Annotated in this window: 53 protein-coding genes and 1 tRNA gene (1 of these 54 running past the window's edge); 34 read left to right on the top strand and 20 right to left on the bottom strand. The window is 33.6% G+C overall.

Translation table 11 applies throughout. The features are described 5' to 3' along the window. The 10 genes from porW to atpG form a co-directional block, all read left to right on the top strand. A protein-coding gene (gene porW, locus ACFX5F_RS13835; protein ID WP_489753082.1) for a type IX secretion system periplasmic lipoprotein PorW/SprE crosses the window boundary here: on the top strand, nucleotides 1–1,368 show its 3' portion. Its footprint begins 1,257 nt before the window's first position; the window shows 1,368 of its 2,625 coding nt (coding positions 1,258–2,625); the start codon falls outside the window, past its left edge; the stop codon is at nucleotides 1,366–1,368. Between the two features lie 2 nt (nucleotides 1,369–1,370). Further along, nucleotides 1,371–1,778, top strand: a complete 408-nt coding sequence (locus ACFX5F_RS13830) for a bactofilin family protein (protein ID WP_379852598.1) — start codon at nucleotides 1,371–1,373, stop codon at nucleotides 1,776–1,778. Continuing rightward, nucleotides 1,747–1,974 (top strand): AtpZ/AtpI family protein, encoded by a 228-nt coding sequence (locus ACFX5F_RS13825; protein ID WP_379852670.1) that lies wholly within the window; start codon nucleotides 1,747–1,749, stop codon nucleotides 1,972–1,974. The genes ACFX5F_RS13830 and ACFX5F_RS13825 overlap by 32 nt, the downstream gene beginning before the upstream one ends. Nucleotides 1,975–2,046: 72 nt before the next feature. Further along, entirely contained in the window at nucleotides 2,047–2,439 is a 393-nt protein-coding gene (locus tag ACFX5F_RS13820; RefSeq protein WP_379852597.1) for a hypothetical protein, read from the top strand. A gap of 122 nt (nucleotides 2,440–2,561) precedes the next feature. Continuing rightward, nucleotides 2,562–3,704: a F0F1 ATP synthase subunit A gene (gene atpB, locus ACFX5F_RS13815; protein WP_379852596.1), complete on the top strand. Its 1,143-nt coding sequence runs from the start codon at nucleotides 2,562–2,564 to the stop codon at nucleotides 3,702–3,704. 33 nt (nucleotides 3,705–3,737) lie between these two features. After that, on the top strand, nucleotides 3,738–3,929 hold the full coding sequence (gene atpE / locus ACFX5F_RS13810; protein ID WP_007136870.1) for an ATP synthase F0 subunit C: 192 nt from the start codon (nucleotides 3,738–3,740) through the stop codon (nucleotides 3,927–3,929). Nucleotides 3,930–4,055: 126 nt separating this feature from the next. Beyond that, nucleotides 4,056–4,556, top strand: coding sequence for a F0F1 ATP synthase subunit B (locus ACFX5F_RS13805; protein WP_379852595.1), 501 nt, complete (start codon nucleotides 4,056–4,058; stop codon nucleotides 4,554–4,556). A 2-nt stretch (nucleotides 4,557–4,558) separates the two neighbouring features. Then, the gene (gene atpH, locus ACFX5F_RS13800) at nucleotides 4,559–5,092 is read left to right on the top strand and encodes an ATP synthase F1 subunit delta (protein ID WP_379852594.1); all 534 of its coding nucleotides are present in this window, start codon (nucleotides 4,559–4,561) and stop codon (nucleotides 5,090–5,092) included. Between the two features lie 38 nt (nucleotides 5,093–5,130). Further along, the gene (atpA, locus tag ACFX5F_RS13795; protein WP_379852593.1) at nucleotides 5,131–6,708 is read left to right on the top strand and encodes a F0F1 ATP synthase subunit alpha; all 1,578 of its coding nucleotides are present in this window, start codon (nucleotides 5,131–5,133) and stop codon (nucleotides 6,706–6,708) included. Between the two features lie 87 nt (nucleotides 6,709–6,795). Continuing rightward, nucleotides 6,796–7,656 (top strand): ATP synthase F1 subunit gamma, encoded by an 861-nt coding sequence (atpG, locus tag ACFX5F_RS13790; protein ID WP_379852592.1) that lies wholly within the window; start codon nucleotides 6,796–6,798, stop codon nucleotides 7,654–7,656. Nucleotides 7,657–7,743: 87 nt separating this feature from the next. On the opposite strand, the gene ACFX5F_RS13785 is transcribed toward atpG, so the two are convergent. The 12 genes from ACFX5F_RS13785 to ACFX5F_RS13730 form a co-directional block, all read right to left on the bottom strand. After that, the gene (locus tag ACFX5F_RS13785) at nucleotides 7,744–9,912 is read right to left on the bottom strand and encodes a peptidase domain-containing ABC transporter (protein WP_379852591.1); all 2,169 of its coding nucleotides are present in this window, start codon (nucleotides 9,910–9,912) and stop codon (nucleotides 7,744–7,746) included. Nucleotides 9,913–9,998: 86 nt separating this feature from the next. Continuing rightward, nucleotides 9,999–11,135, bottom strand: a complete 1,137-nt coding sequence (locus ACFX5F_RS13780) for an HlyD family secretion protein (protein ID WP_379852590.1) — start codon at nucleotides 11,133–11,135, stop codon at nucleotides 9,999–10,001. A 360-nt stretch (nucleotides 11,136–11,495) separates the two neighbouring features. Continuing rightward, nucleotides 11,496–11,666 (bottom strand): hypothetical protein, encoded by a 171-nt coding sequence (locus ACFX5F_RS13775; RefSeq protein ID WP_379852589.1) that lies wholly within the window; start codon nucleotides 11,664–11,666, stop codon nucleotides 11,496–11,498. A gap of 23 nt (nucleotides 11,667–11,689) precedes the next feature. Then, entirely contained in the window at nucleotides 11,690–11,860 is a 171-nt protein-coding gene (locus ACFX5F_RS13770) for a hypothetical protein (protein ID WP_379852587.1), read from the bottom strand. Nucleotides 11,861–12,318: 458 nt separating this feature from the next. Beyond that, nucleotides 12,319–12,735 (bottom strand): HlyD family secretion protein, encoded by a 417-nt coding sequence (locus ACFX5F_RS13765; RefSeq protein WP_379852586.1) that lies wholly within the window; start codon nucleotides 12,733–12,735, stop codon nucleotides 12,319–12,321. A 94-nt stretch (nucleotides 12,736–12,829) separates the two neighbouring features. Next, nucleotides 12,830–14,065: a hypothetical protein gene (locus ACFX5F_RS13760; protein WP_379852585.1), complete on the bottom strand. Its 1,236-nt coding sequence runs from the start codon at nucleotides 14,063–14,065 to the stop codon at nucleotides 12,830–12,832. Nucleotides 14,066–14,224: 159 nt separating this feature from the next. After that, nucleotides 14,225–14,362, bottom strand: coding sequence for a class IIb bacteriocin, lactobin A/cerein 7B family (locus tag ACFX5F_RS13755; protein ID WP_379852584.1), 138 nt, complete (start codon nucleotides 14,360–14,362; stop codon nucleotides 14,225–14,227). Nucleotides 14,363–14,381: 19 nt separating this feature from the next. Beyond that, on the bottom strand, nucleotides 14,382–14,519 hold the full coding sequence (locus ACFX5F_RS13750) for a class IIb bacteriocin, lactobin A/cerein 7B family (protein ID WP_379852583.1): 138 nt from the start codon (nucleotides 14,517–14,519) through the stop codon (nucleotides 14,382–14,384). Nucleotides 14,520–14,686: 167 nt separating this feature from the next. Further along, on the bottom strand, nucleotides 14,687–15,787 hold the full coding sequence (locus tag ACFX5F_RS13745) for a hypothetical protein (protein WP_379852582.1): 1,101 nt from the start codon (nucleotides 15,785–15,787) through the stop codon (nucleotides 14,687–14,689). Nucleotides 15,788–15,852: 65 nt separating this feature from the next. Next, on the bottom strand, nucleotides 15,853–15,996 hold the full coding sequence (locus tag ACFX5F_RS13740) for a hypothetical protein (RefSeq protein ID WP_379852581.1): 144 nt from the start codon (nucleotides 15,994–15,996) through the stop codon (nucleotides 15,853–15,855). A 48-nt stretch (nucleotides 15,997–16,044) separates the two neighbouring features. Then, nucleotides 16,045–16,218, bottom strand: a complete 174-nt coding sequence (locus ACFX5F_RS13735; RefSeq protein ID WP_379852580.1) for a hypothetical protein — start codon at nucleotides 16,216–16,218, stop codon at nucleotides 16,045–16,047. Between the two features lie 16 nt (nucleotides 16,219–16,234). Continuing rightward, nucleotides 16,235–16,393: a hypothetical protein gene (locus ACFX5F_RS13730; RefSeq protein WP_379852579.1), complete on the bottom strand. Its 159-nt coding sequence runs from the start codon at nucleotides 16,391–16,393 to the stop codon at nucleotides 16,235–16,237. Nucleotides 16,394–16,899: 506 nt separating this feature from the next. Between ACFX5F_RS13730 and ACFX5F_RS13725 the strand changes: the two genes are divergently transcribed. The 14 genes from ACFX5F_RS13725 (at nucleotide 16,900) to ACFX5F_RS13660 (ending at nucleotide 33,149) form a co-directional block, all read left to right on the top strand. Next, nucleotides 16,900–18,603 (top strand): helix-turn-helix domain-containing protein, encoded by a 1,704-nt coding sequence (locus ACFX5F_RS13725; RefSeq protein ID WP_379852578.1) that lies wholly within the window; start codon nucleotides 16,900–16,902, stop codon nucleotides 18,601–18,603. Between the two features lie 154 nt (nucleotides 18,604–18,757). Continuing rightward, the gene (locus tag ACFX5F_RS13720; RefSeq protein ID WP_379852577.1) at nucleotides 18,758–18,922 is read left to right on the top strand and encodes a hypothetical protein; all 165 of its coding nucleotides are present in this window, start codon (nucleotides 18,758–18,760) and stop codon (nucleotides 18,920–18,922) included. Between the two features lie 23 nt (nucleotides 18,923–18,945). Then, nucleotides 18,946–20,652, top strand: coding sequence for a S8 family serine peptidase (locus ACFX5F_RS13715; RefSeq protein ID WP_379852576.1), 1,707 nt, complete (start codon nucleotides 18,946–18,948; stop codon nucleotides 20,650–20,652). Continuing rightward, nucleotides 20,652–22,358 (top strand): S8 family peptidase, encoded by a 1,707-nt coding sequence (locus ACFX5F_RS13710; RefSeq protein WP_379852575.1) that lies wholly within the window; start codon nucleotides 20,652–20,654, stop codon nucleotides 22,356–22,358. The genes ACFX5F_RS13715 and ACFX5F_RS13710 overlap by 1 nt, the downstream gene beginning before the upstream one ends. Beyond that, entirely contained in the window at nucleotides 22,358–24,559 is a 2,202-nt protein-coding gene (locus ACFX5F_RS13705; RefSeq protein WP_379852574.1) for a lantibiotic dehydratase family protein, read from the top strand. Before ACFX5F_RS13710 ends, ACFX5F_RS13705 begins: the two co-directional genes overlap by 1 nt. Nucleotides 24,560–24,562: 3 nt before the next feature. Further along, nucleotides 24,563–25,411 carry a thiopeptide-type bacteriocin biosynthesis protein gene (locus tag ACFX5F_RS13700; protein WP_379852573.1) on the top strand — a complete coding sequence of 283 codons (849 nt, stop codon included), beginning with the start codon at nucleotides 24,563–24,565 and terminating at the stop codon, nucleotides 25,409–25,411. Nucleotides 25,412–25,552: 141 nt separating this feature from the next. Further along, the gene (locus ACFX5F_RS13695; RefSeq protein ID WP_379852572.1) at nucleotides 25,553–25,996 is read left to right on the top strand and encodes a GNAT family N-acetyltransferase; all 444 of its coding nucleotides are present in this window, start codon (nucleotides 25,553–25,555) and stop codon (nucleotides 25,994–25,996) included. Nucleotides 25,997–26,007: 11 nt separating this feature from the next. After that, nucleotides 26,008–26,505, top strand: a complete 498-nt coding sequence (locus ACFX5F_RS13690; RefSeq protein WP_379852571.1) for a hypothetical protein — start codon at nucleotides 26,008–26,010, stop codon at nucleotides 26,503–26,505. Between the two features lie 43 nt (nucleotides 26,506–26,548). Then, a complete protein-coding gene (locus ACFX5F_RS13685) occupies nucleotides 26,549–28,015 on the top strand; it encodes a lipopolysaccharide biosynthesis protein (protein WP_379852570.1) in 1,467 nt (488 codons plus the stop codon). Between the two features lie 131 nt (nucleotides 28,016–28,146). Further along, nucleotides 28,147–28,581, top strand: a complete 435-nt coding sequence (gene dut, locus ACFX5F_RS13680; protein ID WP_379852569.1) for a dUTP diphosphatase — start codon at nucleotides 28,147–28,149, stop codon at nucleotides 28,579–28,581. Nucleotides 28,582–28,697: 116 nt separating this feature from the next. Next, entirely contained in the window at nucleotides 28,698–29,708 is a 1,011-nt protein-coding gene (locus tag ACFX5F_RS13675; protein WP_379852568.1) for a sugar phosphate nucleotidyltransferase, read from the top strand. A 42-nt stretch (nucleotides 29,709–29,750) separates the two neighbouring features. Beyond that, nucleotides 29,751–31,103: a tetratricopeptide repeat protein gene (locus tag ACFX5F_RS13670; RefSeq protein WP_379852567.1), complete on the top strand. Its 1,353-nt coding sequence runs from the start codon at nucleotides 29,751–29,753 to the stop codon at nucleotides 31,101–31,103. Beyond that, complete coding sequence (lolB1, locus tag ACFX5F_RS13665; RefSeq protein ID WP_379852566.1) at nucleotides 31,100–31,870, top strand: lipoprotein insertase outer membrane protein LolB1; 771 nt, start codon at nucleotides 31,100–31,102, stop codon at nucleotides 31,868–31,870. Before ACFX5F_RS13670 ends, lolB1 begins: the two co-directional genes overlap by 4 nt. Nucleotides 31,871–31,931: 61 nt before the next feature. Beyond that, a complete protein-coding gene (locus ACFX5F_RS13660; RefSeq protein ID WP_379852565.1) occupies nucleotides 31,932–33,149 on the top strand; it encodes a murein hydrolase activator EnvC family protein in 1,218 nt (405 codons plus the stop codon). A 253-nt stretch (nucleotides 33,150–33,402) separates the two neighbouring features. Here ACFX5F_RS13660 and ACFX5F_RS13655 read toward each other — a convergent pair whose 3' ends face one another. Together ACFX5F_RS13655 and ACFX5F_RS13650 are read right to left on the bottom strand one after the other, a co-directional pair. Next, entirely contained in the window at nucleotides 33,403–34,245 is an 843-nt protein-coding gene (locus tag ACFX5F_RS13655) for a polysaccharide deacetylase family protein (protein WP_379852564.1), read from the bottom strand. 24 nt (nucleotides 34,246–34,269) lie between these two features. After that, nucleotides 34,270–35,295 (bottom strand): hypothetical protein, encoded by a 1,026-nt coding sequence (locus ACFX5F_RS13650; RefSeq protein ID WP_379852563.1) that lies wholly within the window; start codon nucleotides 35,293–35,295, stop codon nucleotides 34,270–34,272. A gap of 1,212 nt (nucleotides 35,296–36,507) precedes the next feature. On the opposite strand from ACFX5F_RS13650, the gene ACFX5F_RS13645 reads away from it, so the two are divergent. Together ACFX5F_RS13645 and ACFX5F_RS13640 are read left to right on the top strand one after the other, a co-directional pair. Further along, nucleotides 36,508–37,494: a TonB-dependent receptor gene (locus ACFX5F_RS13645; protein ID WP_379852562.1), complete on the top strand. Its 987-nt coding sequence runs from the start codon at nucleotides 36,508–36,510 to the stop codon at nucleotides 37,492–37,494. Further along, a complete protein-coding gene (locus tag ACFX5F_RS13640; protein WP_379852669.1) occupies nucleotides 37,383–38,627 on the top strand; it encodes a TonB-dependent receptor domain-containing protein in 1,245 nt (414 codons plus the stop codon). The genes ACFX5F_RS13645 and ACFX5F_RS13640 overlap by 112 nt, the downstream gene beginning before the upstream one ends. 22 nt (nucleotides 38,628–38,649) lie before the next feature. On the opposite strand, the gene ACFX5F_RS13635 is transcribed toward ACFX5F_RS13640, so the two are convergent. From ACFX5F_RS13635 to ACFX5F_RS13625, 3 genes are all read right to left on the bottom strand, one after another. After that, a complete protein-coding gene (locus tag ACFX5F_RS13635; protein WP_379852561.1) occupies nucleotides 38,650–39,093 on the bottom strand; it encodes a c-type cytochrome in 444 nt (147 codons plus the stop codon). A 2-nt stretch (nucleotides 39,094–39,095) separates the two neighbouring features. Further along, the gene (locus tag ACFX5F_RS13630) at nucleotides 39,096–40,220 is read right to left on the bottom strand and encodes a PQQ-dependent sugar dehydrogenase (protein WP_379852560.1); all 1,125 of its coding nucleotides are present in this window, start codon (nucleotides 40,218–40,220) and stop codon (nucleotides 39,096–39,098) included. 579 nt (nucleotides 40,221–40,799) lie between these two features. Then, nucleotides 40,800–41,192 (bottom strand): Dabb family protein, encoded by a 393-nt coding sequence (locus tag ACFX5F_RS13625; RefSeq protein ID WP_379852559.1) that lies wholly within the window; start codon nucleotides 41,190–41,192, stop codon nucleotides 40,800–40,802. Between the two features lie 375 nt (nucleotides 41,193–41,567). Here ACFX5F_RS13625 and ACFX5F_RS13620 point away from each other — a divergent pair, with 375 nt between their 5' ends. Then, a complete protein-coding gene (locus ACFX5F_RS13620; RefSeq protein WP_379852557.1) occupies nucleotides 41,568–41,966 on the top strand; it encodes an NUDIX hydrolase in 399 nt (132 codons plus the stop codon). 342 nt (nucleotides 41,967–42,308) lie between these two features. On the opposite strand, the gene ACFX5F_RS13615 is transcribed toward ACFX5F_RS13620, so the two are convergent. Next, nucleotides 42,309–42,382: transfer RNA gene (locus ACFX5F_RS13615), tRNA-Asn, on the bottom strand. Between the two features lie 138 nt (nucleotides 42,383–42,520). Further along, nucleotides 42,521–43,864: an RIP metalloprotease RseP gene (gene rseP, locus ACFX5F_RS13610; protein ID WP_379852556.1), complete on the bottom strand. Its 1,344-nt coding sequence runs from the start codon at nucleotides 43,862–43,864 to the stop codon at nucleotides 42,521–42,523. Between the two features lie 188 nt (nucleotides 43,865–44,052). Here rseP and ACFX5F_RS13605 point away from each other — a divergent pair, with 188 nt between their 5' ends. From ACFX5F_RS13605 to ACFX5F_RS13580, 6 genes are all read left to right on the top strand, one after another. Then, complete coding sequence (locus tag ACFX5F_RS13605) at nucleotides 44,053–45,120, top strand: NADH:flavin oxidoreductase/NADH oxidase (protein WP_379852555.1); 1,068 nt, start codon at nucleotides 44,053–44,055, stop codon at nucleotides 45,118–45,120. Nucleotides 45,121–45,223: 103 nt separating this feature from the next. Beyond that, nucleotides 45,224–46,264: a Gfo/Idh/MocA family oxidoreductase gene (locus ACFX5F_RS13600; protein WP_379852554.1), complete on the top strand. Its 1,041-nt coding sequence runs from the start codon at nucleotides 45,224–45,226 to the stop codon at nucleotides 46,262–46,264. Nucleotides 46,265–46,482: 218 nt separating this feature from the next. Next, nucleotides 46,483–47,694: an MFS transporter gene (locus tag ACFX5F_RS13595; protein ID WP_379852552.1), complete on the top strand. Its 1,212-nt coding sequence runs from the start codon at nucleotides 46,483–46,485 to the stop codon at nucleotides 47,692–47,694. Between the two features lie 324 nt (nucleotides 47,695–48,018). Further along, entirely contained in the window at nucleotides 48,019–50,856 is a 2,838-nt protein-coding gene (locus ACFX5F_RS13590; RefSeq protein WP_379852551.1) for a TonB-dependent receptor, read from the top strand. Between the two features lie 163 nt (nucleotides 50,857–51,019). After that, nucleotides 51,020–52,372 (top strand): DUF5689 domain-containing protein, encoded by a 1,353-nt coding sequence (locus tag ACFX5F_RS13585; RefSeq protein WP_379852550.1) that lies wholly within the window; start codon nucleotides 51,020–51,022, stop codon nucleotides 52,370–52,372. Between the two features lie 83 nt (nucleotides 52,373–52,455). Next, nucleotides 52,456–52,917 carry an FKBP-type peptidyl-prolyl cis-trans isomerase gene (locus tag ACFX5F_RS13580; protein WP_379852549.1) on the top strand — a complete coding sequence of 154 codons (462 nt, stop codon included), beginning with the start codon at nucleotides 52,456–52,458 and terminating at the stop codon, nucleotides 52,915–52,917. Nucleotides 52,918–52,999: 82 nt separating this feature from the next. Here ACFX5F_RS13580 and ACFX5F_RS13575 read toward each other — a convergent pair whose 3' ends face one another. Next, a complete protein-coding gene (locus ACFX5F_RS13575) occupies nucleotides 53,000–55,117 on the bottom strand; it encodes a glycoside hydrolase family 97 protein (protein WP_379852547.1) in 2,118 nt (705 codons plus the stop codon). A 313-nt stretch (nucleotides 55,118–55,430) separates the two neighbouring features. Here ACFX5F_RS13575 and hflX point away from each other — a divergent pair, with 313 nt between their 5' ends. Next, entirely contained in the window at nucleotides 55,431–56,681 is a 1,251-nt protein-coding gene (hflX, locus tag ACFX5F_RS13570; RefSeq protein ID WP_379852546.1) for a GTPase HflX, read from the top strand. Nucleotides 56,682–57,671: the final 990 nt, after the last annotated feature.

Raw genomic sequence — 57,671 nt, 5'->3', positions numbered from 1 at the left:
AGAGTTTTATATTTTGAAAATTATATTGATAAATTAAAAAATTCGGATGAAATCAAGAAAATTTCAGAAGAAAAAGAAAAAGACAGACAGGAAACAATAGCAAGAAATGCTAAACCAAGCACGATTGATCCAATAGTTTCAGCACAAGATTTACCGAAAGCAAAAAAAGCATCATTGGCACCACCGTCAATGGCAGATGCCAGTATGAATCAAGCAAGTGTTTTCTATTTTTATAATCCTACGACCGTCGCTTTTGGAAAAGTGCAATTTAAAAAAACATGGGGAGAACGTTCTTTAGGTGGGAATTGGAGATTGTCTTCAGGCAAAACTGATTTAAAAGAAAACGATACCATAAATGGAAAAATACCAACCGCAGAAAATGCTTTGGCAGTAGAAAAAACAAAACAGGAATATACAACTGATTATTATTTGAAACAACTTCCAACATCTAAAACAGAACTGGATAGCATTGTGAAAGAACGTAATTTCGTCTATTACCAACTGGGTGTTGTTTATAAAGAAAAATTCAAGGAATACGATTTGGCCAGCAGTAAATTAGAACAATTGTTAAAGAATAATCCGGAAGAAAAACTAGTGCTACCTTCAATGTACAACTTGTTTAAAATTTACCAAATTACAGATGCAAGCAAAGCAGAAGATATGAGAAAAAGAATTTCTGCTCAATATCCGTCTTCTCGTTATGCGCAAATTATAAACAATACAAATCCGAACGAGGCTTTGGCCAATGAAACGCCGGAAAGTGAATATGATAAATGGTACAAACTATATAGAGAAGAGCAATTTTTGGTTGTGTTAGAAAAATCAGACGCTTTGATTAATCAGTTTTCAGGCGATGAAATTGTGTCTAAATTCGAACTGCTTAAAGCAAACGCTATTGGGAAATTGAGGGGATTAGCAGCTTATAAAAAGGCCTTACAATATGTTGCGGATAATTATCCTAATAGTGAAGAAGGGAAGAATGCACGAGAAATAGTGACGACTCAGATTCCGTTTTTAGAACAAATGAACTTTAATACTACCGATACAAAAAATTGGAAAATTCTTTATAAAGTTGGAAGTCGAGAAGATAAAAATACAAAAGCGATTGAAGATAAAATCAAGAAATTCAATACTGCTGAAAACTTTCAAAATCTAACTTTTTCTTATGATGTTTATACCGAAAAGGAAAATTTCATCGCCATTCACGGTATGAACTCAGAAGTTTATGCAAACGCTATTGTTAAAGCATTAAAAGAAGATAAGAAATATAGAGTCGATGAACCTGCTATTGTGGTTTCTAATGAAAATTACAAAGTGATTCAGATTAAGAAGAATCTTGATGCGTATTTAGCACCTAAAAATCAATAACCATGTTTGACAAAAAGCCAAAATCATATACGGATTTTCTTGGAAAAACCAACAGAATTGTTGAAGGGACTACGATAAAAGGAGATATTATTTCTCAAGCTGATTTTAGATTGGATGGCGAATTAATTGGTAATTTTCAATCCAGCGGCAAAATAGTGATTGGACCGGTAGGAAGTGTTATCGGTGATATTATATGTAAAAATGCGGATATTGAAGGAAGATTTGATGGTAAGATTCAAGTTGAAGAAATCCTGAATGTAAAATCAAAATCAAGTATTCATGGAGAAGTAGTCTGTGGAAAATTAGCAGTAGAGCCAGGTGCTGATTTTAGTGCTTCGTGTACTATGAAAACAAATATAAAGAATCTAATGCCAAATGATGGACAACAAACCCAACAAAAAACATGCTAGCAAATGGCTTGCGCTGATAAATATCCCAATTCAAATGGGGGCGATTATCTTTCTGTTTTCCTTTCTTGGAAACTGGTTAGACGAAAATCATCCCAGTGCCAAAGTGTATTACAATAAAATTTTAGTGATGGTTGGAGTCGCATTAGCCTTATATAATGTTATACGACAAGTAAAGGAAATCAACAAATCAGAATAAATTCCAATAAAAACAATACTAAAACCTATAAAATACCCTAAGTTTTTTTGACTTTCGTTAAAATACAATCTGATGAATTTAAAAAATTACAAACCGCTTATAAATTTAGCATTGCTGATAGTAGTAGCTTATATACTACATAAAATTATTTTTTACAGTTTTAATATAGATGATACAGCGTTTCATTATTCGATAGAAGAGCTTTATTTATTATTTTCAGTTTTGTCTGTAATAGTCCTTGTCGTTTTATTGAAAGTAAAAGAACAAAGTTTTGACAATGTTGGAATGTCATTTCTATTGAGCACAAGTATTAAAATGGTTGTTTGTTATTTGATTTTAAGGCCTGTATTGCAAGCGTCAGGACATAATGGAAGCATAGAGAAAAAGAATTTTTTCGCGATGTTTATTCTCTTTTTAGCAATGGAAACTATACTTACTATACGAATTTTAAACAAAAATCAATAAACAGGGAGTTTTATACGCAGAATGCCCGAAAAATAAATTTTTTATATGCTTTTGAATATTAATAAAAAATGTACATTTGCACCAAATTTTAGAAACGTAATAAATTAAGATATTTAACTGTTATGGTGATTTCAAACAAACCACTTAGATTTATAATAGCGACATTAGTAGCGTGTCTTCCTTTAATTAGTTTTGCAAATCCTGAACAGGATACTGTAAAAGTAAAAACCGAAGTTGCTCATGAAGCATCAGAAGGTGCTCATGCTGAACCAACAGATGTAAAATCTAAAATTAAAGCATTTATAGGCCATCACGTTTTAGATTCCCATGATTTTACTTTTTTTTCAGATGAAGTTGAAGGAAAACATTACGGTTTTTCTTTACCTGTAATTCTTTGGGATAATGGAATTCAATTTTTCTCTTCGGCTAAATTTGAACACGGTGAGGCTGTGGCAGAATCAAATGGAAATTACTACAAAATAAACCACCACGACGGTAAAATATACAAAACGGATGCTTCGGGTACAATAACTGAAGACGAAAAAACAGGTTTCCCTACTAATGTTCGTCCGATAGATTTTTCTATAACAAAAACAGTTTTGTCTATAATGATTGCTTCATTATTAATGTTTTTAATATTTGCTGGCTTGGCAAAGTCCTATGCTAAAAATAAAGGAATCGCTTCTGGAGTGGGAAGAATATTTGAACCGGTTGTCTTATATATCCGGGACGAAATTGCTATTCCAAACATTGGCGAAAAGCACTACAAGAAATACATGAGTTATTTATTGACTATATTTTTCTTTGTTTTATTTTTAAATATATTTGGTTTAATGCCATTTGGAATCAATGTAACTGGGAATTTAACCGTTACTTTTTCATTGGCTATCTTAACATTTTTGATCACTAACCTTACGGCTAATAAAAATTACTGGGGACACATTTTTTGGATGCCAGGTGTGCCTAAAGTAATGCGAATCGTTTTAGCGCCTATTGAATTATTGGGGATTTTTATCAAACCTTTTTCATTGATGATACGTTTGTACGCAAATATTTTTGCAGGACATATTGTATTAATGAGTATTATTGGTTTAATGTTTATTTTTAAAAGTTGGTTAGGAAGTAGTTTATCGTTTGGATTGTCTTTTGTACTTTCTATTCTTGAAATATTAGTAGCTTTTTTACAAGCTTATATTTTTACCATGTTATCTGCTTTGTACTTTGGTTCAGCGGTAGAGGAACATCATCATGAGGAAGCTCATTAATAAATTGAATGTTTAATTTTTAATATATATATTATGCAAATTCCAACTATTGTAGGAGCAGGGTTAATTGTAATCGGAGCAGGTTTAGGTATTGGTAGAATTGGTGGTTCAGCAATGGATGCTATTGCTCGTCAACCAGAAGCTTCAGGAAAAATCCAAACAGCTATGCTTATCGCAGCTGCACTTATTGAAGGTATTGGTTTCGCTGCGTTATTCGCATCTTAATTAAAACAAAAAAAAACAATAGTTGCAACGGTTGGTTGTAACTATTGTTTTTAAAATTAAAACATTACAAATTGCTTTTTTATGAGCAATAAAAAAATCATAATTTAAAATTTATAATTATATATAATGGATAAGTTAATAAATCAGTTTGAGTTAGGTTTGTTCGTTTGGCAAGTATTAATATTTGTTGGATTAATATTCTTATTGAAAAAATTCGCTTGGAAACCAATTCTTGATGCAGTTAATGATAGAGAAGAAGGAATCAAAAATGCATTACTTTCTGCTGAAAACGCAAGAAAAGAAATGCAAAATCTTCAAGCTGACAATCAACGTATTTTACAAGAAGCAAGATTAGAGCGTGACAATATGCTTAAAGATGCTCGTGAAATGAAAGAGAAAATGGTTGCTGATGCTAAAAATGAAGCGCAAGCTCAAGGTCTGAAAATGATCGAACAAGCTAAATTAGCAATCGAAGGTGAAAAAAATGCAGCTATGGCTGAATTGAAATTACAAGTTTCTACTTTGTCATTGAGTATTGCAGAAAAATTATTGAAAGACGAATTGTCTAACAAAGAAGCTCAAACTAAATTAGTTGAGAAAATGTTAGGTGACGTAAAACTGAACTAATTATGGCAAGTACAAGAGCAGCAATTCGTTATGCAACAGCAATTTTAGATTTAGCAACCTCAAAAGGTGTTGCCGAAGTTGTGAATAACGATATGAAATTGATTGCTTCAACAATCAACGGAAACTTGGAATTAAGCACTTTTATTCAAAATCCAACGTTAAAAGTTGAGGTTAAAGAAAAAGCACTTTTAGAAGTTTTTGCTGGTATTGATGCAGTTACTAAAGGATTATTTCATTTGTTATTTGAAAACAAAAGATTCGAAATTCTTGAAGCAATTGCCGAAGAATACAGTAAATTATCTGATGTTATGAATGGTGTTGAAGTAGCGAAAGTTACAACAGCTGTTCCTATGGATGCAGCTTTAGAAGCTAAAGTTTTAGCTAAAATCGCAACACTTTCTGATAAAAAAATTACAATAGAAAATATAGTAGATGCTTCAATTATTGGAGGATTTATTCTAAGAATAGGCGACAAGCAATACAACGCTTCAGTAGCCAACAGATTACAAGTATTAAAAAGAGAGTTAAGTAATTAGTTTTATTGCACATTTAAGTGTCTAAATTATAAATTAAGATGGCGGAAATCAAACCTGCTGAAATTTCAGCAATATTAAGAAAGCAAGTAGAAGGTTTTGAATCTGGTGCTACACTAGAAGAAGTAGGAACAGTACTTCAAGTTGGAGATGGTATTGCTCGTGTTTACGGGCTTTCTAATGTTCAATATGGAGAGTTAGTTGAATTTGACAATGGATTAGAAGCTATTGTTTTAAATCTTGAAGAAGACAATGTAGGGGTGGTACTTTTAGGACCATCAACAGGAATCAAAGAAGGTTCAACTGCTAAAAGAACACAACGTATTGCCTCTCTTAAAGTAGGAGAACAAATGGTAGGTCGTGTAGTAAACACTCTTGGTTTTCCAATTGATGGAAAAGGACCAATTGGTGGAGATTTATACGAGATGCCTTTGGAAAGAAAAGCTCCTGGAGTTATCTTCCGTCAACCAGTTACTGAGCCATTACAAACAGGTATTAAAGCAGTAGATGCTATGATTCCAGTTGGTCGTGGACAACGTGAGCTAGTTATTGGTGACCGTCAAACAGGTAAATCAACTGTTTGTATCGATACTATCTTAAATCAAAAAGAATTTTATGATGCTGGGAAACCAGTATTCTGTATATATGTTGCAATTGGACAAAAAGCGTCAACTGTAGCAGGAATTGCTAAAATGTTAGAAGAAAAAGGCGCAATGGCATATACCATTATTGTTGCTGCTAATGCTTCTGATCCAGCTCCGATGCAAGTTTATGCTCCTTTCGCAGGTGCTGCAATTGGAGAGTATTTTAGAGATTCAGGTCGCCCGGCTTTAATTGTTTATGATGATTTATCTAAACAAGCTGTTGCGTATCGTGAGGTTTCTCTTTTATTAAGAAGACCACCGGGACGTGAGGCATATCCTGGAGACGTTTTCTACCTTCACAGTAGATTATTAGAACGTGCTTGTAAAGTAATTGCAGATGATGGAATTGCTAAAAACATGAACGATTTACCAGATTCATTGAAATCAATTGTAAAAGGTGGTGGTTCATTGACTGCTTTACCAATTATTGAAACTCAAGCTGGTGACGTTTCTGCTTATATCCCAACAAACGTAATTTCGATTACAGATGGTCAAATTTTTCTTGATGGAGATTTGTTTAACTCTGGGGTTCGTCCGGCAATTAACGTAGGTATCTCGGTATCTCGTGTTGGAGGAAATGCACAAATTAAATCAATGAAAAAAGTAGCAGGTACTTTGAAACTGGATCAAGCACAATTCCGTGAATTGGAAGCGTTTGCTAAATTTGGTTCTGATTTAGATGCTGTTACTTTAAATGTAATTGAAAAAGGAAGAAGAAACGTTGAGATCTTGAAACAAGGTTTGAACGATCCTTATACAGTTGAAGATCAAGTTGCGATTATCTATGCTGGTTCTAAAAATTTATTGAGAAATGTTCCTGTGAATAAAGTAAGAGAATTTGAGAAAGATTTCTTAGAATTCTTGAACAACAAACACAGAGCGACTCTTGATGCTTTGAAAGCAGGAAAGTTAACAGACGAAATTACAGATGTAATCGAAACTGTAGCAAAAGAATTATCAGCAAAATATAACTAAGAAATGTATATTGTATAATGTAAATAGTATCGAAAGACGCTTTTTACATTATACATTTTACAATTTTTACAATCGACAATAAATAAAATGGCAAATTTAAAGGAAATCCGTAATAGAATTACTTCCGTTTCATCTACGATGCAAATTACATCGGCGATGAAAATGGTTTCTGCAGCAAAGCTAAAGAAAGCACAAGATGCAATCACTGCGATGCGCCCTTATGCCGAAAAATTAACGGAACTATTGCAGAATCTTTCTGCTACACTTGATGGTGATATAGGAGGAGAATTTACCACACAACGTGAAGTGAAGAAAGTGTTACTTGTTGTTGTAACTTCAAACAGAGGTTTGGCAGGTGCTTTTAATACGAATGCTATTAAAGAAGCTAAAAACCGTGCTGCATTTTACGCAGGTAAACAAGTCGATATTTTTGCAATAGGAAAAAAAGGAAACGATGTTTTAAGCAAAACACTTTCAGTAGTTGACAATCAAAGTGCTATTTTTGATAATTTGACTTTTGATAATGTGGCTTTAATTTCGGATATGTTAACTCAGAAATTTGTTTCAGGTGAATATGACAAAATTGAATTGATTTACAATCAGTTTAAAAATGCAGCGACACAAATTGTACAAACAGAACAGTTTTTGCCACTTGCATCTATTAAATCGGATACGACAGTTTCAACAGGAGATTATATTTTTGAACCTTCAAAAGAAGAAATTGTATTGACTTTGATTCCAAAATCGTTGAAAACACAGTTATACAAAGGTATTCGTGATTCGTTTGCATCTGAACATGGCGCTCGTATGACCGCTATGCACAAAGCAACGGATAATGCAACTGAATTAAGAAATCAATTGAAATTGACTTACAATAAAGCACGTCAGGCCTCTATTACTAATGAGATCCTAGAGATCGTTGGTGGAGCTGAAGCTTTGAACGGATAATAATGTTATTCTATATATTTTAAAGAGCCACGCTATTGCGAGGCTCTTTTTGTTATGAGCGGATTGTTTTGTAGTCATTTTTTAGGATTAGACCAATCCTTGTTTGTTCCATAAATCATGATATTTACCTTTTTGTTCTAATAAATCGGTATGATTTCCTGACTCAACAATTGTTCCGTTTTCCATTACTAAAATAGTATTTGCGTTAGCAATGGTACTTAATCGGTGTGCGATAACGATTACAGTTTTTCCCTGTAATTTAAAATTATCGATAACTTCTTTTACAATTCTTTCTGAATTTGTGTCCAAAGAGGATGTAGCTTCATCCATCAATAAAACTTCCGGATTTTTGTATAAGGCTCTTGCAATAGCAATTCGTTGTTTTTGTCCTCCGGAAAGCATGGCTCCGTTTTCACCAATTTGGGTTTCAAAACCGTTAGGTAGTTTTTCAACAAATTCTGTAATTCCCAATTGTTTGGATAAATCTAAAATGCGTTGAATATTGGGAAATGAATCACCCAAAGCGATATTTTCAATAATATTTCCCGAAAACAGATTGAGTTGTTGTGGGATGACACCAATGCAATTACGTAAACTTTGGTAATGTATGAATTGAGAGTCATAATCCCCAATGTAAATTTTCCCTTCTTTTATGGGATATAAATTTTGCAACAATGAAATCAGTGTAGTTTTACCGCTTCCGCTTTCGCCAACAATGGCAGTGGTTTCATTTTTTTTGAAAACGGCATTGAAGTTTTTGAAGACTTCGGTTCGAGAACCGTAGCGAAACGAAACGTTTTCAAATTTTATGTCACCGATATTTTCTTTTTGCAATTCAATCTTGTTTTCTGTTTCTTCCCGTTCTAAATCCATTATCTCAAAAAGCCTGTCGGCTGCTATCAATGCATTTTGGGCGGTTTTATTCATCCCAATCAAGGAAGCAACAGGCGAAGTAAAGTAGCCTATCAAAGCATAAAAAGAAAATAATTCCCCTGGAGTAATGGCTCTGTCAATAACATAACCCGAACCAATCCACATTAAAACAACCGTAAAAATAGAAGCTAGAAACTGTGTGGAAGTTCCAGCGAAAATACCATTTAAACCTGATTTATAGGTAGTGAACAATAGTTTTACAAATTTATTTTCGGTTTTTAAATTAGAAAATTCTTCGATTCCAAATTCTTTTACTGTACGAACATGGGTAATACTTTCGACCAATTGTGTTTGCAGTTCGGCAGCATTTTCCATGATGTTTCGCTCCACTTTTTTATTGAACTTATTTAAAATAAAATAAATAGCTCCATAAAACGGAATTACCAGCAGAATAACTAAAGCTAATTTCCAATAGTATGTAAACATCAACGTGAAGGAAAAAATCACAATGAAGATATTGACAATCATATCAATCGCCACTTCATTGATAAATGATCTAATTTTTACGGCATCGCCAATCCGCGATGTGATTTCTCCCACTTGCATCGTATCAAAAAAACGTTGTGGCAAATGCAGTAAATGTTTGTAGTATCCCAAAATTAATTTAGCATCAATCAATTGCCCCGTTTTCATAATAAAAACACTCTTTTTAGAACCGATGTAGGCTTGCAGTAGAATGATAACTACCATAGAAACACTCAACAGATTCAGTAAATTCCTATTACCTTCAATCAAAACATAATCTGTTATTTTTTGGATATAAATAGACATGGCCAATCCTAAAACAGTAAAAATGATTGCGCCAACTAAAGCCTGAATCAAAATGGTTTTATGTGGTTGCACCAGATGCCAGAAGCGTTTTAGCGGAGTAACTTTTTCGTTGTATTCCTTGAAATCATCATTCGGTGCAAAAAGAATCAATACACCAGTCCATATTTTCTGAAACTCTTCAAAAGTATAGGTCTCCATTTTGCCAAAAGCGGGATCCATTGCAGTAATCTTTGATTGGCTTTCGACTTTTGACTTTTCAACTTTATAGACTACTACATAATGATGTAATTGTTCTTTGACTACCACATGAGCGATAGCTGGGAGCGGAATTTTATCAAGAGCATCCATGCCTCCTTTTACGCCCTTGGTGGTAAAACCCATTTTTTCGGCAGCTTCAATAATTCCCAGTACATTTGTACCTCTTTTGTCAGTATTGGCATACTGACGGATTCTTGCTATAGGGAGATTAACTTTGTAATGATTTCCAATAGATGCCAAACAAGCAGCACCACAATCTTTAATATCATGTTGTTTTATTTTTATTGAGACCATTAGACGAAAATAGATAAGAGATGATAGAGAAAAGACTTTCTCTGAATTAAATTATTGTTTTGTATATTGAATTTTCCCTTTTGAGGTTAAGGGGTTAGTTGCTTCGGATTCAACCAATCATCTACTTTATCAAACAATAAGTCAAATAAACTTCTTCGGGTTATGATGTATCTTGTAGTTAACGTCATTCCTTTAGAAACTTGGGTTTTATAACCCGATTGTAATTGCATCGCGGTAGTATTTAAAGCGCATCGTACTTTAAAAAATGCTTGTTCTCCTTGAATGGTAATATTGCGGTCTATGTCTATTACTTGTCCTTCCAGTAATCCCCATTGGTTGTAATTGAAAGCATCAATTTGGAATTTTACTTTTTGGTTTTTCTGTATCATTCCAATATCGTTGGGTGAAACGGTACTTTCTACAATCAATTGATCTACTGCTGAAATAGTGGCAATGGGTTGTGAGGCATTCAGGAATGAACCAGTTTGAATTCCCGAAAAATTTTCTATCGTACCCGATAAAGGAGCGGTGATAACATAATTCTTAGATTCAACATTTATCTTCTGTAGCGTTCCGTTTAGGTTTTTGAGTTGCTCTTCGAGTTCTCTTTTTTTGTTTTGCCACACGCTGCGGTGGTTTTTTTCCAATCCGGATAGCGCTTGTTGGGCATAGGTATAATCGAAACTGTATTTTTCGAATTCCGCTCTGGCAATCACGCCTTTGTCATACAATTGCTTGTTGCGATCGTATGCTGTTTTGGCTTGGGCAATTTTGCTTTGCAATTCACTCTGCTTGCTGGTATAGCTATACCACTCTTGTTGTATTGCAGGCGTTTTCAGCATATTGCTTTTGCCTAAAATTACAAGCGACAAATCATAAACCTGATCTTGAACAGTTGAAGAAACTTCCTGATTGGTGGCTTTCTCCGTATCCAGGTTTTCCTGTGTGAGTTGTACAAGTGTATCGCCTTTTTGCACTACATCATTATTTTTGAGATGGACAAACGTAACTTTACCATTGGCCAAACTGGTTAATGGAACATTATCTGTAGTACTACGTACTATGCCACGGCTCTGGCTGCTTATATCTACTTTAATAACAGGTAATAGTGCCAGAAAAATAAGAATAGCTAGAATCAGTACCAAGTAAATGGAAATACTCTTGGTTTTGTTTTTGGAGATAAGATTTTCGAGGGTATTTATGGGATCTGAACTGAAGTTCATAAAGTTATTTTGTTGGATTTGGTTTGAGGAGCTGATTATTTTCTAAAATATTTATTGCCACTAAGTCAGGAGAATTCGTAGAGCAGGATCAGAACTGAAGTTTAGTTTCAAGTTATAATTTTATAAAGTTAAAAGGTAAAAACCAATATTATTAACCACTAAATCAAGTACATAAAAAGCAGTGCAATTTTATTTACACTGCTTTCAATATTTTAATTCAATACTTAAAAATTAATTTACCTATAATACATTAAAAAAATTAACAGTCGATATAGTAAAATACCAATCACAATAGAAAGAAAAAGCATAATTATTTTTTTTGTTTTATATTTCATGTAAATTAATTTTAATAAAAGTGTTTTAAATATGGCCAGTTGCACCAAGTTCTGCATCAGATGCCATAGCATTAGTTATAACAGCTGCCATACTGCCAAGCCACGAGAAAACAGCCCTAGTTATACTATCTCCACCTGTAATTAATTCCAATTCGTTTTTTTGTAATTCTACAATATTTATCTCTGAAATATTCATTTTTTTTGTTTTTAAATTAAGTTCTACCTTGTACCTGCTGCATATGCTGAATTAAAAGCCGCTACGTTAGCATCCCAATCTTCATATACTCCATAAAGAAAAGAACCTGCGAAAGAACTAACTACCCACATTACATAAGGATTACCTCCATCCATTTCTCTTTTTTCCTGAGCATTAAGCTCTACTAAATTCAAATTATTTAAATTCATTTTTAATTTTTTTAAATTATACATTTTCTTGTTCTAACAAAAGGAGTTTCTCGAGAATTCCTATTAACTACATTTTACATTATTTAATTTTGGGTTATGTAATTCCCTTTACTTTGTTTTTTTTTAAGGAACAACTTAGCTTTATCTAAAAACCTTCTGCTCTGTTTTTTTTAGGGTCACACAACAGCTGCATTATTCCCTCTACAATCGGCCCGATTATAATAAAGAAAATGATTCTGCTTTCACAAGTAACGTCTTACTAATAAATTTTGTTTCATTTTCTGATGCCAAAACTAGGGTAAAGACGACGTTCAAAACAAACAGTTGTTATCGGAATTCCGTGAATTTCGATATGTTTTTCTGGATTTCATATTTAGTAATTTTTAATTAGTTAAAAACCAATGGATTAAGATTTTAGTAAAAAACGTATAAAAATTAGTGATTTATGCTTGATTGTCATTATTCGCCAATTTCAGCGTATTGCTTTTGCTTAAAACTATAAGCGACAAATCGTGAACTTGATCTTGAAGAGTTGAAGAAACCTCTTGATTGATAGCTTTCTCCGTATCCAGGTTTTCCTGTGTGAGTTGTACAAGTGTATCGCCTTTTTGCACTTGATTATTGTTTTTTAGATTAACAAACGTCACTTTGCCACTGACTAAACTGCTTAGCGGAACGTTATCTGTAGTAGAGCGCACTATGCCACGACTTTGGCTGCTTATATCTACTTTTATAACAGGTAATAGTGCCAGAAAAATAAGCATAGCGATAATCAGCACCAAGTAAATAGAAATACTCTTGATTTTGTTTTTGGCGATACCATTTTCGAGGGTATTTATGGGGTCTGAACTTAGGTTCATTTTTTTTGTTGAAATTTAAAATTTATATAGTTTGTGGGTTAGCAATGTAATTCCGCGCAATATAATCGTTGACCTGTCGGGGCAGTCGGTATTTTCATTCTTTTATAGCGATTACAAATCCCAAATAAATTCTAAAGTCTTCCCTAAGCGAAGGAGCTTCAGGTATAAAGCCTTTAGATTTATAAGATGCTCCAATATTAAAATAAGCTGATTTTGTGTTGTCATTCCAACTGGAAAAACGGACAGCTAATTCCGATTTTAGACCCAAACCAAATTCACTTTCTTTATTTTCGAATTCTAGATTTTTAGGTTGTTTCCAAAAGTCAATAGAAGAATTTAATAAAAATTTATCATCTTGAAAAGCATAATTATGAAGATTGATTCCCCCTGCCAAGAAAGTATAACTTTTGTTAAAATATTGTCTAAAATAGGGATTGATTTTATATTTTTCTTTTATGGTTAAATAGACATTTTGCTCAACAAAATCTCCAAAAGGTGCCAAGGAATAATTTACGGAATAATTTACTTTTATATTATTTGATAGATTGTAATTACCATTTTTCCAGATGTTTGGATTAATAAAATTAAGGAATGACATATATCCCATCCGATTGGCATACGATTTTTCTTCGTCAGTTAAATCATTCCTTTCTGTATAGCGATAGAACTCCATTGTAGGTCTATGCAAATGTCGAATCATACCATATAAATCATGTCCCACAATATCTCGATCCAGTTCAGAATCGTCTTTTTCTTTTATTCCTACTTTTGTTGAAAGTAAATTGGTTAAGTAATAAAATTGAGTGCCCAATTTTCTCATTAAATAATCAGGATATAATACCGCATATCTTTCCTCATTAAAATTAAAATAGGCATCCGCTTTTTTCAAATAGGCATAATCTGATTCTAATCCTCCAGTATGTAATCGGATATAATTTGGTAAATCATTATCACGTAAATTTATCAGTGTTTCATCAGAAACTCCTGTTACTTTGGCAACTAAATGTTTATCTACAATTGGCTCACTTATACTTCCAATCCCTAGTTCTGACAATACAGAACGATGTCCTTCTTCGTGGGTAATCGCTTGGCCTATAATCCCAGTAAATAATTGTAAGCTGGTTGAATATATTTTTTTTTGTTTTTTTGATAATGTCTGATCATTTAAACTCCCTCCTAGGTAACGTATAGAATTTAACATCAAATCATTACTTTGATTCATTGTAAAAAGATAACCTCTACCCTCGTATAGATTATAATTATAATATTTTTTTTGTGATATGCAAAAAACGGGTAGCATGATTATAAAGTAAATTATTCTATTTCTCATTTCAATTATTTTTATAAAAACCCATTTAGATGTTATTATTAAAATCTTGTGTTCGAGTGATTTTTATTCTATCACATAAGACAAAAATATTTCAACGGACAAAACTTATTGCTAAAAGTTAATTACATCTAAATGGGCAAGTTTATGCTAAATTCGTTATTAGTCAAAAAGTAAATAAGCAAGTTTTACTAGACCGATTACTAAAACTCCTGCTAACAACTCCAATAAAAATCCACCCTCAATTTCTTGTACTTCTTGAGCATTAAGCTCTACTAAATTCATTTTTTTCAAATTCATAATTTTTAGTTTTTAAATGTTATTCTAATAAATATTCAATGGTTTTCAAGATAAGTATTCCTAATCCAAGACCAAGTAGAAACGCGATAAATCCCCCTTCGGTTTCCTGCATTTCCTGAGCATTAAGCTCAACTAAATTCAAATTATCTAAATTCATTTTTCATTTTTTTTAAAATGTTAATTAATCGTTTATAACAAAATGGTTTTCTCGAGAACTTCTTGTTAGTTATTTACACAGTCTTTAATACGGCAGCTGCAATTCCGTTTGCTTTGTTTTTTGTAGGGTTACAAAACAGCTATATCAATCCCTCATAATTGGCCAAATTATTTTTTTATCTCAGTTAAGTTTTCCTGTATGTATAACTCTAATGATTTAGGAAGAGGTTGAAATAATTGATTCTCTACATTTTCCCAATATTTTTCAGTATAAGAACTCGAATTTATAAAACTATAATTATTGTCCATTTTTTTAGCATCTATTCTTTCTGAAAACCTATAATCTAAAACAAAAACTTCATGAATTACATCAACTTTTTGATATTCTTTGTCTTTCTTGGCTTTTATTTCATAATTCCTTGTCTCTTTAAAATAAAAAAGAGTATTAATTCCTATTTCCTCAAAAGCAGTTGTATTAAAATGTGATTTAATATTGAAATTATTCAAAATGTTTTCTAGACCCAAACCTTTCATTACTTTCGGTTTATCATTTGTAATAATTCCTAAACTTAAATTAGCACCACTTTCATTCGTAAAAAAATTTCCTTTTAGACTATTATCTTCTTTAGTAATTATTTTAATTTCTGTTTCCGCTTTTTGAAAATTATAATTTTCTTGTAAATTATTATAATTTAAAAATTCATTTATTATTGGTGCTCCAATAATTTGAAAATAAATCTTAGCCAACCCTTTCTCTTTTAATTGGCTGATTGATTTGTTCTCAAAAGATCTGTTCGAGAGAAATTTTATTTTTACTTTATTTGTTTTTAATGAAATATAGTATTCCACTATTCCATCCATAAAATAATGTATTTTGTTGTTATTTATTTGCAGACTTCTAACATACGTTTTAAGAACCAAATACTGATTTTTGTCTTTTTTTGGTGAAATAACAATTTCTTTCAGTTCATTAACAATTGGATTCATTTTAAAAACTGCTCCATCATAAAAATCATCGATCCCAATAACTTCATTTTCAAAAAATGAATTAACAAAAGTTAAATACATAGAATTAGATGCCATGATTTTATTCTTCAAGTCGATTGATAGCAAACCATCTACATCTGTAATTCCAATTAAATTTCCTTTGTCTGAATAAATTTCAACAAAAGAAATTTTCTCATTAGATACTTTATCCCGAAATTCTTGCGAAAACAGCAATGAATTAAGGTTAATAAAAAAGAGGAGTAATACTAATTTATATTTCATATTTAAATTTATAAAAAAGAAAGATAGTTTTTCACAGCTATCTCTCTTTTTGCAAGAATTCTTTTTTAATTAAAGTTGAACCAGCTAAAATGAGTATTCCCTTCTATACCATCTAATACTCCTGTTATACGAAGTATATACCATCCTCCATCAATATTCATGATTTCTTGTGCGCTAAGTTCCTCTAAATTCGAATTTTCTAAATTCATAATGATATTTTTTTTATAATTGTTTAAATTATTTTTTTCGTTTTTCAATTAATTACTACCTCCTCCAAAAAATGAAATGTGGAAATTTCCATCAATCCCATCTAAAAAGCCGGTCATTCTCATAATATACCATCCGCCATCGGTACTTATTACTTCTTGAGCATTAAGCTCTACTAAATTTAAATTATCTAAATTCATATCTGTTATTTTTTTATTTTTCAAAATATTTTGTTTGCAATTATTCTTTTGACAAGCTTTGGTTTTCTATATAATCGTAGTAAGCTTCTGCTAAATATGATTTAACAGAATCCCATTGTCTACTTAACCATGACCCGCCCACAACTTCTTGTTGCTCTTGAGCATTAAGCTCTACTAAATTCAAATTTTCTAAATTCATTTTTTCTAGTTTTTTAACCTGTCTCAGACAGCCAAGATTAAACATTTTTTTGTGACAAAAGGAGTTTCTCGAGAACTTTCTTTTTTTAATCCATTTTTACATTCTTTACTCCGGCAGCTGTAAATTCCGTTTGCTTTGTTTTTTAGGATTACAACTTAGCTTTATCTAAAAACCTTCTGCTCTGTTTTTTTTAGGGTTACACAACAGCTGTATTATTCCCCTTACAATCGGCCCGATTATAATTTAGAAAATGATTCTGCTTTCACAAGTAACGTCTTACTAATAAATTTTGTTTCATTTTCTGATGCCAAAACTAGGGTAAAGACGACGTTCAAAACAAACGGTCGTTATTGGAATTCGGGAATATCGACACTGTTTTCAGGAATTTCGGTGTTTGTTAATGCGTAAATAGCTATAATATAACTACTTAAGTCAAGTGAGTAAAAATCATCATTTATTGCAGATTTCTTTTTGTTTTGCTCTATTTTTGCAAAAAATCACACCTGATGGCTCACTTTCTTTGGAGTAAAACACTTTTTTTATTCTTATTACCGCTTGCTTTACTAGGACAAGTCCAAAAAAAAGACCTTACCCGACTTCCTTACGATGACTTGAAGAAGTTGTTTATTGAAAATGAGAAAAACCATACTAAACAAATAGAGTATGCCAATGCGTATCTGGCTAAAGCAAAACAAGAGCAAACTTCTATTAGAATAGCAAAAGGCTATTACATGTATTCCATAATAAACAAAGGAACTAAGTCAATTTGTTTTTTAGATAGTGTAATTAAATATTCTAGAAACACTAATGATATAGATTTCCCAGCAGTTGCTTATACTGAAAAAGCATATGAATTAAAAGCACAGTTTAAATTTAAAGAGGCTATTGATAATTTTATTTTAGCTGAAAAATATGCATATAAGAATAATATTGATTATTACTATGAGATTAAATATTCCATTGCGGTATTGCGCTCTGAAGAATTGGGAGAAACAATTGAAGCATTAAATTTATATAAAGAATGCTTTAAATATTACAAAGCCAAAGAGGTAAGAACCCCTAAATATTCTATAAACTATCAAAATACAATATTTGCTCTTGCAGACTCGTATAAAGCACTAAATCAAACTGATTCTGCAACGTATTACAATAAACTGGGATATAGGGAGTCGAAATTCACCAAAAACGAGAGGTATAATTCACTTTTCATATTAAATGAAGGTGCCAACTTGGTATTAAAAAAAAATTATAAAGCAGCTTTTGACAGCATTAAAAAAGCGTTACCAAAAATGATAGAGTATAAAGATGAAGGAAACACTTTGGCTGCTTATTATTATTTTGGGAAAGTGTATGATGGATTAGGTAAAAAAAGTGAAGCGGTAAAAAACTTTATTAAAATGGACTCGCTTTACCAAAAAACAAAAAGAATTACCCCCGAATTCACAAGTGGATATCCTTATTTAATTTCGTATTACAAAGACAAGGGGGACAAGGAAAATCAACTAAAGTATCTTACACAATACATGTACATAGACAGTACTTTGCAAAAAAATTATAAAGAATTAACAAAAAAACTACAAAAGGAGTACGATATACCGCAAATATTTTTGGAAAAAGAAACACTAATTCAATCTCTGGAAGACCAAAATACAAAGTCCTATTGGGGTATTGGAGGTTTGTTTTTAATTACTGTTTCGATTACTGGATTTGGCATTTACCAACACAGCCTTAAAAAAAATTACAGATCCCGATTTGAAAAAATTATGAATCAAACTGAGATATCCAATGAACATTTAACAAATACTCCTAACGAAGAAATTGAAATTCAAACCAATAATAACAAAGAAGACATAGGAATTGCAGAAGAATTGATCAATCAAATTCTAGAAAAACTAAAACGTTTTGAATCTAAAAAAGAATATTTGCAAGCTAATGTTACAATACAAATGCTTTCAACGACATTTGAAACCAATAGTAAATATGTATCAAAAATTGTAAATACCCATAAGGGCAAAACATTTATTCAATACATTAATGATTTAAGAATTGAGCATGTTATTGTGCAATTAAAAAAGAACACTAAATTGAGAAAATATACCATTTATGCCCTCGCTAAAGAATTTGGATTTAATAGTGCCGAATCCTTTTCGGCGGCTTTTTATAAAAATACAGGGATTAAACCTACATATTTCATCAAAGAGCTTGGCTGAACACAAATACACTACATTGCTTATTATTAACAATTTAAGCAATTTCAAAAGTCGGAATTCAGGAATTCCGATATGTAAAAATTCGACAATTCATTAATCATAAAGGAATGACATTATACATTTGCATTCTTACAAATCAACAAAATCAATAAAAATGAAAACAAACAAAGACAAAAAATCAAATAATAAATTTGATTTGGAAAAAATGAAAGTAGCGAAATTGAAAAATATGCATTTAATTAACGGCGGAAATATAAATAATGATGACATTGCAACAGTAACAGATACTCAATCAATTGTTATTAAAGTTAGTAGATAGACATTCCTGAGCTCAAACATTTTATGAAATCTAACTATAAGCTTCTATTATTATTATTATTATTATCAGGTTGCAAATCTGCAAAAGAATTAAATTTTCTTTCCGAGAACTCTCTTGACAAAAAAGAAAATACAAAAGAAGCACTACAATTTTGGTATCAAAAAGATTACAAACAAGATGGAATTCCTGGCATTTCGATTGATAAATGGTATAGTCAAAACCCAAAAAAACAAAAAAATAAAAGTGTTATCGTAGCAGTAATTGATACTCAGATAGATAGAATACATGAAGATTTGCAAGGTAATATTTGGATCAATCCAAAAGAAATTGCCAATAACGGTATCGATGATGACCACAATGGCTATATTGATGATACAAATGGATGGAATTTTACAGGGACCAAAAATGGAGGCTATATAGTATGGGGGAATTTTGAATACGTTCGTTTTGTGAGAATGTGGGACCCATTATTTAAAGACAAAACAGAAAATGAAATCGCCGTTAAAGACTTACCAAATTATAAACAATACTTAAGAGCAGTAAAAATACTGGAGGAGAAAACTATTTATTACAAAAATTTACTTAAAATTACAAAACATTGCATGGCTACTTATTCGTTAGCAAAAGATAGTTTGAAACATTATTTCCCAAAAGAAGACTATACCTATCAACAATTGGATAGTATGTATAAAAAACACAAGATAAATAACAAAACATTTGGTCAAAGAAGTGATGATAATGATACAGATTTGGGTTCATTAATCGACGGTATGATGGTTAATTTTGAAGTTAATCAAAAAAGTTTTGATGTCATCAAAGAAAATGAAGCACAGTCGGATTCTATTATTAATAAAAATCTTAACATTAATTTTAATGAGCGTATTTCTATTGGAGACAACCCTAATCTTCTTGAAAAAAGTTATGGCAATAACAATATTAGTATAAACAAAGAAGGGTATAGAAATATCCAAGAACATTGCACCAAAGTATCAGGAATTATAGCTGCCGATAGAGAAAATAATAAAGGAATAAAAGGGATTGCTGACAATGTAAAAATAATGCCTTTGAGCATTTCTTTTTCTGGCGATGAGCATGATAAAGACATTGCCATGGCGATACGATATGCGGTTGATAACGGGGCCAAAGTAATCAATATGTCTTTTGGGAAAGAATTTTCAGTGCGTAAAGAATGGGTGTTTGAAGCCTTTAAATATGCCCAAGAGCACGATGTCTTACTTGTTCATTGCTCAGGAAATAATGGGTTTAATGTTGATGAAAATCCGTATTACCCAAGCGACAATATTTTTGACGGTTCAAAAGAAGTATGCGGTAATTTCATCAACGTGGGTTCCATCTCGTCTAAACTGGATAGCACTTTTGTATCCACTTTTTCTAATTATGGTAAGCAGAACGTCGATTTATTTGCACCAGGGGATGAAATTTATACCACATCAGCAGGCAATACGTATGTTTCTGATTCAGGAACTTCCTTAGCGGGACCAATGGTTTCTGGTACTGCTGCTTTAATATGGTCGTATTACCCTAAACTTACTGTGACTGAGGTAAAACAAATCATTCTAGATTCGGGTACTGCTTATGATCTAGAAGTTCTAGTTCCTGGCTCAAAAGACAAAAAAGTTCCTTTTTCGGAATTATCTAAATCGGGTAAAGTTTTAAATGTATATAATGCCATGAAACTGGCTGAAAAAGTGAGTAAACAGAAATCCTAATGAAGCCAATTTATACTTTCCTTTTATTTTTATTCTTTTTAATAGGTTGCAAATCAACAAAGGAATCTACCACTTCTTCCGTCAAATCAATAGCTAAAAAGAAGCTTACTTCATTAGCATCACAAACTTGGTATCGTAAAGATTATCAACAAGATACCATACCAGGCATTTCCTTAGATAAATGGTATCGTCAAAACAAAAAGAAACCAAAGAGCAAAAGTATCATAGTTGCTGTAATAGACACTCAAATCGATCTGGGTCATGAAGATTTAGAGGGACAAATTTGGACTAACCCCAATGAAATTGCTGGCAATAGAATTGATGACGATCACAATGGTTATATAGATGATGTTAATGGTTGGAATTTTACCTCAAATAAAAAAGGGGATTATGTAGTTTGGGGCAATTTTGAATATATTAGAATATTGAGGGAATGGGGACCATTATTTAAAAGTAAGACTGTAGACCAAATTTCACCTCGACAGCTCCCTGATTACATAGAATACCAAAGAGCCTTAAAAATTTATGAAGAAGAAAATTCGGATTATAAAAATTGGCTTAAATCCTCAAGATATAGTGTGGCCTTATTTCCTGTAGTAAAAGACACTTTAAAATATTTTTTTCCTAAAGAAGATTATACGTATAAACAGTTGGACAGTATCTATAAAATCCATAAAATAAACGACAAAAATTTTAGACAGCGAAGAGAAGACAATGATTTGGATTTGGGGGCTCTAATTGGATTTATGAAAGCTAGATTTGATTTTAATGATAGAACATTGGAGAAAGTAATGGATAATGAGACGCAAGTAGACTCCATTGTAAACAAAAACCTCAATATAAATTTTGATGAACGTACTTTTATAGGTGATAATTCTAAAATTCTAGAAAAAGGATATGGCAATAACAACGTTAGTAACAATAAAGCGGGTCACAGACCTTTTCAAGATCATTCTACAAAAGTATCAGGGATCATCGCTGCCAATAGAAAAAATAATAAGGGCATAAAAGGGATTGCACAAAACGTAAAAATCATGCCCTTAAATATTTCTGCATCGGGTGATGAGCACGATAAAGATATCGCCATGGCGATACGGTATGCGGTTGACAATGGTGCCAAAGTAATCAATATGTCTTTTGGGAAAGAGTTCTCCTTGCATAAAAAATGGGTATTAGAGGCCTTTAATTATGCCGAAGACCATAATGTTTTACTCGTTCACATTGCTGGAAACGATAGCTTTAATGTTGATGAAAATCCGTATTATCCAAGTGATGTTGCTTTTGACGGATCTAAAGAAGCCTGCGGGAATTTTATAAATGTGGGATCAATTTCATCTAAATTAGACAGTACTTTTGTATCCCGTTTTTCTAATTATGGCAAACAAAATGTCGATTTATTTGCCCCAGGTGACGAAATATATTCTACATCGGCTGGTAATACGTATGCATCAGATTCAGGAACTTCCTTAGCGGGACCAATGGTTTCAGGAACGGCTGCTTTAATATGGTCGTATTACCCTAAACTTACTGTGACTGAGGTAAAACAAATCATTCTTGATTCGGGTACTGCTTATGAAATAGAAGTTCTGGTTCCTGGTTCAAAAGACAAAAAAGTTCCTTTTACGGAATTATCTAAATCAGGTAAAGTTTTAAATGTTTATAATGCGATGCAACTCGCAGAAAAAATGAGTAAGCAGAAACCCTAATGAACAATTATAGAGTTCAGCCTTTCTCGTCTCATGTTTTAAGAACCCCTTTATTTCCATTGCCTTTCTATTTTGATTTATTGGAAAATTATTCCCAAGAAACCTTATTGAAATTATTTGAAAGTCCTTTTGTTAGAGAAGCAATTCGCATGGCTTCACCAGAACTGCTAATTGCTTTAGACAAATGGAAAGAAAACCCTTCTGGTCTATCCAATAAAAAAAGGAATGGTTTAGAATTTAGCTTACTGAAATATATAGCAAGAATGTCAGCTCGTTGTACCCCTTTCGGTTTGTTTGCTGGTTGTGCGATAGGCAAAATAGCTTCTAAAACGAACATTGTACTTAAATCTCCTGAGGATTGTACACGTTTTACACAATTTGATATGCAATTTTGGGTGGCCCTATTACAAGATTTTTCTAAACGGAAAGAGGTTAGGCCCCATCTTAAATTCTATCCCAATAATTCCATCTATGCTCTTGGCGATTTTTTCAGATATGTAGAATACAACTATGTAAAAACAAAAAGAGAACATAGTATTTCGGCACTTAGAAAATCGACACTATTGAAAGACTTATTGTTCCAAGCAAAATCGGGTATGACTGTTGATGAAATGGTTTCTCTTCTTGCTGATGATGATTCTGAAACAGCAGAAGCTTTAGAATATATTAATCAGCTTATCGATTTTCAGTTTCTTGTAAGTGAACTTGACGGAACAATAACAGGAAGCGATGAATGGGAAAGAGTTTTCGCTATTTTTAATAAAATCCCTGCTTTAAAAGAGGACTGCGAACTTTTGCAAAGAATAAAAAAGCAGTTTTTGAAATTAGACGCAACTCTTATTCCTTCTGAAAAAAAGTATGAAGAAATAAAAATGCTAATCCAAAAAACAGGTGTGGAATATGATGAAAAATACCTGTTTCAAACCGATTTAAATACTAGTACAGCAGTAAATACCTTAAGCGATAATACATATGGAAAAGTGCTGCAGGCCATCCGTTTTTTAAATGGAATTCAAAAGAAAAGGGAGTCTGTAAATCGAGTAAATTTTATAAAAGCTTTTACCCAAAGATATGAATCAAGAGAAATGCCATTGACTATTGTTTTAGACAGCGAAACTGGTATTGGGTATCTTCAAAATTCTGAAATGAATGACACTCATGAAATATTAGAAAAATTTTCTTTTAAAAGTAAAATTCCTGAAGCAGAAAATCAATCTTGGACTGCCTACGATTTTATAGTAGAGAAAAAATGGCAAGAATGCCTCTTAAAAAACGAGAAAGTTATCTCACTTTCTGAAAAAGATTTTCCTGATTTTGATGCCAACTGGGATAATACACCAGCCACTTTTTCAGTAATGATTGCCGTTTTTAGTAATGAAGGAATAGCTATTGAATCTTCGGGCGATGTGAGTGCTGCAAAATTGTTGGGTCGTTTTTGTAATGGGAATGTGGCTATCCATAATTTGACAAATGAAATTGTTGAAAAGGAGGCAGCCCATCATCCCAACAAAATTCTTGCAGAAATGGTGCATATTCCTGAATCAAGAACCGGAAATATATTGAGAAGACCCGTTTTAAGAGCGTATGAAATTGCATATCTTTCTAATTCGGGAGTAAACCAAGATTACACTATTGACTTAAATGATTTGATGGTTTCCATTAAAAGCAATAAAATTGTCTTGCGATCCAAAAAACACAATAAAGAGGTCGTTCCTTGTTTGTCTAATGCCCATAATTATTCCAGTAAGTCCTTGCCTATTTATCATTTTTTATGTGATTTACAGTCACAAGATTTAAAACCAGTTTATAGTTTCAATTGGGGTGTTCTGGAGTCGCATTATAATTTTTTCCCAAGGATTGACTACAAAGGGGTGATCCTTTCGAAAGCTAAATGGATGGTGAATAAAAAAGAAATAGAAACATTTTCTAAACAAATTGACTCCGAATTATTTAAATTATTTACAGCATGGAGATTAGAGCGAAACATTCCGCGATTTGCAAACTGGGTCAATTATGACAACACCCTTTTGCTTGATTTTGAAAAAGAAGTTTGTGTTCAACTATTTTTAAAATCAGTCCGAAATTTCTCTAAAATCACGTTAGAGGAATTTTTATTTACAGAAGATTCTATCGTAAAAAATACCAATGGAGAATATTTTACTAATCAGTTTATACTATCATTTTATAAAGAAGAATTGTAAAGTATGAAAAGAGATTTCTGCATAGGGAGTGAATGGTTGTATTATAAAATATATACCGGTGTGAAAACCGCAGATATTACTTTACTCGAAGAACTATATCCGGTAATTTTTGATTTAAAAGAAGAAAAAATAATTAACAAATGGTTTTTTATCAGATACAAAGACCCCAGTGAACATATAAGAATCCGATTTTATTGTAAAACCCCGGAAAACGTATCAATCGCAATTGCAAAAATCTATCCCATTTTAAATAAGTTGCTTGAAGAAAATATGGCTTGGAAAGTACAGACAGATACCTATCAAAGAGAAATTGAAAGGTATGGCGAAAATACGATGATCGATTCAGAATCTCTTTTTTGGCATGATAGTGAGATGATTTTACATTATTTATCCATAAAATCTTCTTTTACAAAAAATGAAACGCAACTGTTTTTTAGTTTTAGTGCTATTGATAGTTTTTTAAATTCATTTTCGTTGACCAATGCTGACAAGTTGGTTTTAATGGATGAATTGCAGCTGTCTTTCAAAAAGGAATTTGACGCAGATACCGTTTTAAAAAAAGAAATGGATAAACAGTATAGAGGATTATCTCAGGAAACACAACGTTTCTTGTCAGGAACAGCTATAAATGATTATCCTGAAATTTTCAAAGTGATACAAGAAAAACAAGATCAAATCAATAAAACAATTCTGTCAATCAAAGATAATTTACAAATTCCTTTGTCTAGTTTTTTAAGGAGTCATATTCACATGATGATAAACCGACAATACACGTCAAAACAAAGAATGTATGAGTTGTTAATTTATGATCATTTATATAGGTATTATAAAATGGTGGAGCATAAACAATGATTAAAGTAATAACATGAATTTATTATCTTTGGTACAAATACAATCCGAAAATTTAAGTAAATTAAAAAGTTAGGCTAAATCAATAGCCGACATAAGTCAACTTTTTTATTAATTTTATGTTTTAAAAAAACAAAAGAAACAATGCCTTTAATAATCAAAGAACTCACTACAATAGAAGAAATGCTCGCTAATATTGAAGTAATGCGATTTTTATATCCTGCATTTACTTTAGAGAAATATGAATCCTATCTGGTTGAGATGATTCCGCATAATTACAAGCAGGTTGCCGTATTTGAAAATGAGATTTGTGTTGCTGTTTCAGGTTTCTGGTCAGGCACAAAACTTTGGTCGGGAAAATACATCGAGATAGACAACTTTATTGTGCATCCGGAACATCGCTCTAAAGGTTTGGGTAAGATGATGACGGATTATGTGGATGCTTTGGCCAAAGAAACGGGTTGTACGATGATTGTTTTAGACGCTTTTACAGGAAATTATACTGCACACCGTTTTTATTACAACCAAGGTTTCGTTCCAAAAGGATTTCATTTCTTGAAAATTTTAAATGAAGAGGGATTAAGCTAAATCGCTAAAAGATGAAAATTTCTTTACAAATTGTGTTTTTTTTATTAATCATAGGAAGTCTGGTTTACTGTGCTTCAAAAGAAGACATAAAAACTAGCTTCCCACAAAAGATAAAATTAGTTTATTTTCAGAAATGGATTGGCGGAAAAGAATCTAAGGGAAGCGGAACTCTTTTTTATATTGAATTTGAAACTCCGCTTTCTAAAGACATTCAGTTAGTAAAAATCTATTTTCAAAATCAGGAAGCCGATTTCGAACAGTCAACAAAAAATATTTTTGTGGCTCATTTAGCGCCAAAATATATCAATCCAGATTTAATTTTGCACAAGGATAGTCGTACAGAATATGGCAACCAAGCGCCAATTATTACGAAGCCTAAATTTGCTTTGAAACCCACCGAAGCACTATTGGAATATAAAAGTAACGGCAAAAGCTATTTTTTCAAAATAAATAACCCCAAAGAAAAGCCAATGATTGCGTATCCAAGCGTGATTAAACCAAAGAAATAGTTATTTTTGTTTTATACAAATTATAATTTTCAAGCCATATATTTTGAGTTTATACAAAAATCTTTTTAAACAGACTGCCATTTACGGACTCGCAACGGTTTTGCCGAGAATAATCAGTTTCTTATTAAATCCATTGTTTGTTATTTATTTACCAAACAAAAGCGAAATGGGGGAAGTTTCCGTGATTTTCTCGTATTTGGTTTTCTTTAATGTAATTTTATCTTATGGAATGGAAACCGCTTTTTTTAGATTTTTTAATACAGAAGAAAACAAGAAAAATGTAATATCGACATCTACTCTGACCCTTTTTTGGTCTTCTCTGGGGTTTTTATTTATTTCATTATTGTTTAGAAAAACACTTTCTGAATGGGCAAATATAAATGTTGAATACATTACTTATACTATTTGGATTTTGACACTTGATGCTTTAGCAATTATTCCATTTTCAAAATTGAGGGCTGAAAAAAAACCTTTAAAATATGCTGCAATTAAAATTGGTAATGTTTCCGTAAATTTTTTGCTTACAGTCTTTTTTCTTGCTTTTTTGCCAAAACTAGTTCATCAAAATCCTGACGGTTTTTTAAAAACTATTTATATTGAAAACTTCCAGATAGGTTACATTTTCATTTCGACTCTTGTAGCTAGCTTACTTACTTTTATTGTTTTAATTCCAAACTACTTAAATATTTCATGGAAATTTGATTACTCATTATGGAAAAAAATGATGAATTACGGTTTTCCAATTTTAATAGCAGGAATTGCGTTTGCAATAAACGAGCATTTTGATAAAATTCTTTTAGATTGGCTTCATGTTTCTAAATCTGATATTGGCGCCTATTCAGCTTGTTATAAAATAGGGATGTTTATGGTATTATTCAGAACGGCTTATACATTGGGAATCGAACCCTTCTTTTTCAGCCATGCCAGTAATGAGAATGCACAGCAGACCTATGCAACCATTACAAAATATTTTGTGATTTTCGGCTCGTTTATTTGTCTTTTTGTAATTGCTTTTATCGACTTGTTAAAACGACCACTTGTACCAAATCCCGAATATTGGGATGCAATAAAAGTGGTTCCATTAATTGTTTTAGCCAATTTTTTTCTGGGTATTTACACCAATCTTTCGGTTTGGTATAAAATTATAGATAAAACTAAAATTGGAGCTTATATTTCTATTGTTGGTGCAATTATAACTTTGCTGTTAAATTATTTATTAATTCCTACAATGAGTTATTATGGTTCAGCCATTGCAACTATTGCTGCTTATGGAAGTATGATGATTATCTCCTATAAAATGGGACAAAAAAGTTATCCTATTCCGTATGAAATAAATAAAATTTTCAGCTATTTAACGATTACAATATTATTTTCAGCCATTTCATTTTATATTCCTCAGTTAAGGGAAAATTATTTTTTAAAAATAGGATTACTATTGTTATTTTCATATTTCATATATTATAATGAAAAAGAGACATTTACGAGAATTTTAAACGCCAAAAAGAATTAAGTTTATCCTACTGAATTTTTAGGAGCTATTTCCTGCTATTCGTTACAATCTTTTATTACCCTGTCAGGATTCAAAACCCTGACAGGGTATTAAAAGGATTTTCACTGCTATCAGGGCTAAAAAACAAAATCATGACAATAAACATCATCAATAAATCAATTCATAGTTTACCAAATTATGAAACTAAAGCTTCGGCAGGAATGGACTTAAGAGCCAGTTTAACAGATTCTATTATACTAAAACCTTTAGAAAGGGCCATTGTAAAAACAGGTCTTTTTATTGAATTACCTATCGGGTACGAAGCGCAAGTGCGTCCAAGAAGTGGATTGGCTGCCAAAAACGGAATCACCGTCCTGAATTCTCCCGGAACTATTGATGCCGACTATCGTGGGGAAATAGGAGTAATTTTAGTAAATTTATCCAGCCAACCGTTTGTAATCGAAAACGGAGAACGCATAGCGCAACTCATCATCGCCAAACACGAACGTGCGGAATGGATAGAAGTTCAGGAATTAACTGAAACGTCCAGAGGTGAGGGTGGTTTTGGAAGTACGGGAGTGAAATAAGCCCCCTAACCCCCAAAGGGGAATAAATGAAAAATAACATAAAAAGAATCTAATAATAAATTAAAATCCTACTCACCCCTAGTAGTACTTCCCCCTTCGGGGGTTAGGGGGCTAATATGAAAATAATTGTCCCTATGGCTGGTCGTGGATCACGCCTTCGCCCACATACTTTAACTATTCCTAAACCATTAATTCCTATCGCTGGAAAACCAATCGTTCACCGACTGGTAGAAGATATTGCGGGCGTGTTGAATCAAGATATCGAAGAAGTAGCCTTTATTATTCACGAAAGTTTTGGCAAAAAAGTTGAAGAAGAATTAATTGCTATCGCCCAAAAATTAGGCGCCAAAGGAACGATTTACTACCAAAACGAAGCTTTAGGAACAGGTCACGCTATTATGTGTGCCAAAGATTCTTTGAGCGGACCAGCTGTTATTGCTTACGCCGATACTTTAATTCGTGCCGATTTCGATTTAGATCAAAATGCCGACAGTGTTATTTGGGTAAAACAAGTAGATCATCCGGAAGCTTTTGGTGTAATCAACTTAAACGAAGCAAATGAAATAGTCGAATTGGTGGAGAAACCTGCCGAATTTGTATCAGATCTTGCCGTTATCGGAATTTACTATTTTAAAGATGTTGCCGTCTTAAAAAACGAACTTCAATTAGTATTGGATAATAACATCATTCACGGTGGAGAATATCAAATTAACGATGGAATAAAACAAATGATGGCAAAAGGCATGGTATTTGTTCCCGGTAAAGTCGACGAATGGATGGATTGCGGAAATAAAGATGTTACTGTGGATACAAATTCCAGAATGTTAGGGTTCTTGCACAACGACGGAATTCATTTAGTGGATTTTAATGTGAAACTAGAGAATTCTACAATTATTCCACCTTGCTATATTGGAGAAGATGTGGTTTTGATCAATGCAACGGTTGGACCCAATGTATCATTAGGAAACGGATGTCATGTTGTTAACAGTACCATAAAAAATAGTTTGGTACAAACTCATTCTCATATAAAAAACGCCAATCTGGATAATGCTATGATTGGGAATCACGCCAGTTTCGATGGTAATTTTACCAGCATTAGTATAGGAGATTATTCGGTGATGGAATAGATTTGACTTAATCTTCCTAAAGTGGAGGAAAAATAAAAACTAATGAAAAAATTTTCATTTTTATTTATACTTTTTGTTTTGCAATGCAATTCTACTTTGTTAATGGCACAAACGGAACCCGAAGAAATAAAACAGGATGCAGATCAGTTTGAAGATTCTTTTTATGAGTCTTTGCTTCAAAAAGGAATTGAAAACTATGATAAAGCGATTGTTTCTTTAGACAAATGTTTGAAGTTACAACCTAACAATGCTACAGTATATTTTGAATTGGGAAAAAATTATTCAGCATCAAAAGATTATAAAAATGCCTATAGTTCATTTGAACGCGCCACCCAAATTGACCCTACTAATGCATGGTTCTGGGTTGGCATGTATGATGTGAGTTATGAAACCAAGAATTTCAGTCAAGCGATAGTGGTAATTAATAAATTGATCACATTCGATACCAAATATAAAGAAGATTTGACGTCACTTTACATGGCTACAAATCAATTTGACAAAGCGTTGAATCTCATCAATGAATTGAACGCGACCTCTGGAAAAACGGAAAGACGGGAATTATACAAAATACGGATTTTGTCTGAAGGAAAATATCAAAACACGGAAATATCAAATTTGATAACCCAAATTGACAAAGACCCAAAAGAAGAGTCGAATTATATCGCGTTGATAAATTTATATTCTAGAAATAATGAAGAGGAAAAAGCATTTGAGATCGCCAAGAAATTAGCGGAAGCGATCCCAACATCGGAATGGGCACAGGTGAGTTTATTTAAAAATTATTTGGAGAATAATGAGGCTCAAAAAGCAATAAACGCTATGAATATTTCTTTGGCAAGTGCCAAAATAGATTCGAAAATAAAACACAGAATGCTGAATGAGTTTTTGATTTTTACCGATAAAAACCCGCAGTATTCCGCGGATTTAGAAAAAGCAATCGCTTATTTTGATGCAGACAAAGAAGTTAACGTAGCGAAGGAAGTAGGGAAGTTTTATCATAATAAAAAACAATGGGATAAAGCCATTAAATTTTATGAACGGGCTCTAAAAAACGGAGATTTCGAAGACATCGAAACTAATTTGCTTTTGCTTCAAGTGTATACCGAAGTGAAACAATTTGAATTGGTAGGTAAAAAAGCCATGACAATGATAGAGTCTTTTCCGTCGCAACCCCAATTTTATTATTATTCAGGTTTGGCAAATAACCAATTAAAGCAATTTAAAAAAGCTAAGGATATACTGGAAATGGGTTTGGATTATTTGGTAGACGACAAAACAATGGAAATAAATTTCAATATCCAACTTGGAGAAGCATACAATGGTTTGGGCGATGACAAGAAAAAAGAAATGTATTTTTCCAAAGCGAATCAATTATTAAAAGAAAAAAAACAATGAAAAGAATAGCAATACTAGCTGTGGTCGTTTTAATGATGTCATGTAAGTCGAAATCGGTTGTGGCTGAGGCAAATGTAAAAGCCACCCATTTGACGGCAAATAAAATTATAGAAAATCATTACAACAATAAAAACAATTTTTCTACATTATATATTAAGTCTAATGCCCGTTATGTAGATGACAAGCAGACACAAAATGTTACGGCAGAAATAAAAATAAAGAAAGACGAACAGATTTTGGTAAGCATACGCTTTTTGGGAATTACAATGGCAAAAGCATTGATTACCCCAACATCTGTAAGCTATTACGAGAAAATCAATGGCAGTTACTTTGAAGGTGATTTTAGAGGTTTGAGTTTATGGTTGGGAACCGATTTAGATTTTACTAAAATCCAAAATATGTTGTTAGGAGATGCAATAGATGATTTGAATAAAGGAAAATATACGGAGTCACTGGCGGAACAAACCTACAGATTAGATGACGTTTCGAATAAGAATACTAAGAAATCTTTTTTCTTTGATGCTGATAAATTTTTGGTAAAAAGACAGGAAATAACACAAACTGCTGAAAATAGAACTATAAAAGTAGCGTATTCAGACAGTAAAGTGTACAAAGAGGCTACATTGCCTTCGAATGTTTTAATAAACACATTACAGACAAAAGGGAAGACCGAAATAAATTTAGATTACAATACCGTATCCTTCAATGAAGAACTTTCTTTTCCTTATAGTGTTCCGAATGGGTATAAAAGAATTATAATTAAGTAAATTTGTAAAAAATATATTTTTTAATATGCCAAAATTTCTCCTTAACCTAATTTTTATATGTATGACTTCACTGCTGTGGAGCCAAGAATCACAACAAGAAAAATTAGAAGCACGAAAAGCTCAAATCCAAAAAGAAATACGCGAAAACGAAAAACTTTTGCAGAGCGTAAAGAAAAAAGAAAAAAGTGCGATCAATGTAATTGTAATCCAAAGCAATAAGATAAAGCTGAAAGAAAAATTAATAAGTACTACCGAAAAGCAGACTAAGCTTTTGGGGAATGATATGTATGTCAATCAGGTAAAAATCAATAAGCTTAAAAATGAATTGGAAATCCTCAAAGCTGATTATGCCAAGATGATTGTGAAATCCTATAAAAGCCGTTCTGAGGAGAGTAGAGCCATGTTCTTGTTGTCTTCAGAGAATTTTTTGCAGGCTTATAAAAGAGCGCAATACATGAAGCAGTACACCAATTATCGAAAAATGCAAGGCGAGGAAATAAGTTCAAAATCGAACCAACTCCTGGATTACAACGGTAGATTAAATGTGCAAAAAACGGCCAAGCAAAAACTAATTGCCGAAAAAGAGAAGGAAAGATTATCTTTAGAAAAAGAGAAACAAGAGCAGGAAAGATTAGTAAGTTCTATTAAAAAAGACAAGAATAAGCTTCAGGCAGACATTAGAAAAAAACAACAAGAGTCGAGACAAATTGATAAACAAATTGATAGGTTAATTCGTCAAGCTATCGCTGAAGCGAATAGAAAAGCGGCATTAGAAAGAGCAAAAGCAAACCCAAGCGCGCCGGTCTCTAAAGTGGCAGTATCTTCATCAAAAATTGAATTGACACCGGAATCCAAATTGATTGCAGATAATTTCAGATCCAATAGAGGACGATTACCTTATCCGGTAGAAAAAGGATTTATTTCATTGGGTTTTGGAGACCAACCCCATCCCGTATTTAGTACTTTAACAATTCATAACAGCGGTGTGGAAATCACGACAGAGCAAGGTTCTAATGCCAGAGCAGTATTTGGTGGTGAAGTAACAAGTGTTATTGTTTTATCTCCTTTAAACAAAGCGGTAATGATTCAGCATGGAGATTTCTTTACCGTTTATCAAAACTTAAGTTCAGTTTCTGTTAGCAAAGGAGATAAGGTGAGCATTAAGCAAAGTTTAGGAAGGGTAAGAACCAATAATGAAACAGGAAAAACGATTATCAAATTTTTAATCCTTCAGAATACTACCTACAACAACCCACAGAGTTGGTTGTCACCAAGGTAAATAGATCAATAAAGGAAAGTGGATTTATTGAATCCATTTCCTTTATATTTTTAAATAACAAACAGCATCCCAGAATTATACAATTCAAGACGCTGTTTTTTTTTTGGACCCTTACTAAATGGATATTCAATATTGATTACTAGTTTCATTTTACAAGTTAAACGAATAAAAAACGCCCTATTCTCATCACAAGAACAGGGCATTTCTATTTTATAAGCTAGAATGAGACTAACTTGTGTGTTCTTTATAACTGTTAGTGAAAAGAAGATCTTATAGCTTCCATGGTACTTGGAGTAGACCATTGACCAGCAACAATAATACGTCTGATCGTATACAACGGGTCAACAGAATCTCTTTTTGTCGCTAAAATATAAGCCATTTGGTATCCGCTCTTTTTTAACTCAGGAATCGCTGCTTTATTCCATAAACCGAATGGATATGCAAAATACGTCACCGGTTTGCCAATGATTTCTTCAAGCTTAGCTTTTGGTTTTACCAATTGCGTATTCCAGTCGTCACCAGCATATTTAGTTACCATGTGATGATCCCAAGTATGCGCTGCTATAGTATTTCCACTATCAGATAAGCTTTTAATTTGCTCTTTACTCAGATAGCCCGGACGACCAATCGAAACGGTCATTACAAAGAACACTCCTTTAAACCCGTATTTTTTCATTTCTGCAGCACCAATACTAAATTGCTCCCCTCTAGTATCGTCAAACGTAATCATTACCGGATTTGAAGGCAATGGAACATCATATGCAAGGTAGTCATATAGTTGATTGGGTAAAATACTGTGGTAACCAGCATCGGATAAGGCTTTCATTTGCTGAGCAAAATTTGCCGGTGAAACCGTATATGTTTTTGTCATTTCGCCATCACCCGCTTTGAGTTCTTTAATGTTATGATAGCATAATATAGGCACTTCTTTTTTGGAAAGAATGGTCGCTGCGTCAGCCATTGTTTTTTTTGGAACTATTTTTTTTACAATTGGTGCTGCAGATAAAACAACGTCATTTTTGGTTTTACCGGTTTCCGAATGACAACCTACCAATAAAAAAAGACATGCAAAAACTAAAAAAGCACTATTTTTCATAAATCGAAAATTTATTTAAAGGAATTATTGATATTGAATGTAGCTAGGTTTAGGCGTAAATTTCACTAATTCTTCCGGCGTATACATCACCCAATTTTTTCTAATATCATTTTTATAAAATAATTTAAATCCGGTAAACTGAACCGGTTCTTTATAAATATAGCTTCTGTAAGAATCTTTTTTTAGCACTTTGTCACCAAAACCGTCCATATCCATTACTACTTGAACTTCGGGAACTGTTTTTATTTTTTTATAGTTGGTTACCATACCTTGTGTAAAACGGTGTACGATAAGCACTTTTGGAGTCAATTTGTTTTTGCGAACAAGGTCGGCCAAAATATCAATAGCATCATTGATATCATCAGCAGTAAAAGTCCCGATTTTTGATCCAGGAATCTCTCCATTTTTTAATGAAAATTCAGGGTCAATTCCTAAATGAACATTAGGCATTGAAAGATATTGTACCAGATTAGTAACTTCATCTTTTACATTACTGTGTCCCACTTGGATATCTACAAACACTAAAGCATTAATAGGTTTTGCCCAACTTAGAATGGTATCGATTTGCTTGAAGGGCATTCTCATACGGTGTTTGTTGTCTTTACCAGGGGCGCCTTGGGCTGTAACAGCAATGTAATGCAAGGCCGGGATTGCCTTCACAGAAGGGTCGGCAGCTTGCCATTTAGCTACTTCACCTTGTAATTTCTTAAGCATTTGAGCTCTTGGTATTTCTCCTAAAATCCCCATTCTTGTCGAATATAAATTACCATAATAAGCAATAATTCTATTGTATGGCAGTAATGCTCCGGCCAAAGGATAAGGTGTCTTTACCGGCCATCTACCTGTAGTGTCGTTATTGCTCAAAGCCACCATTCTTTTGTTGTAATCAACAGTGTCAATGGTTTGAATAATTGGTTCTTTTACGGAATCAGTTTGAACAGTTGTAGTTTTTTCTTTTCCAGTTTCTATGTCAGCAGCTTTTCCACGATTGCAACTGGATACGATAAACAATATTGGAAGGATTAGGAATGCAAAAAGGGGCTTTTTCATAAATTAAGTCTATTTATTTTTCATTGCAAATATAAAGTATTTTAAGAACGGCTCGTCCATTAAAATAGTATTAGGGGGTATAATTTTTATATAATTCACGGATTAGTCAAGCTATAGGTGCTAGTTTTAACGGTGTACTTTTTATGGCTAATAAATAATTGGGTCGGGTTAATACTAGTAATCTTGTTAATTAGAAAAGGCCTCCTTTTTGGAAGCCATGTAAAATCATTCACCATTTCTTAAAACAATAGTTATTGAAAACTATCACGTTCAGAAAAAATTCTTATTGGATTATTTTGAATAAAAAGCAAACCATACCAACAATCAATAAGTATAGAATTTTTATCATAATATTTAAGTTTATAGTTATTTCCTTTAAAATAATTATATGCAAAAAAACGAGTTATATTTTATTTATGCAATACCCACTTTTGGTGATATTGTCCAAATATAATTATTTTTTAAAGAATGCAGCTAAATAGTATTGATTTAGTATCTTTTTAGGGAATTGTCAGCGATTTTTTGATTCTTATTAGCCAGAAGTTAAGACTTTCCAGCCGTTTTGAATTAGTGAATTTCAAAAAGCAAGCTTTGAGTGAATCATTCTTAATTTATTCCGTATTATCATTAAATAGTACTAGATTAATTTTTGAAAGCTATAAATTCAATATAGGTACCAACAAAAAAGACTATCGTCACCGACAGTCTTCTTTTCGCTTTACAACACTTGATTAACCAAAACCCCATTATAACATGGAAGTCATAAAGCAATGCAATATTTTAAAACAAACTTTGGAGGGAAACTTCTTAGGAGTCGATTAGCAAATTTTTTCAATCAAGAACAAATTACAAATCAAAACAGTATTGAAACTTCCCTATTTCAGCATGCTGTTTCCAAAGTTTAGAATATTAGTTTTCTGAATTATCGACCATTAGGTATTACAAACATAATTCACTCTAGTTTAGCTATTTTACGGTTTCCCGTAAAAGGATGATTTTTTTTTTAATTAAATACATGGGGGATTAGTAAAACAGTTTACTTCACTAGTTGAATGAAAACGAATAGTACTCGATCTTTAGTCTTAAATAGAATGTGATAAAGTAGTTTTGTTTTGGGAGTGTAAAGGAATGAAGGCATTGAATCTGCAAATCAAATCCCAAACTTCAGCTCTTTTATAAGATAAAAGAAAACAGTAACTTTATAAAAATTTCATGAACTTTTTACAAAATCAATTTATCAAATACTTGAAAAACTATAAACTTCCATTTTTCATCAATTTTTTATTTCTATTTTACTTTACATCAATTTTTAGCCAGATAAAAAAAGATACAATCGCACTCTCAGAAATAACGTTGAAGGGTTCGCCTATAAAAAATGTAGTTCAAAATGTTGCGGCCTCCGTTTCAGTGATTACTACTGCCGATATCAATAAAAGTGACGGAATTATAATGACTCCGGTTTTAAACAAAATTCCTGGCGTTACGATGCAACAAGGCGCTTTGAATACTAATAGGATCACTATTCGTGGCATTGGCGCTCGATCTCAATACGGAACCAATAGAATAAAGGCCTATTTTGATGGAATCCCATTGACTTCCGGTGAAGGCGAAACTACGATTGATGATATTGATTTGGCTTCAATTGAAAAAATTGAAATTATAAAAGGGCCCAATTCTACTAGTTTTGGTTCCGGTTTGGGTGGTGTAATTCAGCTGTTTTCAAGAGAGACGCCTTTATTAGAATCTTTTGGAAAATCAACGGTTACTTTTGGGAGTTTTGGCTTATTGCAGCAACGTCTTTCGGCAGGATACAGCGATTCCAAAACAAATGTATTCACAAGCTTTACAGACTTACAAAGTGACGGCTTTAGAGCCAATAGTTCCTACAACAGAAAATCATTTAACTTGCACGGCAAACAAAAAATTGGTTCCAATGGCAGTTTGTCATTTTTGGGAACGTTCACCCGATTGAAAGCTTTTATTCCAAGTTCTATCAATGAGACGGATTTAAAAAACAATCCGGAGAAGGCAGCCGCTACTTGGGCAGCGGCACAAGGTTTTGAGTCGTATGATAAATCATGCTTGGATTGGGATACGATCATCAATTTTCGCAGAAATGGTCCATTCAAACCAGTATTTTTTCTAATTATAAAGATGCTTATGAACCCAGGCCGTTTAATATTTTGGACGAAAAAATAATTTCGCTAGGTCTTCGTTCTAATGTAAATTATAAGAACCGATTGTTTTCTTTGCCCTTTGAATTGAGTTTTGGCACCGAATTATTAACCGAAAAATACGGGTATTCTCTTTCTAAAAATTTGTACCAATCGCAACCGGGTCAAGGCAGTATTCAAGGAGAGGAGTTTAGTGCCATCAAACAAAATCGGAATTACACCAACTACTTTTTACAAATGGAATTTTGGATTTCCAAAAAGCTGCATCTGGAAACCGGACTGGCATTAAACACAACCAAATATTCGCTAGAAGATGTTTTCGAAAATAATTCTGGCGGTCAAAAAATGCCATTTACTTTTGGAAATGTTTGGTCGCCAAGAGTTGGTTTGTCGTATAAAGTAAGCAATGGGAAAAATATATTTACGTCCGTCAGCAAAGGATTTTCTGTTCCTTCGGTTGCCGAAACATTGACTCCCGAAGGTCAAATAAACACCAATTTAAAACCGGAAATTGGTTGGAATTACGAATTGGGTTTCAAAGGAAATTGGCTTACAAATAAAGTATATACAGAAGTAACTTTTTATTCCACACAAATTGAAAATTTATTGGTGGCACGACGCACCGCTGAGGATCAATTTGTAGGAATTAATGCGGGCAGCAGTTCGCATACGGGTTTGGAATTCTTGGTTAATTACAAAATTCTAGAACTGACCCAACTTCAAATCAAACCTTATTTTTCAGGCGCGTTCAATACTTTTAAATTCAAAGAATTTTTGGATGGTGATGCGAATTATTCGGGAAACCAACTTACGGGAGTTCCCGAAAAACAATTCAATTTTGGAGTGGATTTAAATACTAAAAACGGATTTAGTGTCAACACTTCTTTCCGGACGATAGGAAAAATTCCGTTAAACGATTCCAATACAAAATACAGTGAGCGGTATTCGTTGCTTGATATTAAAACGACATATGTTTTTACGATTCTTAAAATTTTAAAAATAGAGCTTAATGCTGGAATTAATAATGCTTTAGACACTAAATATGCAGCCAACATTCTGCCTAATGCCGTTGGTTTTGGTACTGCTGCTCCGCGTTATTTTTACCCGGGAAATCCCATTAATTTTTATGGTGGTTTTTCGGTATCGTATGTTTTTTAGATCGAAATCCTGAGTCTGAATTTTATTTTTTAATGGTCGCGACTTCTTTCTCGGTAACGATTTTAGTTTGTTTATTACTCCAGGATGTCATGATGTAATTCATCACATCAGCGACTTCCCGATCCGTAAGTCCCATGGCTGGCATGCTGCTATTGAACTTGATTTTATTGACAATAATTTCGCCACTTTGTCCAAATTTTACGGCAGCGATACTTTGATTTCTCTTGGTTTTCAGCCAGTCAGAACCGTCAAGAGGAGGGAAATTCTTACCATCTCCTTTACCATTTGCACCATGACATTGCATGCAAAAATCAGCATAAATTTCTTTTCCGGGTGACTGAAGTTTTGAAACAACCGTAGTTTCGGTATTGAAGTCACTGTAATTGTCTGGGGGAAATGGTTCTTCGAAAGAGAAGCTTCCTAATACTAACACTCCAAATCCTAAAAATATTTTCGTTGTCAACATATTTAATTCGGTATGATTTTAATAATTCCTTTTCCTTCAACGCCCATATAAATATAGCCATCCGGGCCTTGCGCCACATTACGCACACGACCAATATCGGTTGCTATTTTTTGTCTGTCTATAACTTCATTACCTTTCAACTTTAGCAATTCAAGATATTGAAATTTTAAAGAACCAACCAACAAATGTCCTTTCCAGTCCGGATATTTGTCACTAGTTACAAAAGTCATTCCGCTTGGAGCGATGGAAGGCAGCCAATAATAAATAGGTTTTTCAATGCCTGGTTTTTCGTTTTCTTTACTGATGGTTGTTCCATCGTAATCGATGCCATAAGTAACCACCGGCCATCCATAATTAGCCGCTTTCTTGATAATATTGATTTCATCTCCACCTTGAGGCCCGTGTTCATGTGCCCAAATGGCTCCCGTTACGGGATTTTTTGCCATTCCCTGCGGATTGCGATTCCCATAAGTGTAAATTGCTTCTTTGGCTCCGGTCTGGCCTACAAATGGATTGTCTTTAGGAATACTTCCGTCATCATTTAATCGGTATATTTTTCCACCATCGCGTGTAATGTCTTGCGGATTTACGAAATGCTCCCCACGTTCTCCCACCGAGAAATATAAATAGCCGTCGTTGTCAAATACAATTCGGGAACCAAAATGCTGTCCTTTTGTAGTATTTGGAGTGGCTTTGTAAAGCGATTCAATTTGTGTCAGACTTCCGTCTAATAATTTTGCTCGAATTAGTTTAGTGTTACCACCGGACCCTTCGCCCTCATCTGAAGCGTAGGTCATATAAATCCAACCATTCTTAGCATAATCAGGATGCAGGACGATATCTAACAATCCACCTTGTCCTCGAGAATACACTTTGGGAACATTTTTGATTTCGGTTTTTGTGCCGTTTTTGATATGATACAGAATACCACTTTTTTCAGTAACTAACATGGCACCGTCTGGTAACCAAGTCATTCCCCACGGAATAGCAATATCTGAGGCTACGCTTTCTAAAGTATATGTTTTTATCTCATCTTTAATGACAATATCGTTTGGTTTGACTTGCGCATCGCAATTAAATGAAAGAAATGATATAATCGAAAGAGAAACTAGTGTGATTTTTTTCATAAGCAATATTTTTTTGTTCCGATTGGGTAAAAATCTTTTTGAAAGATACTAAAAGAGGAATAAAAAAGATAAGGAAGTATTTTTAATTTGCTTTTAATTAACAAACACAAAAAAATTTTAAGTCTGTTGGAGGGAATTGTGATTGTAAAACAAATTGTATTTAATTGATAGAAATCATTACTTAATCCTTTACTTAAATGGGCCATAAAGATATTCATTGTCTATGTCGATATACTTTTTTATGTGGCAAGGAAGGCTAATCTGCCTGTTTTAGGGTAAGCTCTTATTATCCATTTCTCTATAAATAAGAATTTTGTATAATTAGATCTTTTGAGTTACTAATGATTTGGCTTTGGGATTCATCTACTTTATGCAGTATATGAAATTATAGTTTTGACTTATTCTTTTGTAATCTTTCAAAAGTAGTTTTAATTTTTTCTGTTAAAAATAACAGCAATTTAATCAAGTGGAATTAAAATAACAGTTTGTATATATAAAAGAATTCAAGAAATAAATTGCGAAACGCGCAGTAAAATAGTATTGTCACTTGAATTGGCAGTAGCGCAACTCCTTCCGCTTTTATACATCTATCGAATCATAAACAACTACCTTTTCCCATAAATGAGAACAGTTCTTTATAAAAATCTGATGAAGTGGATGCTCCTGGTATATTTTTTGCCCAGCTTCATCATCAAAAAACATCAGTTCTGAAACGTCCCAGGAGGTGTCTACAACTTCCCGTTTCTCAGTGGAAGCTAAAACGCCAACATTAATTTGACGAATCGTTGGAATTGCTGCTAAAGTTTTTAAACCAGTAATCAATTGTTGTTTATCTGACTCTGATTGTGGGTTTTTTAACCAAAAAAACACATGGTGTAGTAAAGGTTTTTTCTTTGAGCGCATTGTAAATCCCATAATACCTGCAATTCCAAATAAAGCTGCTGAACCAATAAATCTTCTTCGTATCATCATTTTTTTTTTTAGGTAAATATCGAAATTTAAAAAACAAAAAAGAAAAATAGCTCCATTATTTTTTTCTAATAGTTGAGCGTGAATGTTCCATTTCCTGCACCGCGTTTTATTAAAAATCGCACAATTGTTCCGAAATAAAGACTATAAGAACAATTGGTAATCTATAATAGTAAATCGGAAGATAGATCGCCATTTTTTAAGAACAACTTGAAGTACTGATGTCACTACAGCTTTAAAACAAAAAAGACTCAAAAATCATCAAGTATTCGATTGAAAAAAATTACATCGATAAAACGGCAGTGGTAAAAGAAGTGAATAGGAGGATATTTAGTTACTTTGCAAACTAAAACCTAGATGATATTAAAAACACAACAAATGAAAATAATTGATAAGCTAGCTTGGATTGAAATTAAAAATAATAAAATTCTATCTACAAAATCTTTTGGTAAAAATAAATATTATATCCCAGGAGGTAAAAGAGAAAAAGATGAGGCGGACGAAGAGGCGTTATGTCGTGAAATTAAGGAAGAACTCAATGTAGAATTAATTCCTAATACACTAAAATTTATGGGGATTTTTCAAGCTCAAGCTCATGGGCATTCTGCAGACACGTTTGTTAAAATGACTTGTTACTCCGCAAGTTATACTGGTTTACTAATAGCGGATTCAGAAATCGAAGAAATTATATGGCTAAATTATTCCGATAAAGATAAAATATCAGAGGTGGATAAGTTAATTTTTGATTTTTTAAAAGAAAGAAACCTGTTTGAATAAGCTATGTTGTGGAAATCCTTCTTTCAATTTTTACACAAGAGAGGCTTATTTATTTGATAATTTTAGCTTAAAGCATCTTAGAGAGACCTCCCTGACCAAGTCGCATTTACAAACTGGTTTAACGGAATCGATGGGTTATCAAAAAAACCTCAACAGTACTTTTGAAAAATTATATAGTAAAATAATAGTGTACCGTAATGGGTACCTTTTTTTATCAAAAAATGGATCAAAGTTGTCAAATTGCAAATTCCACAGTTTTTAACAAAACATCATGAAGTCTTGCTTTCACTATCGCTTTAAAACAAAAAAGACCTTACATTGCTGTAAAGTCTTTTTAAAAAGCTCCCTCTCTTGGGCTCGAACCAAGGACCCTCTGATTAACAGTCAGATGCTCTAACCAACTGAGCTAAGAAGGAAACTGTATGTTTTTATTCTGGTAAGAAATGAACGTTTTTGTGTGCTTATAAGTGTAGTTTGTTTCACTTGTAAAGCGGTGCAAAGATAGGGCTTAATTTGATTTCTGCAAGCAAAAATAAAACTTTTTTCATTTTTTTTTACTTCCCTACAATTGCCTTGTAAATGTCGTTTCCGTTAGCAAATAGTAACAATGTTATAAGTAATACGAAACCAACCATTTGCGCATTCTCTAGGAATTTATCACTTGGTTTTTTACCGCTGATGATTTCATATAATAAAAACATTACATGACCTCCATCGAGTGCAGGAATCGGCAATAAGTTCATAACTCCAAGCATTATTGATAGGATTGCCGTGTGTGACCAAAAGGTTTCCCAACTCCAAGTGCTAGGAAAAATATCAAATATGGCTTTGAATCCACCCACTTGTTTGTAAGCTCCGGTACTTGGACTGAAAATCATTTTTAATTGTTTTCCGTATCCTATCAATTGGTTTTTACCTTTTGTAATTCCAAACGGAATAGATTCCAAGAAACCAAATTCTTGTTTGCTTATTTTATAGTATCCAAGTTTTTCTAGGGAATCCATTCCTAATCCACCTAATTGCACTCCTAAGGTTCCTTCTTTGGAAACCACAACGGTAATACGTTCTTCCTTTTGATTTCTAATAATAGTTGCCGGAATAGTTTTGTTTTTGTTTTTTTCTAAAACAAATTTTGCTTCATCAAGGTATTTTGTTTTTTCACCGTTAAGGGAAAGAAAAATATCCTTTGGCTGCAATGCGGTGTTTTTAGATTCTGGTTCAACAGCTCCAATAACAAATGGTATTCTAATAGCTACTATTGGTGCTTTCTCAACTTTTGACAATTGGTCTACAAAAGTATTCGGCATTTTGATTTCTTGTTGGGCTCCGTTTCTTTCAATAAGAACCTGCTTTCCCATTACAATTTTTGCACTGATATCATTGTCAAATTTGGCTATTTTTTCACCATCTACCGCCAAAATTCTGTCTCCTGTCTTGAAACCTGCGTTTTGCATGGCTTTATTTTCAATCAAAAGACCGTCTTTCAAATCCGCATTAGCAATGTAAGTATCGCCATAAGCAAATGCCATTCCGATATAAATGATAAAGGCTAATATGAAGTTCACGGTAACACCGCCTAACATAATAATCAAACGCTGCCAAGCTGGTTTAGAACGAAATTCCCATGGTTGTGGAGGCAAAGCCATTTGTTCTTTGTCCATGCTTTCATCAATCATTCCGGATATTTTTACATAACCGCCAAGAGGCAACCAACCAATACCGTATTCGGTTTCGCCAATTTTCTTTTTTAGAAGGGAATATTTAACATCAAAAAACAAGTAAAATTTTTCGACTCTGGTTTTGAATAATTTAGCAGGAATAAAGTGTCCTAATTCGTGAAGTATAATAAGTAATGATAAGCTCAATAAAAATTGAGAAAGCTTTATAAATATGTCCATTTTTTAATTTTAGTTCTTTTACAACGTACAAAAGTAAGGTTTTCTATTTGTTTAATTTACAATAATTGTTCCATACCGTTTAAAAGTTTGTTAATTATTAGAATTTCAATTTTTACTTTCATCAATGTCCCTTAACTTTACTTTTTTGAAACGATATTTCTCGTTATCTTCACTTTAAAATCAACTTTATGTCTTCAAAATTATTTTCTCCTCTTCAAATAAAAAGTATTACGTTTAAAAATAGAATTGTTATTTCTCCAATGTGCCAATATTCAGCAACAGATGGTTTTGCCAGTGATTGGCATCTCGTACATCTAGGCAGTCGCGCTAGCGGTGGAGCGGGATTGATTATTCAGGAAGCCACTTCAGTTTCTCCCGAAGGCAGAATTTCTCCCGGAGATTTAGGACTTTGGAAAGACGAGCAGATGTATAAAATGAAAATTATCAATCAGTTTATTCTCGGTCAAAATGCAATTCCAGGAATTCAATTGGCGCATGCCGGAAGAAAAGCCAGTTCTGCATCTCCATGGGAAGGCGGTAGAAAAATAGATGTAGCTCAAGGGGGATGGGACACCGTGGCTCCAAGTGCTGTAGGGTATCACGAAAATGAAAAACCACCAATAGCACTTGATAAATTAGGAATTCAAAAAGTAGTTTCAGATTTTGCATCCGCGACCAAAAGAGCGGTCCAAGCAGGTTTTCAATTAATGGAAATTCATGCCGCACACGGTTATTTATTACATCAGTTTCTTTCGCCTTTGTCCAATTTTAGAACCGATGAGTACGGAGGAAGTTTCGAAAATCGAATCCGATTGACTCGGGAAGTGGTAGAAGCCGTAAAATCCGAATGGAAAAAAGAGTTGCCTTTATTTATCAGAATATCAGCAACTGACTGGGCTGAAGGCGGTTGGAATATTGAAGAGTCGGTACAGCTTTCGAAAATACTAAAGGAAAAGGGCGTGGATTTAATAGATGTTTCTTCAGGCGGGGCAGTATCGCATCAGCAAATTCCGTTGGGTCCAAATTACCAAGTACCTTTTGCAGAACAAATCAAAAAGGAAGTTGGTATCAGAACTGGCGCCGTAGGTTTGATCACTGAAGCAACTCAGGCAGAAGAAATCGTTGCTTCAGGAAAGGCGGATTTGGTTTTGTTTGCCAGAGAATCCCTTAGAAACCCGAATTTAGGTTTGACATTTGCCCATGATTTACAAGCGGATATCGAATGGCCAAAACAATACGAAAGAGCTAAAAAGTAAGATTTTGATTTTGAAACATATAAGACATATAAGTTTTTTCTAAGATTTCTTATATGACTTATATGTTTAAAAAAGAACACGCCAATAATTTGAAAAACACGATATGCAAAAAATAAGAACGGCTTTGCTTTCCTACGGAATGTCCGGAAAAGTATTCCACGCACCATTTATATCATTTCACCCAGGATTTGAACTGATTGGTTCCTGGGAAAGAAGTAAAAAACTAATTCGGGAGGATTATCCATCGGTTAAAAGTTATTTCGCAATGGAGGCGCTGCTCGAGGACGATGTCGATTTGGTCATTATAAATACCCCGGTCGAAACCCATTATGAATACGCTAAAAAAGTATTGCTGGCTGGAAAACATGCCATTGTCGAAAAAGCATTCACCACTACCGTTGCCCAAGCGCAGGAATTGGCTGCATTGGCAAAAGAAAGAGGAGTGAAACTGGCTGTTTTTCAAAACAGGAGATGGGACAGTGATTTCAAAACAGTGCGGAAAATTATTTCAGAGAAAAAATTAGGGGATATTGTGGAAGCCGAATTTCATTTTGACCGTTATAATCCGTTTCTGAGTCCGAAGCAACACAAAGAATCTGCTAATTCCGGCGCCGGAATCCTAAAAGATTTGGGGCCTCATTTAATTGATCAGGCGCTGTGTCTATTTGGTTTACCTAACGCTGTTTTTGCTGATATCCGCTTTACTAGAGAACATTCTTTAGTTGATGACTACATTGATATTTTACTTTACTATTCTGATTTTAGAGCCCGCTTAAAAGCGGGATTTTTTGTCAGAGAAGCGAATCCTGCTTATGTGATTCATGGCAAAAAAGGATCTTTTCTGAAACCGCGTGGCGATGTGCAGGAAGATGATTTGAAATTGGGAAAAAAACCAAATTTAGCGGATTGGGGAACAGAAGCTAAGAGCAAAGAAGGACTGCTTCATACAGAGATTAACAACGACGTTTTTATTGCTAATGTTGAAACACTTCAAGGTAATTATTATGACTTTTTTGATGGAGTTTATAATTCCATTTCAAATGATCAGCCAGAACCTGTAACAGCACTAGACGGACTTCATGTTATGCAAATTATTGAAGCCGCGATTCAAAGCAGTTCCCAAAAGAAAGTGATTGATTTATAGGTTGTACTTCTTAAGTCTAAAAAAAAATTAACCGCAAATTCGCAAATTTATTTTAATACTTGTAAAATTCGCGAATTTGCGATCATCACTTTTTTAAAGAAGGAATTTGTAGTTTTTATAAACAATAACGATGTAATTTTAGATAAGTATTTTGTTTAGATAAGAGGAACGATTGCTTTTTGTAATTTTGAAAAATTAAATTTCAAAACCCACTTCCCTTGATTGATTTAAATTTTATATCTCGGTTTAAAACCAAAGCAAAATACAAGAAAACGTATAAAAATGCTAAACTTTCTTATCTAAACCGAATCCGTTGGGCGGTTTCGATGTTTTATTTTGGTATGGGATTGTGTTTTGCCACTTGGGCGAGCAGAATTCCTGATATTAAAACCCAATTGGATTTAGGATCAGGTGAATTAGGAACTATTTTATTTGCGATTCCGCTGGGACAACTGATTATTATGCCTTTTTCAGGAAAATTAGTTACCCGTTTTGGAAGCCACCGCATCCTTATATTTTCCTTGTTATTTTATGTTTTTAGTTTAACAAGTTTAGGGTTGGCAACAGCTTCTTGGCAGCTTTCCCTTGGATTATTGTTTTTCGGAATCTTTGGTAACTTGGCCAATATTGCGGTAAATACACAAGGCGTTTATACCGAAGAACTTTTTAAAAAAACCATTATGTCTTCGTTTCACGGGATGTGGAGTTTAGCTGGTTTCATAGGTGCTTTAGTTGGAATAGGAATGTTGGCATTAAATCTGACCCCTCTGATTCATTTTATGATTGTTGGCGGAATCGTTCTTTTATTGATGGTTCTTAATTTTAAATTTTTGATAAAAGCCAAGGAAACAATCAAAACTGAAAAGAAAAAATTGTTCTCAAAACCAGATAGTGCTTTAATTTGGTTGGGCATAATTGGTTTTTGCTGTATGGCAAGCGAGGGCGTGATGTTTGATTGGAGTGGCGTTTATTTCAAAGATGTTATCAAAGCGCCCGGGCCATTAGTGATTTTGGGATACACATCGTTTATGATAATGATGGCTGGAGGACGATTTTTTGGGGATGGTTTGATTCATCGATTTGGGAGAAAACCGGTAATGCAAATAAGCGGTATTATGATTTCGGCGGGACTTTTTACGGCTGTATTTTTTCCGTATTTAATTCCGTCCACAATTGCATTTATGTTTGTAGGACTTGGAGTTTCCACGATTGTTCCTACGATTTACAGTATTGCGGGAAAAAACCCCACGGTTCCTCCGGGAGAAGCTTTAACAATAGTTTCAAGCGTAAGTTTTCTTGGATTTTTGATGGGACCACCTGTAATTGGATATATTGCTGAATTATTTGGTCTGCGATTTTCATTTGCTTTTATCGGCGTTTTTGGAGTTTTGATTGCATTTATGGTTTCCAGAATCAAGGCCATTCAATAAATTAAACCTGTTTTTTAGAATATATTTTAAAGAATCCGAATCGTTTTTAAGCGATTCGGATTTTTTATGAGAATTATTTTGCTAAAAAGTATTTATTTATAGTTTTTTTCTTATTTTTAGCCTTAGAATCCAAACATTCAGCTATTTGATTTTGTTTAGAATTTTAAAATACCACACTTTTCCAAAAATCATTTTCCGTTAATTTTCGACCTATTTTTCCTATTTGGAACGCTATTGTCGTGGTTTTTATTGAACACCAAAAACCAAAAACTACTTTCTTTCAAAAAGAACTTTCAAACATATTTATATAACCAGTGACTATTTATGAATAAATTTTACTTAACGCTTTTCTTAATAATACAGACTAAATTTGCTTTTGCACAGCAGGAAACGGGAATTTTCGGGAAGATTATCGATGCTACAACGCTAAGCCCATTAGGTTCAGTTGTTGTTTCTATTCAAAACACCAATTTGACGGAACTCACAAAGCCGGAAGGGACTTTCAGATTTTATTCAGTCCCCGCTGGCAATTTTTTAATCCTGATTCACAGCCAAGGTTTTAAAGACGCTTTATATCCGGTAGATATACTCGAGGGACAACTGATGGATCTGGGAACAATAACTTTAGAGGAAGATCAATCCATAGAACAACAAGGGAGTTTAATTACACTAACTGAAAGTGATTTTAGTGATGACAATAGCGGTTCCGAAAATACGTCAGGACTTTTACAATCCTCGAAAGATGCTTTTCAACAAGCGGCCGCTTTCAATTGGGGTCAGGCCCGATTCCGGATTCGGGGATTAGACAGCGAGCATTCTACAATGATGATTAATGGCGTTGTGATGAATAAATTGTATGACGGAAGACCGCAGTGGGGCGATTGGGGCGGACTCAACGATGCAACACGAAATCAGGAATTCTCCATAGGGACTGCTCCTTCTGATTATACTTTTGGAGGGATTTTAGGAACACAGGAAATTAATACCCGCGCTTCCATTTACAGACCCGGTTCCCGTATTTCATTTTCCGGAACTAATACTAATTACAGTTGGCGCATGATGGGAACCTATGCTTCCGGAATGAATGATAAAGGTTGGGCATTTGTTATTTCCGCAGGAAAACGTCTGGCAACCGAAGGCTATTTTGAAGGAACAAATTACGATGCAAATTCTCTTTTTTTAAGTGTCGAAAAAAAATTAAACGATTATCATTCCCTTAATATAACTGCTTTTTATACACCCAATTCAAGAGGAAAAAATTCTCCAAATACTGCGGAAGTCACTGAATTGACTAGCGAAAAATACAATTCTTATTGGGGTTTCCAAGACGGAAAGAAGAGAAATTCAAGAATGAAAAAGATCGAAGAACCGATTGTTATGCTGAATCATTATTTTAAAATAAATGATCATACCAATTTGAATTCGAGTTTGATGTATCAATTTGGAAAAATAGGAAACACAAACCTTGATTATCAAAATGCCAATAGCCCGGATCCAACGTACTACAGAAAAATGCCGAGTTATTACAGTTCGCTATATGCAAAAGATAATGGCGAGTTTTCAGGTGAATTCACCCCTGATTTTGAAAATGCGGAGAAAAGCAGAGTGTTTTTTTTAGCGAATCAACAAATTGATTGGTATGCGATGTACCAAGCCAATCAAGATCCAATTATGGATAGTAACGGCCATATTTCAGGATACGAACCTGCAAAAAGCAAGTATGTTTTGTACGAAGACCGCACCGATGATAATACTTTTGTTGCGACATCGATATTCAACACACAATTGAATGAGACTGTTTTCTTGAATGCCGGAGCGTCTTTCAAAAACTTAAATTCACACAATTTCCAGAAACTTTTGGATTTATTGGGAGGTTTGTATTTTGATGATATTGACGGGTTTTATAATGGGAGTAAGTCCCAATCAGATTTAAATAATCCCAGTAGGCAAGTTGTTGTTGGGGACGAATACGGATATAACTATAATTATGTGGCCAATATACTTGATGCGTTCACTCAATTCAAATTTTCTTATAATAAAGTAGAATTTTATCTGGCTCAAAATTTTTCCAGTACCAGTTATCAAAGGGAAGGCCTGTATAAAAATGGAATTTACGGAACCAATTCTCTTGGTAAAAGTGAAAAAGTGCTGTTTGAAAATTTTGGATTCAAAGGAGGAATTACATTTAAAATATCAGGGAAAAAATTATTGGTTTTTAATGGAGCGCATCTGACAAAAGCCCCAACAATCAGAAATACTTTTCCTAATTCAAGATTGAATAACTCGATCATAAATGGATTGGAAAGTGAGAATATCAGCAGTCTAGATGCGAGCTACATCTTTCGTTCTCCCATTTTAAAAGTGCGAATTACGGCTTATTACACATTGATAAAAAATGCGACGCAAACTTCTTTCTTTTACGCCGAAGGAATTTTTGATGATGGTGCCGGGTATAACAATACTAGTGCATTTGTGAGTCAAACACTCACGCATTTGAACAAGAAGAATTTAGGCGCGGAGGCTAGCCTGGAATATCAGGTAAACCCAACCCTAAAAACTACTTTTTCGGCTGCTTACGGCAAATATACTTATGATAGTAATCCAGATGTAAAGGTCACTAATGACGCCGAAGCTACAATAGAAAACACGAATCCTGTTTTTGATTTTGGGATGGCGCTATTAAAAAATTACAAACAACCGGGAATGCCGCAACAAGCGTATTCATTGGGAATTGAATATCGAGATCCTAAATTTTGGTGGATTGGAGCGAATATCAATTATTTAGCAAATAGTTATATTGATGTTTCTCCAATAGCAAGAACGAATCATTTTTACACCAACCCAGCAAGTGGATTTCCCTTTCCTGAAGCTACAGAAGAAAGAGCCAGGGAATTATTACAGCAGGAAAAATTCGATCCCACGACTTTGTTAAATCTTACGGGTGGGAAATCGTGGAGAATCTATGGGAAGAATGTCGGTCTTTTTGCGAGTATTAATAATGTGCTTAGTACGACTTATAAAACAGGTGGTTACGAACAAGCGAGAAATGCCAATTTCAGACAACGCAATCAGGATGTTACAAGTGGAACGCCATCGTTTGGGAACAAATATTTTTACGGATACGGAAGAACCTATTTTGTCAATCTTGCAATCAATTTTTAGATAAAAACGCATTACGCTTTGAATACAAACAATTAATATATTCTAAAATTTATAGGACCTTATATGGTTCAAAAAACGACCAAAATAGTTTAACCATATAAGAAATATAAGGTCATATAAGCAGCCAATTATACAAATCATTTTTAACAATAAATAGTCATCTATGAAACTAATTTTCAAGTCCTTGTTTTTCTCTATAGCAATCACCTTCCTTTTTACAAGCTGTGTAAATGATGCTGTAGATGTTCCTAAACTAACTTGTACGCAACCGGATTTAACAGTAAACCGAACTGTTGCAGAAGTTTGGGAAAACGCCAATGCAATTGTAAACCAGTACAAGTATGACGATATTATAGAAGCGTACGTAGTTTCCAGCGATGAATCAGGGAATTTTTTTAAGTCGATTTCTTTTCAAACTTTGGCGACAGCCACAATACCAGCCATAGGTTTTAGTGTTCCTGTGGATGCCAGTAATTTGTATATTGATTATAGACTGGGTAATAAAGTGTATGTAAAACTAAAAGACCAATACACTGATATTTCATTTGGCGGGATGCGAATAGGCAGCATTTTTGTCAATTCTTACAATGAAGGAGGCGTGGGGCGACTTTCTCAAAATGACTATAAAAAAGTGCTGAATGCTTCTTGTACAACCGTAAAAGAGGAACTTCTGGTAAAGCAAATTTCGATGGAATATTTATTGAATGACTCTAATTTGAATACTTTGGTTGAATTATCGGATGTTCAGTTTACCTCGGATGCTATTGGTCGCCATTATTTTGAAGAAACCAATAATGTGGGCGGCGCAACCAACTGGGGTTTGATGGATAAATTAGGAAATCAGCTGTATTTTAGAACGAGTAGTTTTGCTGATTTTTCCAGTAGTTTGGTTCCAAATGGAAGCGGAAAAGTAAGAGGGGTTTTAACAAAATATGGAACCGATTACCAACTATTACCGCGCTCTGAGAAAGATGTTGTGATGACTGGATCTAGAGCTGTTCCTTTTTTCTCTCAAGATTTTGAAACAGTAATTGATAAATCAAATTTAAGTCTTCCGGGCTGGGCAAATATTGTTCAAAAGGGGGCGCTTTTCTGGAAAGGAACCGTGTATTCCGGGAATGGGTATGCCGAATTTAATATTTCAGGTACAAAGGTAATTTCAAATGAGGCTTGGCTGATTTCTCCAAAAATTGATATGGACAAACATACTAATGAGGTTTTGACTTTCAGAGCTGCCCAACATCATTTAGATGTGGACTCCCCTTTAAATTCTTTGGAAGTTTATGTTTCCACTAATTTTGACGGATTGAATGTAGCAACCGCAACTTGGGTTCGTGTTTTGGCAAAATTACCCAAACAAGCCACACCTTGGTACCAATTTATAGGCAGTGGTGCAATAGATTTATCTTCTTATAAAGGTAAAATTAATATTGCTTTTAAATATATAGGTTCCGGAAAAAACCTGGCTTTGGATGGTGCTTTTCAAGTAGATGATGTTCAGGTTTTTGGAAATTAATGTTACCACATAACAGAAAAAAAATAGAATTTATGTAGCGTGTATTTTATATATTTGTGCCCTTACAAATTAAATTAAAATTTATGAAATCTATTTTATTAGCATTAGTTTCTATACTATTTGTTTCTTGTTTATCAGATGGTGGAACATCTAAACCGGTTGATTATACCGTTCAAAATGAAAAAGAAATTGTTGATTATATTGCCAAAAACAAATTAACTGCTCAAAAAAGTGATACAGGATTGTATTATGTGGTTAACGAACCTGGTACTGGAGCGCAACCTACTGCGACTTCTAATGTTACCGTGGCCTACAAAGGCTATTTTACTAACGGAAATGTTTTTGATCAAAGCAAACCAGAAGGAATTTCATTTGGTTTGAATCAAGTGATAAAAGGTTGGACTGAGGGAATTCCTCACTTCAAAGCAGGAGGAAGTGGTATTCTTTTAATTCCGGCTCACTTAGGTTATGGAAGTAATGATAGCGGCCCTATTCCAGGTGGTTCTGTACTTATTTTTGAAGTTAAACTTATTTCCGTGAACTAGGAATTTGTTTTTCTTTCATAAAAATGCCCCCAAATAGTATCTCACTTTTTGGGGGCAGTTTTTTTAGGACCTTTTGTAATTATTATTTTTTGATTTCAACGATGCTTATTGCATAACCTCCACCCGGAGCACTTAGCTGTGCCAGTTTTGATTTGTTAGTCACTGTCATTTTACGAATTGTATAGGCTTGTGGATTGGTTTTATAATGCGCATCCTTAGCATCTGCATAAATCGTAGCAATATATTTTTTCTCTTTGTCCAAGAAATCAAATTTGATCGTTGAGGTACGAGAATTGTCACCGTTTACATTACCAATAAACCATTTGTTAGTCACTTTTGCTTTACGCGCAACAGTAACATATTGACCAGGTTCTGCTTCAAGATATTTACTATCCGACCAATCTACCGCTACATCTTTGATAAACTGAAAGGCATCTGGAAAGCGATCATAATTTTCTGGAGTATCAGCTGCCATTTGCAGTGGGCTATACATGGTTACATACAATGCCAATTGATTTGCAAGTGTGCTATTTACATGGGAGTTGTTGTCCTTATTCATTTTACTCAAATCCATTTCAAAAATCCCTGGAGTATAATCCATTGGTCCTCCTACTAAGCGGGTAAATGGCAATACCGTTACATGGTTTGGTTTTGACCCACCAAAAGACTGATATTCTGTTCCTCTTGCCGCTTCGTTGCCAATTAAGTTTGGATACGTTCTGCAAATTCCCGTTGGACGAACAGCTTCATGCGCATTGACCATAATTTTATAGTCGGCAGCTTTTTCGATGGCATATTGATAGTGGTTATTCATAAATTGGTTATAATGATTTCCACCGTTTTCAATGATAGAACCAACATATCCGCTTTTTACGGCATCATATCCATTGTCTTTCATGAATTGGTATGCTTTATCCAAATGACGTTCGTAATTACGAACAGAACCTGAAGTTTCATGGTGCATAATCATTTTAATTCCTTTTGATTTGGCATATTCATGTAACCCTTTAACATCAAAATCTGGGTACGGCGTTAAAAAATCAAAAACATAATCTTTGGAGTGTCCAAACCAGTCTTCCCAACCTTCGTTCCAACCTTCGACCAAAACCGCATCAAAACCATTTTTTGCTGCAAAATCAATATATTTCTTAACGTTGGCATTATTTGCACCGTGTTTTCCATTTGGTTTTGCTTTTGCAAAATCACTAACCCCAAGTTGTACCGTTGGAAATTCATCCGTGTAAGCCCATGAGCTTTTGCCAGTAATCATTTCCCACCAAACACCCACATATTTAACTGGTTTTATCCATGAAGTATCCTCAATTTTGCTAGGGTCATTCAAGTTTAATGTCATTTTTGAAGCTAGAATTTCTCTTGCGTCATCACTAACGATAATCGTACGCCAAGGCGAATGGCTAGGTGCTTGCATGTATCCTTTATCTCCTTTGGCATCTGGTGTCAACCAAGATTCGAATATCATGTTCTTGTCATCCAGATTCAAATGCATGCAAGAGTAATTGATTAATGCCGCTTCATGCAAATTGATATAAATTCCATCATTCGTTTTCAACATAAGTGAAGTTTGAACTCCTGTTGTAGAAAAAGAAGTTTGCGATACATTAGCAGTTTTTGCCTTCTCGCTCAGTCCTCTAATTTCAGATAATTTTGAGGTAGTGTAATCGTATTCTTGGGTGTCATAATCTCCAGGAATCCAAAATGCAGTATGATCTCCTGTCATGGCAAATTGCGTTCTTTCTTCTTTGATTACAAAATAAGTAAGATTTTTTTGTGAAGGGAATTCGTAACGGAATCCAAGACCATCGTCAAACAAACGAAAACGAATAACAATTTGTCTGTCCGTTCCTTTTTGATTTAATGTTACTGCCAATTCGTTATAATGATTGCGGATTGAGGCTACTTCTCCCCAAACTGGTTTCCAGTTTTCATCAAAAGTTGCTGTTTTTGTGTCAATTACAGTAAAATCATTTAACAACGATTTTTTGTCATCTTTTAATTCAATGCCTAATTTACTTGGTTTTACAACTGCTTTGCCTTTGTAATTTAAACTGTAACTAGGTGTTCCGTCATTTTGTAAGGAGAATGCCATTACAAATTTTCCATTCGGGGATTTTAACTGCTGCGCATTTGCAGTGTTAAAAAAAGCTAGCCAAAGTAAGGCTGTAAAAAGAAATTGCTTCATTTTTTAAATAGAATTTAATAATTAATTTTTCAGGTTTGCTAATAGAACAAATTTTCACGAAATCCATTTTTGAATGTCGTCAAAACAAAAGTAATCTCTTTATTGTTTATTTCACATTTTTTTTAATCACTGATAAAATTTAAAATTTACAAGGTTCTTTTTTTAGTTTCTCATTTTGGCGAAAAACGAATCCTAATCAATAAATGTCTCTCCGTTTCAAAAAATTAGCATTATTCACACCTTCTGATTTTTTATAAAGCCATAACTTCATAAGTACAAAGCAAATCATTAAATTTGTAGCTTATTTAAAGACATGTTAGAAAAAGAAGTAATAAATTTCGAAAAAACAGCTATTGTTGGTATTGTTACCCAAAACCAAAGTGAAGAGAAACTACGCGAATATCTTGACGAATTAGAGTTTCTGACCTTTACCGCAGGTGGGAAAGTGGTGAAACGCTTTTCGCAAAAAATGGAACGCCCTAATCCCAAGACTTTTGTGGGGACTGGAAAAATTGAAGAGATTCATCAATTTGTAAAAGAAAATGAGATTTCTACCTTGATATTCGATGATGAATTGTCACCTTCACAGCAAAAGAATATTTCTAAAATAATTGAGGAATGTAAAATCCTGGATAGAACACACCTTATCCTTGATATTTTTGCACAACGTGCCGAAACTTCTTATGCAAGAACGCAAGTAGAATTAGCGCAATGCCAATATTTGTTACCAAGACTTTCCGGAATGTGGACGCACCTGGAACGTCAAAAAGGGGGAATTGGAATGCGTGGACCTGGGGAAACGGAGATTGAGACCGACAGGCGTATTGTTCGCGATAGAATTGCTTTATTGAAAGAAAAAATTAAAAGTATCGACAAGCAAATGGGAACGCAACGCGGCAATCGTGGCGCTATGGTTCGTGTGGCTTTGGTGGGATATACTAATGTTGGTAAATCAACCTTGATGAATGCCGTTGGGAAAAGTGATGTTTTTGTAGAGAACAAACTTTTTGCGACATTGGATACAACAGTTCGCAAAGTGGTCATTAAAAACTTGCCTTTCTTGCTTTCGGACACCGTAGGTTTTATTCGAAAATTACCAACACAATTGGTAGATTCTTTCAAAAGTACGTTAGATGAGGTTCGTGAAGCTGATTTGCTATTGCATGTCGTTGACATTTCGCATCCTGAATTTGAAGATCAGATAGAATCGGTAAATAAGACCTTATTGGATATTAAATGCAATGACAAACCAGTCATTATGGTTTTTAATAAAATAGATGCTTATAAACCGCTGACTATTGACGAAGATGATTTAATGACCGAAAAAACCCCAAGACATTTCACTCTGGAAGAATGGAAAGCAACTTGGATGAATAAGGTTGGAGAACAAAATGCGTTATTTATTTCGGCTACCCAAAAAGAAAATTTCGAGGAATTCAGAGAACGCGTTTATGAAGCGGTAAGACACATTCACATCACCCGTTTTCCTTACAATAAGTTTTTGTATCCGGACTATAAAGATGCTGTGGAGAAAGAAGACAAAGACGAGGAGGAAATCGAATAATTTCCCCTAAAACATAAGATACACCAATCCCTTTTGACATTTCAAGAGGGATTTTTTTTGGGCATGCCCCAGCTTCCTCTCTGTTACAGCTGCGTCAGGCTGTTAGTTGCAAACGAAGTTCACTGAACTCCAATAAAAAATATATGCCAGGTGAAGTAATCTTTTATTTTCGCTTCGCTGCATAAAAGGATTTCCACTGCCATCCTTCATGCGGGCTTTGATGAATATAATTACGATTTATTTTTTTAATTGACATTCCGTTTTTTAAACTATTTATAGAAATAAATTGATATATTTGAAATTAAATATTGTGTGATAGCTATCACACATATCTACCCAAATTTGGGTGGCTTTGTGTGATTTTGTCACACTTATATACAAGTTAGCGATTATTGCTCCGTTAACGAGACGCAACCGATTTTAATTGAGCGTTTTAGTGCGGAAAAATATAATGAAACAGAAACCGAGCTGACCGAAATCGGAGCCGAAAATCGATATTTAATTGTTGCGGACAAACAAACGTGAACCGCTTTTTGGAAAACTGAAAGCGGAATTTTTTTGTCGATTTTTTTTGAGGTTTAATTATCGATTTCTAAACTTTGAATTTAAAAAAGCGGAAACTAATTGAAATGGAAATCCGAGGCTGAAAACCTTTCGCAATTGGAATGGATAATTGGAATGTCCTATCTTTGGTGCTCAACAGGCGTGTCGCAACATTCGCTAACACACGCTACAAGCAATTTGGGGATTAGGCTTAATTTAAAGATGGTTTTGTATTTGAATAATTTGGCAAATCCGAAGAATGGCCTTAATTTAGTCCCAAACTGCTTGTAGCGCGGGGACGTCAAACTGTCTAATAACCTTCTTTTTGAATGCTTGAATTTTTTGTATTAAAAATCGCTCAAATTATTTGCTCAACTCGTTGATTTTTTGTACATTTAAATATGAAATTCATCAACGGAACCAACAGAAACCAACTCCCGCTTTTTG

Source organism: Flavobacterium zhoui (genome assembly GCF_042787235.1).
Lineage (GTDB): Bacteria > Bacteroidota > Bacteroidia > Flavobacteriales > Flavobacteriaceae > Flavobacterium > Flavobacterium zhoui.
This window is presented reverse-complemented; position numbering and strand designations above follow the sequence as displayed.

Coding starts and splice junctions, on each gene's coding strand:
- ACFX5F_RS13830 (WP_379852598.1), top strand. CDS start 1,371: ATGTTTGACAAAAAGCCAAAATCATATACGGATTTTCTTGGAAAAACC.
- ACFX5F_RS13825 (WP_379852670.1), top strand. CDS start 1,747: ATGGACAACAAACCCAACAAAAAACATGCTAGCAAATGGCTTGCGCTG.
- ACFX5F_RS13820 (WP_379852597.1), top strand. CDS start 2,047: ATGAATTTAAAAAATTACAAACCGCTTATAAATTTAGCATTGCTGATA.
- atpB (WP_379852596.1), top strand. CDS start 2,562: ATGGTGATTTCAAACAAACCACTTAGATTTATAATAGCGACATTAGTA.
- atpE (WP_007136870.1), top strand. CDS start 3,738: ATGCAAATTCCAACTATTGTAGGAGCAGGGTTAATTGTAATCGGAGCA.
- ACFX5F_RS13805 (WP_379852595.1), top strand. CDS start 4,056: ATGGATAAGTTAATAAATCAGTTTGAGTTAGGTTTGTTCGTTTGGCAA.
- atpH (WP_379852594.1), top strand. CDS start 4,559: ATGGCAAGTACAAGAGCAGCAATTCGTTATGCAACAGCAATTTTAGAT.
- atpA (WP_379852593.1), top strand. CDS start 5,131: ATGGCGGAAATCAAACCTGCTGAAATTTCAGCAATATTAAGAAAGCAA.
- atpG (WP_379852592.1), top strand. CDS start 6,796: ATGGCAAATTTAAAGGAAATCCGTAATAGAATTACTTCCGTTTCATCT.
- ACFX5F_RS13785 (WP_379852591.1), bottom strand. CDS start 9,912: ATGGTCTCAATAAAAATAAAACAACATGATATTAAAGATTGTGGTGCT.
- ACFX5F_RS13780 (WP_379852590.1), bottom strand. CDS start 11,135: ATGAACTTCAGTTCAGATCCCATAAATACCCTCGAAAATCTTATCTCC.
- ACFX5F_RS13775 (WP_379852589.1), bottom strand. CDS start 11,666: ATGAATATTTCAGAGATAAATATTGTAGAATTACAAAAAAACGAATTG.
- ACFX5F_RS13765 (WP_379852586.1), bottom strand. CDS start 12,735: ATGAACCTAAGTTCAGACCCCATAAATACCCTCGAAAATGGTATCGCC.
- ACFX5F_RS13760 (WP_379852585.1), bottom strand. CDS start 14,065: ATGAGAAATAGAATAATTTACTTTATAATCATGCTACCCGTTTTTTGC.
- ACFX5F_RS13755 (WP_379852584.1), bottom strand. CDS start 14,362: ATGAATTTGAAAAAAATGAATTTAGTAGAGCTTAATGCTCAAGAAGTA.
- ACFX5F_RS13750 (WP_379852583.1), bottom strand. CDS start 14,519: ATGAATTTAGATAATTTGAATTTAGTTGAGCTTAATGCTCAGGAAATG.
- ACFX5F_RS13745 (WP_379852582.1), bottom strand. CDS start 15,787: ATGAAATATAAATTAGTATTACTCCTCTTTTTTATTAACCTTAATTCA.
- ACFX5F_RS13740 (WP_379852581.1), bottom strand. CDS start 15,996: ATGAATTTAGAAAATTCGAATTTAGAGGAACTTAGCGCACAAGAAATC.
- ACFX5F_RS13730 (WP_379852579.1), bottom strand. CDS start 16,393: ATGAATTTAGAAAATTTGAATTTAGTAGAGCTTAATGCTCAAGAGCAA.
- ACFX5F_RS13725 (WP_379852578.1), top strand. CDS start 16,900: ATGGCTCACTTTCTTTGGAGTAAAACACTTTTTTTATTCTTATTACCG.
- ACFX5F_RS13720 (WP_379852577.1), top strand. CDS start 18,758: ATGAAAACAAACAAAGACAAAAAATCAAATAATAAATTTGATTTGGAA.
- ACFX5F_RS13715 (WP_379852576.1), top strand. CDS start 18,946: ATGAAATCTAACTATAAGCTTCTATTATTATTATTATTATTATCAGGT.
- ACFX5F_RS13710 (WP_379852575.1), top strand. CDS start 20,652: ATGAAGCCAATTTATACTTTCCTTTTATTTTTATTCTTTTTAATAGGT.
- ACFX5F_RS13705 (WP_379852574.1), top strand. CDS start 22,358: ATGAACAATTATAGAGTTCAGCCTTTCTCGTCTCATGTTTTAAGAACC.
- ACFX5F_RS13700 (WP_379852573.1), top strand. CDS start 24,563: ATGAAAAGAGATTTCTGCATAGGGAGTGAATGGTTGTATTATAAAATA.
- ACFX5F_RS13695 (WP_379852572.1), top strand. CDS start 25,553: ATGCCTTTAATAATCAAAGAACTCACTACAATAGAAGAAATGCTCGCT.
- ACFX5F_RS13690 (WP_379852571.1), top strand. CDS start 26,008: ATGAAAATTTCTTTACAAATTGTGTTTTTTTTATTAATCATAGGAAGT.
- dut (WP_379852569.1), top strand. CDS start 28,147: ATGACAATAAACATCATCAATAAATCAATTCATAGTTTACCAAATTAT.
- ACFX5F_RS13675 (WP_379852568.1), top strand. CDS start 28,698: ATGAAAATAATTGTCCCTATGGCTGGTCGTGGATCACGCCTTCGCCCA.
- ACFX5F_RS13670 (WP_379852567.1), top strand. CDS start 29,751: ATGAAAAAATTTTCATTTTTATTTATACTTTTTGTTTTGCAATGCAAT.
- lolB1 (WP_379852566.1), top strand. CDS start 31,100: ATGAAAAGAATAGCAATACTAGCTGTGGTCGTTTTAATGATGTCATGT.
- ACFX5F_RS13660 (WP_379852565.1), top strand. CDS start 31,932: ATGACTTCACTGCTGTGGAGCCAAGAATCACAACAAGAAAAATTAGAA.
- ACFX5F_RS13655 (WP_379852564.1), bottom strand. CDS start 34,245: ATGAAAAATAGTGCTTTTTTAGTTTTTGCATGTCTTTTTTTATTGGTA.
- ACFX5F_RS13650 (WP_379852563.1), bottom strand. CDS start 35,295: ATGAAAAAGCCCCTTTTTGCATTCCTAATCCTTCCAATATTGTTTATC.
- ACFX5F_RS13645 (WP_379852562.1), top strand. CDS start 36,508: ATGAACTTTTTACAAAATCAATTTATCAAATACTTGAAAAACTATAAA.
- ACFX5F_RS13635 (WP_379852561.1), bottom strand. CDS start 39,093: ATGTTGACAACGAAAATATTTTTAGGATTTGGAGTGTTAGTATTAGGA.
- ACFX5F_RS13630 (WP_379852560.1), bottom strand. CDS start 40,220: ATGAAAAAAATCACACTAGTTTCTCTTTCGATTATATCATTTCTTTCA.
- ACFX5F_RS13625 (WP_379852559.1), bottom strand. CDS start 41,192: ATGATGATACGAAGAAGATTTATTGGTTCAGCAGCTTTATTTGGAATT.
- ACFX5F_RS13620 (WP_379852557.1), top strand. CDS start 41,568: ATGAAAATAATTGATAAGCTAGCTTGGATTGAAATTAAAAATAATAAA.
- rseP (WP_379852556.1), bottom strand. CDS start 43,864: ATGGACATATTTATAAAGCTTTCTCAATTTTTATTGAGCTTATCATTA.
- ACFX5F_RS13605 (WP_379852555.1), top strand. CDS start 44,053: ATGTCTTCAAAATTATTTTCTCCTCTTCAAATAAAAAGTATTACGTTT.
- ACFX5F_RS13600 (WP_379852554.1), top strand. CDS start 45,224: ATGCAAAAAATAAGAACGGCTTTGCTTTCCTACGGAATGTCCGGAAAA.
- ACFX5F_RS13590 (WP_379852551.1), top strand. CDS start 48,019: ATGAATAAATTTTACTTAACGCTTTTCTTAATAATACAGACTAAATTT.
- ACFX5F_RS13585 (WP_379852550.1), top strand. CDS start 51,020: ATGAAACTAATTTTCAAGTCCTTGTTTTTCTCTATAGCAATCACCTTC.
- ACFX5F_RS13580 (WP_379852549.1), top strand. CDS start 52,456: ATGAAATCTATTTTATTAGCATTAGTTTCTATACTATTTGTTTCTTGT.
- ACFX5F_RS13575 (WP_379852547.1), bottom strand. CDS start 55,117: ATGAAGCAATTTCTTTTTACAGCCTTACTTTGGCTAGCTTTTTTTAAC.
- hflX (WP_379852546.1), top strand. CDS start 55,431: ATGTTAGAAAAAGAAGTAATAAATTTCGAAAAAACAGCTATTGTTGGT.